Annotated in this window: 52 protein-coding genes and 1 pseudogene (1 of these 53 only partly in view); 29 read left to right on the top strand and 24 right to left on the bottom strand. The window is 67.0% G+C overall.

Annotated features, from left to right (window positions below; all coding sequences use genetic code 11):
- Window positions 1-1,038: the 5' portion of a DUF885 domain-containing protein gene (locus ABS88_RS15345; RefSeq protein WP_286750087.1), read on the bottom strand. Its footprint begins 723 nt before the window's first position; the window shows 1,038 of its 1,761 coding nt (coding positions 1-1,038); its start codon is at window positions 1,036-1,038; its stop codon lies off the left edge, out of view.
- A gap of 127 nt (window positions 1,039-1,165) precedes the next feature.
- Between ABS88_RS15345 and ABS88_RS15340 the strand changes: the two genes are divergently transcribed.
- From ABS88_RS15340 to ABS88_RS15325, 4 genes are all read left to right on the top strand, one after another.
- On the top strand, window positions 1,166-2,482 hold the full coding sequence (locus tag ABS88_RS15340; protein WP_083675089.1) for an MFS transporter: 1,317 nt from the start codon (window positions 1,166-1,168) through the stop codon (window positions 2,480-2,482).
- Window positions 2,483-2,606: 124 nt separating this feature from the next.
- Complete coding sequence (locus ABS88_RS15335) at window positions 2,607-3,281, top strand: RBBP9/YdeN family alpha/beta hydrolase (protein WP_286750086.1); 675 nt, start codon at window positions 2,607-2,609, stop codon at window positions 3,279-3,281.
- Window positions 3,278-4,198 (top strand): cysteine synthase A, encoded by a 921-nt coding sequence (gene cysK / locus ABS88_RS15330; protein WP_212597131.1) that lies wholly within the window; start codon window positions 3,278-3,280, stop codon window positions 4,196-4,198. The genes ABS88_RS15335 and cysK overlap by 4 nt, the downstream gene beginning before the upstream one ends.
- Before the next feature lie 9 nt (window positions 4,199-4,207).
- Window positions 4,208-5,359, top strand: a complete 1,152-nt coding sequence (locus ABS88_RS15325; protein ID WP_286750085.1) for a cell wall hydrolase — start codon at window positions 4,208-4,210, stop codon at window positions 5,357-5,359.
- 127 nt (window positions 5,360-5,486) lie between these two features.
- On the opposite strand, the gene ABS88_RS15320 is transcribed toward ABS88_RS15325, so the two are convergent.
- From ABS88_RS15320 to ABS88_RS15300, 5 genes are all read right to left on the bottom strand, one after another.
- Window positions 5,487-6,623, bottom strand: a complete 1,137-nt coding sequence (locus ABS88_RS15320) for a zinc-binding dehydrogenase (RefSeq protein WP_286750084.1) — start codon at window positions 6,621-6,623, stop codon at window positions 5,487-5,489.
- Between the two features lie 73 nt (window positions 6,624-6,696).
- On the bottom strand, window positions 6,697-7,452 hold the full coding sequence (locus tag ABS88_RS15315) for a 3'(2'),5'-bisphosphate nucleotidase CysQ (protein ID WP_286750083.1): 756 nt from the start codon (window positions 7,450-7,452) through the stop codon (window positions 6,697-6,699).
- The gene (cysN, locus tag ABS88_RS15310) at window positions 7,449-9,350 is read right to left on the bottom strand and encodes a sulfate adenylyltransferase subunit CysN (RefSeq protein ID WP_286750082.1); all 1,902 of its coding nucleotides are present in this window, start codon (window positions 9,348-9,350) and stop codon (window positions 7,449-7,451) included. Before cysN ends, ABS88_RS15315 begins: the two co-directional genes overlap by 4 nt.
- 163 nt (window positions 9,351-9,513) lie before the next feature.
- Window positions 9,514-10,419 (bottom strand): sulfate adenylyltransferase subunit CysD, encoded by a 906-nt coding sequence (gene cysD, locus ABS88_RS15305; RefSeq protein WP_067109884.1) that lies wholly within the window; start codon window positions 10,417-10,419, stop codon window positions 9,514-9,516.
- A 76-nt stretch (window positions 10,420-10,495) separates the two neighbouring features.
- Window positions 10,496-11,392, bottom strand: coding sequence for a LysR family transcriptional regulator (locus ABS88_RS15300; protein WP_286750081.1), 897 nt, complete (start codon window positions 11,390-11,392; stop codon window positions 10,496-10,498).
- 139 nt (window positions 11,393-11,531) lie between these two features.
- On the opposite strand from ABS88_RS15300, the gene ABS88_RS15295 reads away from it, so the two are divergent.
- The 3 genes from ABS88_RS15295 to ABS88_RS15285 are packed head-to-tail and all read left to right on the top strand — an operon-like array spanning window position 11,532 to window position 13,320.
- Entirely contained in the window at window positions 11,532-12,701 is a 1,170-nt protein-coding gene (locus ABS88_RS15295) for an isovaleryl-CoA dehydrogenase (RefSeq protein WP_286750080.1), read from the top strand.
- Window positions 12,698-13,045, top strand: a complete 348-nt coding sequence (locus ABS88_RS15290; RefSeq protein ID WP_286750079.1) for a hypothetical protein — start codon at window positions 12,698-12,700, stop codon at window positions 13,043-13,045. The genes ABS88_RS15295 and ABS88_RS15290 overlap by 4 nt, the downstream gene beginning before the upstream one ends.
- The gene (locus ABS88_RS15285; RefSeq protein ID WP_067183803.1) at window positions 13,042-13,320 is read left to right on the top strand and encodes a hypothetical protein; all 279 of its coding nucleotides are present in this window, start codon (window positions 13,042-13,044) and stop codon (window positions 13,318-13,320) included. Before ABS88_RS15290 ends, ABS88_RS15285 begins: the two co-directional genes overlap by 4 nt.
- A gap of 238 nt (window positions 13,321-13,558) precedes the next feature.
- Here ABS88_RS15285 and ABS88_RS15280 read toward each other — a convergent pair whose 3' ends face one another.
- Complete coding sequence (locus ABS88_RS15280) at window positions 13,559-15,646, bottom strand: M13 family metallopeptidase (protein ID WP_286750078.1); 2,088 nt, start codon at window positions 15,644-15,646, stop codon at window positions 13,559-13,561.
- A 146-nt stretch (window positions 15,647-15,792) separates the two neighbouring features.
- Between ABS88_RS15280 and ABS88_RS15275 the strand changes: the two genes are divergently transcribed.
- The 6 genes and pseudogenes from ABS88_RS15275 (at window position 15,793) to ABS88_RS15250 (ending at window position 21,550) form a co-directional block, all read left to right on the top strand.
- Window positions 15,793-17,391, top strand: coding sequence for a carboxyl transferase domain-containing protein (locus tag ABS88_RS15275; protein ID WP_286750077.1), 1,599 nt, complete (start codon window positions 15,793-15,795; stop codon window positions 17,389-17,391).
- Window positions 17,392-17,485: 94 nt separating this feature from the next.
- Entirely contained in the window at window positions 17,486-17,983 is a 498-nt protein-coding gene (locus tag ABS88_RS15270; protein ID WP_353745094.1) for an endonuclease domain-containing protein, read from the top strand.
- Window positions 17,980-19,789: pseudogene (locus ABS88_RS15265) on the top strand (acetyl/propionyl/methylcrotonyl-CoA carboxylase subunit alpha). Before ABS88_RS15270 ends, ABS88_RS15265 begins: the two are co-directional and overlap by 4 nt.
- Window positions 19,786-20,244 carry a GNAT family N-acetyltransferase gene (locus tag ABS88_RS15260; RefSeq protein ID WP_286750076.1) on the top strand — a complete coding sequence of 153 codons (459 nt, stop codon included), beginning with the start codon at window positions 19,786-19,788 and terminating at the stop codon, window positions 20,242-20,244. Before ABS88_RS15265 ends, ABS88_RS15260 begins: the two are co-directional and overlap by 4 nt.
- 2 nt (window positions 20,245-20,246) lie before the next feature.
- Window positions 20,247-20,699 carry a MaoC family dehydratase gene (locus tag ABS88_RS15255; protein WP_286750075.1) on the top strand — a complete coding sequence of 151 codons (453 nt, stop codon included), beginning with the start codon at window positions 20,247-20,249 and terminating at the stop codon, window positions 20,697-20,699.
- Window positions 20,699-21,550 (top strand): HpcH/HpaI aldolase/citrate lyase family protein, encoded by an 852-nt coding sequence (locus ABS88_RS15250; RefSeq protein ID WP_212597140.1) that lies wholly within the window; start codon window positions 20,699-20,701, stop codon window positions 21,548-21,550. Before ABS88_RS15255 ends, ABS88_RS15250 begins: the two co-directional genes overlap by 1 nt.
- 322 nt (window positions 21,551-21,872) lie before the next feature.
- Here ABS88_RS15250 and ABS88_RS15245 read toward each other — a convergent pair whose 3' ends face one another.
- The 5 genes from ABS88_RS15245 to hisI all read right to left on the bottom strand — a co-directional run bounded on the left by ABS88_RS15245 (window position 21,873) and on the right by hisI (window position 26,676).
- On the bottom strand, window positions 21,873-23,360 hold the full coding sequence (locus ABS88_RS15245; RefSeq protein WP_286750074.1) for a phospholipase D-like domain-containing protein: 1,488 nt from the start codon (window positions 23,358-23,360) through the stop codon (window positions 21,873-21,875).
- Between the two features lie 46 nt (window positions 23,361-23,406).
- The gene (locus ABS88_RS15240; protein WP_212597142.1) at window positions 23,407-25,209 is read right to left on the bottom strand and encodes an acyl-CoA dehydrogenase C-terminal domain-containing protein; all 1,803 of its coding nucleotides are present in this window, start codon (window positions 25,207-25,209) and stop codon (window positions 23,407-23,409) included.
- 53 nt (window positions 25,210-25,262) lie between these two features.
- Entirely contained in the window at window positions 25,263-25,694 is a 432-nt protein-coding gene (locus tag ABS88_RS15235; protein WP_067109923.1) for a MerR family transcriptional regulator, read from the bottom strand.
- A gap of 66 nt (window positions 25,695-25,760) precedes the next feature.
- Complete coding sequence (locus tag ABS88_RS15230; protein WP_212597143.1) at window positions 25,761-26,309, bottom strand: hypothetical protein; 549 nt, start codon at window positions 26,307-26,309, stop codon at window positions 25,761-25,763.
- Entirely contained in the window at window positions 26,296-26,676 is a 381-nt protein-coding gene (gene hisI, locus ABS88_RS15225) for a phosphoribosyl-AMP cyclohydrolase (RefSeq protein ID WP_212597144.1), read from the bottom strand. The genes ABS88_RS15230 and hisI overlap by 14 nt, the downstream gene beginning before the upstream one ends.
- A gap of 144 nt (window positions 26,677-26,820) precedes the next feature.
- Between hisI and purF the strand changes: the two genes are divergently transcribed.
- From purF to ABS88_RS15210, 3 genes are all read left to right on the top strand, one after another.
- Complete coding sequence (purF, locus tag ABS88_RS15220; RefSeq protein ID WP_076075518.1) at window positions 26,821-28,278, top strand: amidophosphoribosyltransferase; 1,458 nt, start codon at window positions 26,821-26,823, stop codon at window positions 28,276-28,278.
- A gap of 4 nt (window positions 28,279-28,282) precedes the next feature.
- A complete protein-coding gene (locus tag ABS88_RS15215; RefSeq protein ID WP_067109934.1) occupies window positions 28,283-29,017 on the top strand; it encodes an SDR family NAD(P)-dependent oxidoreductase in 735 nt (244 codons plus the stop codon).
- A 65-nt stretch (window positions 29,018-29,082) separates the two neighbouring features.
- Window positions 29,083-29,469 (top strand): hypothetical protein, encoded by a 387-nt coding sequence (locus tag ABS88_RS15210; RefSeq protein WP_067183833.1) that lies wholly within the window; start codon window positions 29,083-29,085, stop codon window positions 29,467-29,469.
- Between the two features lie 202 nt (window positions 29,470-29,671).
- On the opposite strand, the gene ABS88_RS15205 is transcribed toward ABS88_RS15210, so the two are convergent.
- The 4 genes from ABS88_RS15205 to ABS88_RS15190 form a co-directional block, all read right to left on the bottom strand.
- The gene (locus ABS88_RS15205) at window positions 29,672-30,829 is read right to left on the bottom strand and encodes a serine hydrolase domain-containing protein (protein WP_486570998.1); all 1,158 of its coding nucleotides are present in this window, start codon (window positions 30,827-30,829) and stop codon (window positions 29,672-29,674) included.
- A 40-nt stretch (window positions 30,830-30,869) separates the two neighbouring features.
- Window positions 30,870-32,150, bottom strand: coding sequence for an SAM-dependent methyltransferase (locus tag ABS88_RS15200; protein WP_286750072.1), 1,281 nt, complete (start codon window positions 32,148-32,150; stop codon window positions 30,870-30,872).
- A gap of 92 nt (window positions 32,151-32,242) precedes the next feature.
- Complete coding sequence (locus ABS88_RS15195) at window positions 32,243-33,280, bottom strand: 2-oxoacid:ferredoxin oxidoreductase subunit beta (protein WP_067109946.1); 1,038 nt, start codon at window positions 33,278-33,280, stop codon at window positions 32,243-32,245.
- Between the two features lie 33 nt (window positions 33,281-33,313).
- Window positions 33,314-35,176 carry a 2-oxoacid:acceptor oxidoreductase subunit alpha gene (locus ABS88_RS15190; protein WP_286750071.1) on the bottom strand — a complete coding sequence of 621 codons (1,863 nt, stop codon included), beginning with the start codon at window positions 35,174-35,176 and terminating at the stop codon, window positions 33,314-33,316.
- A 193-nt stretch (window positions 35,177-35,369) separates the two neighbouring features.
- Between ABS88_RS15190 and ABS88_RS15185 the strand changes: the two genes are divergently transcribed.
- From ABS88_RS15185 to folK, 3 genes are all read left to right on the top strand, one after another.
- Window positions 35,370-36,311, top strand: coding sequence for an alpha/beta hydrolase (locus ABS88_RS15185; protein ID WP_286750070.1), 942 nt, complete (start codon window positions 35,370-35,372; stop codon window positions 36,309-36,311).
- Complete coding sequence (locus ABS88_RS15180; protein WP_286750069.1) at window positions 36,308-36,784, top strand: RNA pyrophosphohydrolase; 477 nt, start codon at window positions 36,308-36,310, stop codon at window positions 36,782-36,784. Before ABS88_RS15185 ends, ABS88_RS15180 begins: the two co-directional genes overlap by 4 nt.
- A 406-nt stretch (window positions 36,785-37,190) precedes the next feature.
- The gene (gene folK, locus ABS88_RS15175) at window positions 37,191-37,751 is read left to right on the top strand and encodes a 2-amino-4-hydroxy-6-hydroxymethyldihydropteridine diphosphokinase (protein WP_286750068.1); all 561 of its coding nucleotides are present in this window, start codon (window positions 37,191-37,193) and stop codon (window positions 37,749-37,751) included.
- 9 nt (window positions 37,752-37,760) lie between these two features.
- On the opposite strand, the gene ABS88_RS15170 is transcribed toward folK, so the two are convergent.
- The 7 genes from ABS88_RS15170 to ABS88_RS15140 form a co-directional block, all read right to left on the bottom strand.
- Window positions 37,761-38,030 carry a DUF6961 family protein gene (locus ABS88_RS15170; RefSeq protein ID WP_286750067.1) on the bottom strand — a complete coding sequence of 90 codons (270 nt, stop codon included), beginning with the start codon at window positions 38,028-38,030 and terminating at the stop codon, window positions 37,761-37,763.
- A 75-nt stretch (window positions 38,031-38,105) separates the two neighbouring features.
- Window positions 38,106-38,876, bottom strand: a complete 771-nt coding sequence (locus ABS88_RS15165; RefSeq protein ID WP_286750066.1) for a DUF72 domain-containing protein — start codon at window positions 38,874-38,876, stop codon at window positions 38,106-38,108.
- Between the two features lie 60 nt (window positions 38,877-38,936).
- Window positions 38,937-39,284: a VanZ family protein gene (locus tag ABS88_RS15160; RefSeq protein ID WP_148650861.1), complete on the bottom strand. Its 348-nt coding sequence runs from the start codon at window positions 39,282-39,284 to the stop codon at window positions 38,937-38,939.
- Window positions 39,285-39,303: 19 nt separating this feature from the next.
- Complete coding sequence (locus ABS88_RS15155) at window positions 39,304-40,026, bottom strand: anti-sigma factor family protein (protein WP_286750065.1); 723 nt, start codon at window positions 40,024-40,026, stop codon at window positions 39,304-39,306.
- The gene (locus ABS88_RS15150; RefSeq protein ID WP_286750064.1) at window positions 40,019-40,549 is read right to left on the bottom strand and encodes a sigma-70 family RNA polymerase sigma factor; all 531 of its coding nucleotides are present in this window, start codon (window positions 40,547-40,549) and stop codon (window positions 40,019-40,021) included. Before ABS88_RS15150 ends, ABS88_RS15155 begins: the two co-directional genes overlap by 8 nt.
- A gap of 40 nt (window positions 40,550-40,589) precedes the next feature.
- The gene (locus tag ABS88_RS15145; protein ID WP_502686153.1) at window positions 40,590-41,735 is read right to left on the bottom strand and encodes a glycosyltransferase family 4 protein; all 1,146 of its coding nucleotides are present in this window, start codon (window positions 41,733-41,735) and stop codon (window positions 40,590-40,592) included.
- Window positions 41,736-41,863: 128 nt separating this feature from the next.
- Entirely contained in the window at window positions 41,864-42,358 is a 495-nt protein-coding gene (locus ABS88_RS15140) for a MarR family winged helix-turn-helix transcriptional regulator (RefSeq protein ID WP_286750062.1), read from the bottom strand.
- Between the two features lie 259 nt (window positions 42,359-42,617).
- Between ABS88_RS15140 and ectA the strand changes: the two genes are divergently transcribed.
- The 9 genes from ectA (at window position 42,618) to ABS88_RS15095 (ending at window position 53,365) form a co-directional block, all read left to right on the top strand.
- The gene (gene ectA / locus ABS88_RS15135; RefSeq protein WP_286750088.1) at window positions 42,618-43,130 is read left to right on the top strand and encodes a diaminobutyrate acetyltransferase; all 513 of its coding nucleotides are present in this window, start codon (window positions 42,618-42,620) and stop codon (window positions 43,128-43,130) included.
- Window positions 43,131-43,132: 2 nt separating this feature from the next.
- Entirely contained in the window at window positions 43,133-44,437 is a 1,305-nt protein-coding gene (gene ectB, locus ABS88_RS15130) for a diaminobutyrate--2-oxoglutarate transaminase (protein WP_286750061.1), read from the top strand.
- Window positions 44,438-44,461: 24 nt separating this feature from the next.
- Window positions 44,462-44,863 carry an ectoine synthase gene (locus tag ABS88_RS15125; RefSeq protein ID WP_286750060.1) on the top strand — a complete coding sequence of 134 codons (402 nt, stop codon included), beginning with the start codon at window positions 44,462-44,464 and terminating at the stop codon, window positions 44,861-44,863.
- 30 nt (window positions 44,864-44,893) lie between these two features.
- The gene (gene thpD / locus ABS88_RS15120; RefSeq protein ID WP_286750059.1) at window positions 44,894-45,814 is read left to right on the top strand and encodes an ectoine hydroxylase; all 921 of its coding nucleotides are present in this window, start codon (window positions 44,894-44,896) and stop codon (window positions 45,812-45,814) included.
- Window positions 45,811-47,271, top strand: a complete 1,461-nt coding sequence (locus ABS88_RS15115; RefSeq protein WP_286750058.1) for an aspartate kinase — start codon at window positions 45,811-45,813, stop codon at window positions 47,269-47,271. The genes thpD and ABS88_RS15115 overlap by 4 nt, the downstream gene beginning before the upstream one ends.
- A gap of 10 nt (window positions 47,272-47,281) precedes the next feature.
- Window positions 47,282-48,520: an MFS transporter gene (locus ABS88_RS15110; RefSeq protein ID WP_286750057.1), complete on the top strand. Its 1,239-nt coding sequence runs from the start codon at window positions 47,282-47,284 to the stop codon at window positions 48,518-48,520.
- Window positions 48,517-49,866 (top strand): MFS transporter, encoded by a 1,350-nt coding sequence (locus tag ABS88_RS15105; protein WP_286750056.1) that lies wholly within the window; start codon window positions 48,517-48,519, stop codon window positions 49,864-49,866. The genes ABS88_RS15110 and ABS88_RS15105 overlap by 4 nt, the downstream gene beginning before the upstream one ends.
- Window positions 49,867-50,017: 151 nt before the next feature.
- The gene (locus ABS88_RS15100; protein WP_486572085.1) at window positions 50,018-52,399 is read left to right on the top strand and encodes a membrane-bound PQQ-dependent dehydrogenase, glucose/quinate/shikimate family; all 2,382 of its coding nucleotides are present in this window, start codon (window positions 50,018-50,020) and stop codon (window positions 52,397-52,399) included.
- 9 nt (window positions 52,400-52,408) lie between these two features.
- Window positions 52,409-53,365: a cation diffusion facilitator family transporter gene (locus tag ABS88_RS15095; protein ID WP_286750054.1), complete on the top strand. Its 957-nt coding sequence runs from the start codon at window positions 52,409-52,411 to the stop codon at window positions 53,363-53,365.
- A gap of 21 nt (window positions 53,366-53,386) precedes the next feature.
- Here ABS88_RS15095 and ABS88_RS15090 read toward each other — a convergent pair whose 3' ends face one another.
- Window positions 53,387-55,399, bottom strand: coding sequence for a M3 family metallopeptidase (locus ABS88_RS15090; RefSeq protein ID WP_286750053.1), 2,013 nt, complete (start codon window positions 55,397-55,399; stop codon window positions 53,387-53,389).
- A gap of 193 nt (window positions 55,400-55,592) precedes the next feature.
- On the opposite strand from ABS88_RS15090, the gene ABS88_RS15085 reads away from it, so the two are divergent.
- Complete coding sequence (locus tag ABS88_RS15085; RefSeq protein WP_286750052.1) at window positions 55,593-56,219, top strand: hypothetical protein; 627 nt, start codon at window positions 55,593-55,595, stop codon at window positions 56,217-56,219.
- Window positions 56,220-56,235: the final 16 nt, after the last annotated feature.

The following is a 56,235-nucleotide window of genomic DNA, read 5'->3' as shown; positions in this document are numbered from 1 at the left end:
GATCGTGACGAGGTCCTTTTCGACGAGGAAGGCGCGCAGGGCGGGCAGCTGCCGCCGCGCCTCCGCGACCGGACCGTCGGCGGGCTTGTCCGCGTTCATCTTCTTCATGCAGTCGGCGATCGTCATGCCCGCGGCATAGGTCGCGCAGGCGGCCTTGAGCGCGTCCTGGTTGCGCTTGAGGTCGGCCTGGCCGATGCGTTCGAGTTCGTCGAGCGGCGTGTCGACCCCTTCGTTGGCGAGCAGCATCTTCGCGAACCGGTCGGGCCCCAGCGCCCAGCCGTCGGCGGTGCCGGGCTTCGAGCCGACATAGGCCGCAAGGTCCTTCATCGCCGCCGCCGCCTTTGCCGCCGCGTCGTCGAACTGCTTCTGGAGTTCGGGGTCCTTGACCTCTGCAAAGGCCTTCTTGGCGTCGCCGGTATAATAGTCGGCAAAGCCGCCGAAGCCCGCCGTGCCGAACTTGACGAAGGTCGCGGGCAGCGGAAGCGTCAGGTTCGCCTTGATCTGCTCCGCGGCGGCCGGGACCTTCTGCGCATAGGCGATGAACGCCTTCATCCGCGTCGCGGCGTCGGCATAGGGGCGCGAGACATAGACGTTGGGGTCGAGCGAGCCGACGTAGAAGGCCGGGTTCCGGTGCGGGAAGTCCGCGTCCTTCAGGAAGAAGAGTTGCCCCTCGGCCACATGGACCAGATAGTCGCGCTCGAATTTCTCGGCATCGGTCATCTGCGCGTCGAACGCCCTGGCGTCGGCGATCGTCTTTTCGAGATAGGCGATCTGCTTCTGGATGCCTTCGGGCGACCAGTCGGGCAGTTGCCCGTCATATTCATGCTTGCCCTGATAAACCGCGAAGTTCGGATTGAGCGGGAAATAGCCGGCGAGGAAATTGTCGCGGAACTCGGTCCAGTCCTTCGCTTGCTGCGTCGAGGCGGCCCCGTCGCCCGATGCGCCGCCCGATGCGCCGCCCGATGCGTTGCAGGCGGTCAGGACGAGGAGCGCGGCCGCCATCGCGGCCCCGCCGAGGTGGGCAAATCTGGGTTTCATGCGGGTATCTCCCTGTTTTCCGATAGGGCCTCTTCTGGCATCCGCCCCCGCGCGTGGCACCCGATAATCGACGAACGACAGCATCGCGCCTCTGGACAGCCGGGATTGCCGGGCTAGGAGCGGGACCATGGCCACCATCCCACCACCGCCCGACGAAGAGCCCGTGCTGCCGGGGGATGCCGCGGCCAAAGCCCCTTCCCCGCTGCGCTATGCCGATTACCGATATTACTGGTTCGCGCGCTTCACCGCGGTGATGGCGACGATGGCGATGGTGGTGGTCATCGGCTATCAGCTCTACGATACCGCGCGCACCGATTACGGCATGTCGATCCGCGAGGCGTCGTTCCAGCTCGGCCTGCTGGGACTGGTGCAGTTCGTGCCGCTGGCGATTCTGACCCCGGTCGCGGGCTGGGCGGCCGACCGGTTCGAGCGGCGCAGCGTCGCGATCTTTTCCAACCTGATCGACATCGGCATCGCCGCGACGCTCGGCTGGTTCACCTGGACCGGAGGGCTGACGCTGCCGCTGCTGTTCGCGCTCGCCGCGCTGCACGGCGTGGCGCGCGTCTTCTCCGGCCCGGCGATGTCGGCGATCGCGCCCAATATCGTCCCCATCGAGGTGCTGCCGCGCGCCATCGCGATGAGCAGTATCGCCTGGCAGTCGGCCGCGGTCGTCGGCCCCGCCGCGGGCGGGCTGATCTATGCCGCGCATCCGGCCTCGGTCTATGTCTTCGCGGCGGTGCTGCTCGCGCTGTCGGCGCTCACCCTCGGCCGGGTGCGCCCCGTGCTGCCGCCGCCCGCCGAGGTGCGCGGCCACCCGCTGCGCGAGATGGTCGACGGGCTGCAATTCACCTGGAAGGAGCGCTTCCTGCTCGGCACGATCACCCTCGACCTGTTCGCGGTGATCCTGTCAGGCGCCACCGCGATGCTGCCCGTCTATGCCCGCGACATCCTGCACGCCGGGTCGGAGGGGCTGGGCTTCCTGCGCGCCGCGCCCGCGATCGGGGCGGCGATCGTCGCGCTGGGGCTCGCGATCCGGCCGATCGAGCGCAACGTCGGCGTCAAGATGCTGTGGGCGGTCGCGGTGTTCGGCGCCGGCACCGTCGCGTTCGGCCTGTCGACCAACTTCGCGCTCTCGATGCTGCTGCTGATCGTCATGGGCGCGGCGGACATGTTCTCGGTCTTCGTGCGCGGCACGCTGATCCAGCTCAACACCCCCGACCATATGCGCGGCCGCGTCAGCGCCGTGTCGGGCCTCGCCATTTCGGCGTCGAACGAGCTTGGCGAGATGCGCGCGGGCGCGATGGCCGCGGTGCTCGGCCCGATCGGCGCGGTCGTCGTCGGCGGCGCGGCGGCGATCGGCGTCACCGCGATCTGGGCCTGGCTGTTCCCCGAACTGCGCCACGCGCGCACCTTCAAGCCGCAGTTCGAACCGGCGGCGCGCTGAGCGCATCACCACTGGTCGCAAAAGGTCCTCGCTCCGTCCAAAAGCTATTGTCTATTTATTTGGTTGAATTATGGTGAGCGCACCCGTCACCGCGGCTTCCTCTTCCCTCGATGGAGAAACCGCCATGCACAATGCCACCATCCGCCACCGGATCCTGACCATCCCCGGCCTCAACAACAGCGGGCCCACCCATTGGCAGAGCCTGTGGGAGCGCAAATTCTCCCGCTGCGAGCGCATCGATCTCGGCCGCTGGGACGCGCCCGACAAGGACGAGTGGGTCGGACGGATCGACCATGCGATCGCCGATGCCACCGACGACGAACCCATCCTGGTCGCCGCGCACAGCCTGGGTTGCCATGCCTTCGCCCACTGGTTCGCCGCCGCCGGCGGACTGGCCCGCGCGCGGCTGGCGGGGGCGCTGCTCGTCGCCCCGCCCGACCTGTCGCGCCTGCGGCACGATCACGGCCTGACCGGCTTCGCCGATGCGCCCGCCTTCACCTCGCGCGTCCCGATGACCGTCGTCGCCAGCGACAACGATCCCTATGCGAAGACCGCCCATGTGTGGCGCCTGTCGCGGCAATGGGACGCGCGCTTCGTCAACGCCGGTCCCTTCGGTCATCTCAATGCCGACTCGGGGCTCGGGGACTGGCCTTATGGACAGTATCTGCTGGCCTCGTTACAACCTGCGCCGACGCCCGCGCTGGCCGACGAAAGGCTTTGGATCCGCTCGGGAGACTGGCCGAACCGGGTCCGTCGCGATCCCCGCTTCGAACATAGGGAAAGTGCACACAGACGATGAAAGCCAATTCGATCCTCGAAACCATCGGCAACACGCCGCACATCCGCGTCGCGAAACTGTTTCCCGACGCGGAGGTGTGGATCAAGTCGGAACGCAGCAATCCCGGCGGGTCGATCAAGGATCGTATCGGGCTGGCGATGATCGAGGCGGCCGAGCGTGACGGCAGCCTGAAGCAAGGCGGCACCATCGTCGAGCCGACGTCGGGCAATACCGGCATCGGCCTGGCGATGGCCGCCGCAGTCAAGGGCTACAAGCTGATCCTCGTCATGCCCGAAAGCATGTCGATCGAGCGGCGGCGCCTGATGCTCGCCTATGGCGCGACCTTCGACCTGACGCCGCGCGAAAAGGGCATGAAGGGCGCGATCGAACGCGCGATCGAACTGGTCGAGACGACCCCCGGCGCCTGGATGCCCCAGCAGTTCGAGAACGACGCCAACGTCGAGGTCCACCTTCGCACGACGGCGCAGGAAATCCTGGACGATTTCGCCGATTCGCCGATCGACGCGCTGATCACCGGCGTAGGCACCGGCGGCCACATCACCGGCTGCGCCCAGCTGCTGAAACAGCATTGGCCGGATCTGAAGGTGTTCGCGGTCGAGCCGACCGCGTCGCCCGTCATTTCGGGCGGCCAGCCGGGTCCGCATCCGATCCAGGGCCTCGGCGCCGGCTTCATCCCGCGCAACCTGCACACCGACCTGCTCGACGGCGTCATCCAGGTCGATGCGGGGGATGCCAAGCAATGGGCGCTCCGCTCCGCGGCGGAGGAAGGCCTGCTCGTCGGCATCTCCTCGGGCGCGACGCTCGCCGCGATCCACCAGAAGCTTCCCGACCTGCCCGCGGGCGCGCGCATTCTCGGTTTCAACTACGACACCGGCGAGCGTTACCTGTCGGTTCCCGATTTCCTGCCCGAAATCTAGGTCACAGCCATGCCGGCCAGCGACGAGCGCGATCCGCCGGCCTTGCGGCGCGACGGCGCGGGATGGCTGTTCGTCCTGCTGGCGGCGATCGCGATCGTCGCCGTCCTCCATGCCAGCGGGCGCGGGCCGGGTGCGGATGCCGCCGTCCGGCCGCACCCCGTCGCGCCGCCGCCCGACGTCGTGCCCGCGGTGCTGCCGACCGAACTCGCCCCCCTCACCGAGGATGATGCACGCACCGAGAACGCCCATATTCCGCTGGTGAAGAAGGGTTTCGTCGCGGCGCGACCCTTCGTCTATCCCGGCAATGGCGACAACCGCGCGCGTGCGCGCGACTGCCTTGCCTCGGCGATGCTCTACGAGGCCGGCGACGATGCCAAGGGCCAGCGCGCGGTCGGACAGGTCGTGATCAACCGCGTCCGCCACCCCGCCTTTCCCAAGTCGATCTGCGGCGTCGTGTTCCAGGGATCGGAGCGGGCGACCGGATGCCAGTTCACCTTCACCTGCGACGGGGCGCTCGACCGCCGCTATTCCGATGCGGCATGGACGCGCGCCCGCGCGCTCGCCGACCGGATGCTGTCGGGATCGACCGACCCCGAGGTCGGGCTCGCCACCCATTATCATACCGACTGGGTCCGCCCTTATTGGAGCGACAGCCTCGAAAAGATCGCGGTCGTCGACACGCATCTCTTCTTCCGCTGGCCGGGCTATTGGGGCACGCCCGGCGCCTTTCGCGGCGCCGTCGCGGGAAGCGACGGCCCGGTCGCCAAGCTCGCCGCGCTGTCCCCGTTCCATGCGGCGGCGCTGACCGCGCCGGTCGAGCTGGCGGGCGCCGATGCCAAGGCCGAGATCGGCGAGACGCGGATCGTTCCGGGTTCCGGCGGCGGCGCGGGGCGCGACGCCCTCTATGTCCAGCTCGACCACCGCGCCGCGCCAGAAAGCTTCGTGGCCACGGCGCTGCGGCTGTGCGGCGACCGGCCCTATTGCAAGTTCATGGGCTGGACCAACCCGGTGCTGAAGCCCGATTCCGACGCGATGAGCGAAATCCAGCGCGCGGCGATGAGCTTTTCCTATCTGCGCGACGACAAGGCGGCGTTCGAAAAGGCGCTGTGGAACTGCACCGAGTACAAGCGCGACGACAAGCGTCAGTGCATGAAGCGGTAAGGCGGCTCCGTTTCATCGTCATTGCGAGCGGAGCGAAGCAATCCAGAGCGGTTACCACAAGCTCCGGATTGCCATGCGGCTTCGCCGCTCGCAATGACGAGCGGGTTCATGCCGACGCTGCCCCGGATCAGCCGTGCGGACGGATCAGATATTTCTCGCCTGTCCGCTTGGCATTATAGGCGGCGACCGCATCGAGAGACAGCGTATCGACCAGCGAGATTTCGTGGCTGTAGTGGCTCTTGAAGGTCGTGGTCAGCTCGTCCGCGACGCGCTGGCGCATGCGGCCGACGACCTCGGCATCGGCCTTCTGCATGAAGGGGGTGAGCAGGAAGCCCGAGAGCGACCAGGCGAAACCGAAGCTGCGGTTGAGCACGGTCGGCCCCATGTCGAGCCCGCCATAGATATAGACCTGCTTGAAGCTGTCGGAGCCATAGCGGCTGTAATTGGTCATCCGCTTCACCGCCGCGGCCTCCATCGCCGACAATATCTGTCCCGCCAGCTTGCCGCCGCCGATCGCGTCGAAGCCGAGCGTCGCGCCCGTCTCGGTGATCGCGGCGATCAGCCGGTCCATGAAATCATCGTCGCTGCTGTTGACGATATGCTTCGCACCCAGCCCTTTCAGGATTTCGACCTGCGTGGCGCTGCGCACGATGTTGACGAGCGGAATGCCGTCCTTCGCGCAGATCTTCACCAGCATCTGGCCCAGGTTCGACGCCGCCGCGGTGTGGACGATCGCGCTGTGCCCCTCCATCCGCATCGTCTCCGTGAAGGCGAGGCTGGTCAGCGGGTTGACGAAGCAGGAGGCGCCGTCCTTCGGATCGGTCCCGTCGGGCAGCGGCATGCACATCTGGACCGGCAGGCAGCGATATTCGGCGTACATCTCGCCGCCGAGCAAGGCCACCGTCCGGCCGAGCAGCGCCTGCGCCTCCGGCGAATCGCCGGCCTTGACGACGAGGCCGCAGCCTTCGTTGCCGATCGGCAGCGCGTCGCCGACGCGGCTCGCCATCGCGCGCATCCCCTGCGGCGGAATGTCGGCGGTGACGACCGGCAGGCCGTCGCGGGTCGCGGCGCGTGCCGTCGTCATGTCGGCCCCGCCGAACAGCAGGCCGAGGTCCGACGGATTGATCGGCGTCGCCAGCACCTTCACCAGCACCTCGTGCGCTTTGGGCTCGGGCATCGGGCGCCGCTCGAAGAACACCTCGAGTTCGCCCTCGGGCTTGACCAGCGTCAGCATGACGAGGTTGGTGGCTGGCAGGTCGGTCATCGCGTATCTCCCGTTTTTCAGTTTCTCGATGCAACCGATCTAGGCGAGCGCGTGCCGGCTGGCAATGGCGACCTCACTCCTGCGCGGGTCGATATGCCGCTGCCAGTCGCAGCACCGCGTCGGCCAGTTCCTTCCGGCAGATCAGCAGGTCGGGCAGATAGGGATCGGGGTTGTTGTAGCGGATCGGCGACCCGTCGACGCGGCTGACGTGCAGCCCGGCGGCGGCGGCGACCGCGGCGGGGGCGCAATTGTCCCATTCATACTGGCCGCCGGTGTGGAGGTAGATATCGGCCTGACCCTGCACTACCGCCATCGCCTTGGCGCCCGCCGATCCCATCGCGACGAGTTCGGCGCCGAGCCGCTCGGCGACGAACACCGCTTCGGCGGCGGGCCGCGTGCGGCTGACGAGCATCCGCGGCGGCGTGTTGGCGGGGATCAGGGTGATGGGAGCGCCCGACGTCAGCGTCACCCCCTGCCCCGGCAAGGCGACCGCGCCGACGCTCGCCACGCCGTCGATCGCGAGCGCGACATGCACCGCCCAGTCGCGGCGCCCCTCGCCATATTCGCGCGTGCCGTCGAGCGGATCGACGATCCAGACGCGGCGGTGCGCGAGGCGCGCGGCGTCGTCCTTCTCTTCTTCGGACAGCAGTGCATCGTCGGGGCGCGCGGCCCGCAGTTCGCGGCACAGCAGCGCATTGGCACGCGCATCGCCCTCCATGCCGAGCGCCTTGCCTTCGAGGCCACCATCGGCGCGCAGTTCGTCGAGCAGGCGCCCCGCCGCCGTCGCGAGCCGTTCGGCAAGCTGCTCGTCGCTTTCGGGCGCGCTCATCCCAGCAGCCGCTCGACGATCAGTTCGGCGGCCTGCTCGGGCGTCATATCGGTGGTATCGATGCGAATTTCGGGGTTCTCCGGAACCTCATAGGGGCTGTCGATGCCGGTGAAATTCTTGAGCTGCCCGGCGCGCGCCTTCTTGTAGAGGCCCTTGACGTCGCGCCTCTCGGCCTCGGCGAGCGGCGTGTCGATGAAGATCTCGATAAACTCGCCCTCGGGCAGCATCGCGCGCACCATCTCGCGCTCCGCCCGGAAGGGCGAGATGAAGGCGGTGATGACGATCAGCCCGGCGTCGGTCATCAGCTTCGCCACCTCGCCGACGCGGCGGATATTCTCGATCCGGTCGGCCTCGGTGAAGCCGAGGTCCTTGTTTAGCCCGTGACGGACATTGTCGCCGTCGAGCAGGAAGCTGTGGCGGTTCATCCGGTGCAGCTTCTTTTCGACCAGATTGGCGATCGTCGACTTGCCCGACCCCGACAGGCCGGTGAACCACAGCAGCGCGGGCCGCTGATTCTTGAGGTCGGCGCGCATCTCGCGATCGATGTCGGTCGCCTGCCGGTGGACGTTCTGCGCGCGGCGCAGGCTGAAATGCAGCATCCCCGCCGCGACCGTCGCATTGGTCAGCTTGTCGATCAGGATGAAGCCGCCGAGCGCGGGATTGTCGGCATAGGCCTCGAACACGATCGGCCTGTCGGTCGACACTTCGACGACGCCGATGCCGTTCAACTCCAGCGTCTTGGCCGCGAGGCGGTCGAGCGTGTTGACGTTGATCTCGTACTTCGGCGCCTGCACGGTCGCCGACACGCTCTGCGTCGCGAGCTTGAGCCAATAGGCGCGGCCGGGAATCATCGCCTCGTCGGCCATCCAGACGAGCGTCGCCTCGAACTGGTCGGCGGCTTCGGGCGGCGCGTCGGCGGCGGCGATCACGTCGCCGCGCGAACAGTCGATCTCGTCGGTGAGCGTCAGCGTGACCGACTGGCCCGCGACGGCTTCGGAAAGGTCGCCGTCGAGGGTGACGATCCGCCCAACCGTCGTGGTCTTGCCGCTCGGCAGGATGCGGATCGCGTCGCCCGGCGCGACCCGGCCGCTCGCGATCTGTCCCGAAAAGCCGCGGAAATCGAGGTTGGGGCGGTTCACCCATTGCACCGGCATGCGAAACGGCTTCGCCTCGTCCGCGGCGCCGCCGACATCGACGCTCTCCAGATGCTCGATCAGCGCCGGTCCCTTGAACCACGGCGTGTTCGGCGACAGCGCGGTGATATTGTCGCCCTTGAACCCCGAGATTGGGATGGCGGTGAAATTCGTGATCCCGATCTCGCTCGCGAAAGCGCGATAGGCGAGCGCGATGCGGTCGAACACCGCCTTGTCGTAGCCGACGAGGTCCATCTTGTTCACCGCGAGCACGATGTGCCGGATGCCGAGCAGATGCGCGAGGAAGCTGTGCCGCCGCGTCTGGGTGAGCACCCCCTTGCGCGCGTCGATCAGGATGACGGCGAGGTCGGCGGTCGACGCGCCGGTGACCATGTTGCGCGTATACTGCTCGTGCCCCGGCGTGTCGGCGACGATGAACTTGCGTTTTTCGGTGGTGAAGAAGCGATAGGCGACGTCGATCGTGATCCCCTGCTCGCGCTCGGCGGCGAGCCCGTCGACGAGCAGCGCGAAGTCGATCTCCTGCCCCTGCGTGCCGACGCGCCGGCTGTCGGCTTCGAGCGCGGCAAGCTGATCCTCGAAGATCATCTTGCTGTCGTAGAGCAGCCGCCCGATCAGCGTCGACTTGCCGTCGTCGACCGAACCGCAAGTGATGAAGCGCAGCAGCGACTTGCGCTCGTGCTGCGCGAGATAGGCGTCGATGTCCTCGGCGATGAGGGCGTCGGTGACGTAGACGGGGTCGGTCATGCCCGACCCTCCCCGGAACGGGGAGGTGGCAGCGCGCAGCGCTGACGGAGGGGTCGAAACCTCTCCAATTGGCGGTGCGCTGAACCGATAGCCCCCGGCCCCTCCACCACCCTGCGGGTGGTCCCCCTCCCCGTTCCGGGGAGGATATTTGCAGGATCAGCCATCAGAAATACCCCTCCTGCTTCTTCTTCTCCATCGACGCGTCGCCGCCGTCCTTGTCGATGATGCGGCCCTGCCGTTCGCTGGTGGTGGTCAGCAGCATTTCCTGGATGACCGCGGACAGCGTCGCCGCCTCGCTCTCGACCGCGCCGGTCAGCGGATAGCAGCCGAGGGTGCGGAAGCGCACCGAGCGTTCCACCGGCACCTCGCCGTCGCGCAGCGGGAAGCGGTCGTCGTCGACCATCAGCAACAGGCCGTCGCGCTCGACCGTCGGGCGCGGCGCGGCGAAATAAAGCGGCACGATCGGGATATTCTCGCGCGCGATATATTGCCAGATGTCGAGCTCGGTCCAGTTCGAGATCGGGAAGACGCGGATGCTTTCGCCTTTCGCCTTGCGGGCGTTGTAGAGGTTCCACAGCTCGGGGCGCTGCTGCTTCGGGTCCCAGCCGTGGCTTGCGGTGCGGAAAGAGAAGATGCGCTCCTTCGCCCGGCTCTTTTCCTCGTCGCGCCGCGCGCCGCCGAACGCGACGTCGAAGCCGTGGAGGTCGAGCGCCTGCTTCAGCCCCTCGGTCTTCCACATATCGGTGTGGAGGGGACCATGGTCGAACGGGTTGATCCCGCGCGCCTTCGCCTCCGGGTTCTGATAGACGATCAGTTCCATCCCGCTCTCGGCCGCCATGCGGTCGCGCAGTTCGTACATCGCGCGGAACTTCCACGTCGTGTCGACATGCATCAGCGGGAAAGGCGGCGGCGAGGGATAAAAGGCCTTGCGCGCCAGATGCAGCATCACCGCGCTATCCTTGCCCACCGAATAGAGCATCACCGGCCTGGCGGCGTCCGCCATCACCTCGCGCAGGATATGGATGCTCTCGGCCTCCAGACGGTCCAGATGGGTCAGCGTATCGATCATCCCCCGCCCTTGCCGTCCCGTATCGCGCCGGGCAAGCTGTATGCCCTTTTCCCGGTGCAAGCCAGACTTGTGCGGCTCAACCATCGACCTTCGCCGCGCGCCAGTCGGTCGCCGCGCGCTCGATCGCGGGCAGCGCATGCGCGAGCCGCGGCGCGACATCGGCCTGCGCGCGCCACGTCGGATGGATCAGCAGGCCAAGCTCGCGGCGCAGGTCATAGCCGCCGACCCGCAGCGGCACGATGCCCTCGATCGCGAGCGATACCGGCGCGGTGGTGATGCCCACCCCCGCCGCGACCATGCGCAGGCAGCGTTCGTCGCTGTCGCTGCGCAGCGCGAAGCGCGGGCGGACGCGGTGGCGCGTGAAGAAGCGGCTGGTCGCGTCGAGCAATTCGCAGGCGCGGCGCGCGATCATCGTCTCGGGCGCCAGTTCCTCGGGCCCGACCTCCCCGCGCCCGGCCAGCACATGGTCGGCGGCGACGAACATCACCAGCGGCTCGTCATAGAGCGGGACGACATGCGGCCCGCGCTCGCCGGGGCGCAGCGGGACGAGCGCGATATGCAGCCGCCCGCCATGGACGCCGGCGCGCAGGTCCGACTCGCCATTCTCGACGATCTCGATCGCGAAGTCGCGCGCGAGCAGCGCCGCGACGGCCTGCAGGAACTCGCCGGGCACCGACCGGATCGTGCCGAGTTTCAGCGCCGGCCGGTCGCTTTCCTCGGCGCGGCCGAAGGTGTCGGCGGCGCGAAAGCCGCGTTCGAGGTCGCGCGCGATCGGCAGGAAGCGGCCGCCCGCCTCGGTCAGGCGGATCTGGCGGCGGTTGCGAATGAACAAAGGCGCGCCGACGAGCCGTTCGAGGTCGGCGATGCCGGTCGACAGCGCGGGCTGGGTAACGCGGATATGCTGCGCGGCGCGCGTGAAGCTGCCCGCATCGACGACGGCGAGGAACTGGCGAATATGCGCGCGCTTTATCATAAGTTTTTCTTATGCTGAAACGCATGAAGTTTCAATTTTCATATGCTGCGGCTTTGCGGCAGACTTCGCGGCGACCACGTTCGTGCGGGCAGTTCGCGCGGGCGGGGCCCCTGTTCCGCTCCCGATCGAAGGAACCCTGATGCGCGCTACCCCCGATTTCGATTTTGCGCTCGGCGAGACCGCCGACATGATCCGCGGCACCACCGCCCGCTTCGCCGACGAGGTGATCGCGCCGCTGGCCGACCGCGCCGACCGCGAGGACTGGTTCCCGCGCGCTGAACTGTGGCCCGCGATGGGCGATCTCGGCCTGCACGGCATCACGGTTGAAGAGGAATGGGGCGGGCTGGGCCTCGGCTATCTGGAGCATGTGATCGCGGTCGAGGAAGTGTCGCGGGCGTCGGGCGCCATCGGCCTGTCCTATGGCGCGCACTCGAACCTGTGCGTCAACCAGATCCGCCGCTGGGGCAATGAAGCGCAGAAGCGCAAATATCTGCCGAAGCTGATCTCGGGCGAGCATGTCGGCAGCCTCGCCATGTCGGAGGCCGGCGCGGGCAGCGACGTCGTGTCGATGAAGCTGAAGGCCGAGAAGAAAGGCGACCGCTTCATCCTCAACGGCACGAAATACTGGATCACCAACGCGGCCCATGCCGACACGCTGGTCGTTTACGCGAAGACCAGCCCCGAGGCGGGATCGCGCGGCATCACGGCCTTCCTGATCGAAAAGGACATGCCGGGTTTCGCCATCGGGCAGAAGATCGACAAGGTCGGCATGCGCGGCTCCCCCACCGCCGAACTCGTCTTCACCGATTGCGAGGTCAGCGAGGAACAGGTCATGGGGCCGGAGAATGGCGGCGTCGGCGTGCTGATGTCGGGGCTCGACTACGAACGCGTCGTGCTGGCGGGGCTCCAGCTCGGCATCATGCAGGCGTGCCTCGACACCGTCATTCCCTATGTCCGCGAGCGCCGGCAGTTCGGCAAGCCGATCGGTTCGTTCCAGCTGATGCAGGCGAAGGTCGCCGACATGTATGTCGCGCTCCAGTCGGCGCGTTCCTATGTCTACAACGTCGCCAAGGCCTGCGATGCCGAGCAGACGACGCGCTTCGATGCGGCGGGTGCGATCCTGCTCGCGAGCGAGAGCGCGGTGAAGGTCGCGGGCGAGGCGATCCAGGCGCTCGGCGGCGCGGGCTACACCAGGGACTGGCCGGTCGAGCGCTATTGGCGCGACGCCAAGCTGCTCGACATCGGCGCGGGCACCAACGAGATACGGCGCATGCTGATCGGCCGCGAACTGATCGGCGTCGGGGCGTGAGCCTGCTCTGGCTGTCGGCGGCGCTGATGGCGGCGACGGCCTTCGTCCACGGCGTCCTCGGCGAGCGGCGGCTGATCGGGCCGCTGATGATGCTCGATCAGGGCGTGATGGGCGTCGATCTGGCGCGCCGCGTTTTTCGCCTCGCCTGGCATGCGCTGTCGCTGCTGATGCTGGTATCGGCGGCGGCGGTGATCTGGCCGGGAACGCCGCGCGGGCTGATCCTGCTGATCGGCACGGCGTGGACCGCGACCGGGCTGTTCGACGCCGTCTATACGCGCGGGCGGCACATCGGCTGGCCTTTCCTCACCGCATCGGGCGCGCTCGCGCTGCTGGGGGCGGCATGAGCGAGACGATGCTCGACGCGCTGCAATATTATGGCGCCGCCGCGGCGACGATCGCGGCGCTGCTCGTCTCGCTCAATCTCGGCGAGCGGTGGAACGGCTGGGCGTTCGTCATCTTCGTGACCAGTAGCCTCGCGCTGATCGCGTGGGGGTTCCTGCAATCCGACAGCGAGGGCATCGGATGGCAGAATGTCGCGCTGCTCTGCATCAACTGCGTCGGCGTCTATCGCCACCTGATCCGCAGGAAGCCGGTTGGCAAACAGGCCTCAAATGATTGACGTCATTGCGAGGAGCGGAGCGACGCAATCCAAGGCGATTACCGCACGCTCTACACCGAGCCTTAAATCTACACCGCTTGCCCTGAGCTTGTCGAAGGGCCGCTCTTTTCTTTGGCGCCGCAAAAGAAGGGCGGTGCTTCGACAAGCTCAGCACGAACGGACGATGGAGTGTCTCAGATTTAACGCACCCCGCTCTGGATTGCCGCGTCGCTTCGCTCCTCGCAATGACGGGGCTGAATCACCCCCACACGCGCACGCGCTTGTCGGGCGCGAGGTAGAGGGCATCGCCTTCCTTGACGTCGAACGCCTTGTACCACGCGTCGAGGTTGCGGACGGTCAGCGCGCGATACATGCCCGGCGCGTGGCCGTCGGTGGCGACGCGCTGGCGCAGCGCCTCGTCGCGCATCTTGGTCGCCCAGGTCTGCGCATAGGCGATGAAAAAGCGCTGGTCACCGGTGAAGCCGTCGATCACCGGCGCGTCCTTGCCGTTCAGCGACGCATGATAGGCGTCATAGGCGGCCTGGAGCCCCGCGACGTCGGCGATATTCTCCCCCAGCGTCAGCTTGCCGTTCACCGCAAGGTCGGGAAACGGCTTGTAGGTGTCGAACTGCGCCGCGAGCGCCGCGCCCGCTTCCTCGAACTTCCTAAGGTCGGCGGCCGTCCACCAATTGCGCAGCGCGCCGGTCGAATCGAACGCCGCGCCGTTGTTGTCGAAACTGTGGCTGATCTCGTGCCCGATCACGGCACCGATCGCCCCGTAATTATAGGCGGGATCGGCAGCCGCGTTGAAGAAGGGCGGCTGGAGGATCGCGGCGGGGAAGTTCAGCGCATTCTGCACCGGCAGGTTGACCGCGTTGACCGTCTGCGGCGTCATCCACCATTCGGCCTTGTCCATCGGCTTGCCGATCTTGGCGAGCTGGTGGACATATTCGGCCTTTTCGCCCGCGATTTCGTTCGCATAGGCGTTGTCGGCGCTTATCGTGTAGCTGCCGTAATCGCGCCACGTCTCCGGGTAGCCGACGCCGACGACGATCGTCTCGACCTTCTTGATCGCTTCCTTCTTGGTTTCGGGGGCCATCCAGTCGATCGCGCCGACGCGCTTCGCGAACGCCGCCTTGATCCCCTTCACCATGTCGCCGACCTCGGCCTTCGCCGACGCCGGGAAATATTTCTCGGCATAGACGCGGCCGACCGCGTCGCCGAGATATGTGTTCAGCGCGTCGAGCGCGCGCTTGTCGCGGCTGCGCTGCTGCGGTGTGCCAAAAAGCGCCGTCCCGTAGAAAGCGAAATGCGCCGTGTCGATCGCGCTCGTCAGCACCTCGGCGTGGCTGTTGATCTGGTGGAACGCCAGCCAGTCCTTCCACGCATCGAGCGGCTCCGACGCCACGAGCGCCGACAGGCCGGTGATCGCCTTCGCATGATAGGCGCCGAACTTCGCCGCCTTGTCGAGACCCGCCGCCGCGAAATAAGCGTCCCAGTCGATGCCCGGCGCCTTCTTCGCGAAGTCGGCCCGCGTCCACACGTCGGCGGATTTGGTGAAATCCTCGCTGGCCTCGCGCGTCGCATGGGCGCGCGCGATCTTGATCTCCAGGTCATAGACGCGCTTCGCCTTCGCCGCGGCGTCCGGCTGCCCCGCCGCGGTCAGCAGCTTGGCGATATAGGCCTGATATTGCGTACGCAGCGCCGCCATCTTCGGATCGGCCGACAGATAATATTCGCGCTCGGGCAGCCCGAGCCCGCCCTGCAATATATAGGGAATGACGTCGCCGGGGGTCGCGAGACCCTGCGTCACGAAGATGCCGAACAGGTTTTCGGTGTTGAAGTCGGTCGCGTTGAGCGGATCGACGTCGGCGCGCGTCTGTTCGCCCAGCACCTTCGCCAGCGCCGCCTTGTCGCCGATCGCCGCGAAGCGCGCGAGGTCGGCCTCGACCGGCTTCATCCCCGCAGCGTCGATCGCGTCGGTGCTGACATAGGCCTTGTAGAAAGCGGCGATGCGGCCGGCGTCGCTGTCCGCATCCCCGCCCCGCTTGACGATCGCGTCGACCAGTTCGCGCGTGCGCTTCTCGGTTTCGAGGAAAGCCGTATAGAAGGCGCCGGTCGACGAGCGGTCGGCGGGAATCTCGGTGGTCTTCTGCCAGTTGCCGTTCGCATAGGCATAGAAATCGTCGCCGGGCTTGACGCTCGTGTCCATCGCCGCCTTGCTGATGCCCAGCTCGGTGCCGACGGTATAGCTCGCCTCCTGCTTGTCGCCGCCCTTCGAGCAGGCGACGGGCCCCGCGACGATCGCGGCGGTGGACAGGAGAAGGACGAAGACGGTTTTTCTCATGGAAGCGGCCTTGCTTGTTGGGGGTCGGTCGAGAGGCATAAGCCTGCGGCCATCCGGTTTCAATGCCAACCAAATTCGGCCTGCGGTCCTTCCCAACCGACGAACGGCGGGATAGGCCGACACGCCTGCAAAGGAGAGAGACGAAGGTGAGCGCACCGGTTCTGGGAACGATGGTCGATGCGGACGGCGACGCATTCCGCGCCAATGCCGCGCACAACCGCGCCTTGCGCGACGCGCTTCGGGCGCGCGTCGCCGCGGCGGCACGGGGCGGGAGCGAGAAGGCGCGCGAGCGCCACACGAGCCGCGGCAAGCTGCTGCCGCGCGAACGCGTCGAGCGGCTGCTCGATCCGGGATCGCCCTTTCTCGAGATCGGCCAGCTCGCCGCATGCGACATGTATGGCGGCGATATCGCGGGCGCCGGGATGATCACTGGGATCGGCCGCGTCGCGGGACGGCAGGCGATGATCGTCTGCAACGACGCGACGGTGAAGGGCGGCACATACTACCCGATGACGGTGAAGAAGCATCTGCGCGCGCAGGAGATCGCCGAAGCGAACCGCCTGCCGTGCATCTACCTCGTCGACAGCGGCGGCGCGAACCTGCCGCATCAGGCCGAGGTGTTTCCCGACCGCGACCATTTCGGCCGCATCTTCTTCAACCAGGCGACGATGTCGGCGAAGCGCATCCCGCAGGTCGCCTGCGTGATGGGAAGCTGCACCGCGGGCGGCGCCTATGTCCCCGCGATGAGCGACGAGACGGTGATCGTCCGGGACCAGGGCACGATCTTCCTCGCCGGCCCGCCGCTGGTAAAGGCCGCGACGGGCGAGGAGATCAGCGCCGAGGAACTGGGCGGCGGCGACCTGCACGCGCGCAAATCGGGCGTCGTCGACCATCTCGCCGAAAATGACGAACATGCGCTGACGATCGTGCGCGATATCGTCTCGACCTTCGGCGTCGAGCAAGGCTTCGAAGTGGCGATGAAGGACCCGCGCCCGCCAAAATACGACGCCGAGGACCTGTACGGCATCATCCCGCAGGACGTGCGCGCGCCCTATGACGTGCACGAGGTGATCGCGCGCATCGTCGACGGCAGCGAGTTCCACGAATTCAAGGCCACCTATGGCACGACGCTCGTCTGCGGCTTCGCGCATATCTGGGGCATTCCGGTCGCGATCCTCGCCAACAACGGCGTGCTGTTCAGCGAGAGCGCGGTGAAGGGCGCGCATTTCATCGAACTGGCGCAGCAGCGCCGCATCCCCCTGCTCTTCCTCCAGAACATCAGCGGCTTCATGGTCGGCGGCAAATATGAGGCCGAGGGGATCGCCAAGCATGGCGCGAAGCTGGTGACGGCGGTCGCGACCGCGACGGTGCCCAAGATCACCGTGCTGATCGGCGGCAGCTTCGGCGCGGGCAATTACGGCATGTGCGGGCGCGCCTATTCGCCCCGCTTCCTGTTCACCTGGCCCAATGCGCGGATCAGCGTGATGGGCGGCGAGCAGGCGGCGAGCGTGCTGGCGACCGTCCACCGCGACGCCGACACATGGACGCCGGAAGAAGCCGAAGCCTTCAAGGCGCCGATCCGCCAGACCTACGAGGACGAGGGGAATCCCTATTATGCGACCGCGCGATTGTGGGACGACGGCATCATCGACCCCGCCCAGACGCGCGACGTGCTGGGACTGGCTTTTGCGGCGACGCTGAACGCCCCGGTCGAGGACCGCGGGTTCGGCGTGTTCAGGATGTGATGATGGCGGCGCCACATGATCCTCCCCGGAACGGGGAGGTGGCATCGCGCAGCGGTGACGGAGGGGTCGGAGCCTCGCCGTCTGGCGCGCGGGCATGACCGGTAGCGCCCGGCCCCTCCACCATCCTTCGGATGGTCCCCCTCCCCGTTCCGGGGAGGATTCGGGGCGGGTGCGGCATCGGACGCTGGGTGCGCCCGACGGGACGGTGAAGCGCGCTCGCGAGCTTCGGCACGAGATGACGCTCCCGGAACTCCTGCTGTGGCGAGAGTTGCGCGGCAAGAAGGCCGGGCTGAAGTTCCGGCGCCAGTTTCCGGTGCTGGATTATGTCGCCGACTTTGCTTGCGTGGAGGTTCGCTTGCTGATCGGAATCGACGGGATCGCGCATGATATGGGGGATCGGCCTGAACGCGATCAGCGGCGGGATCGGATTTTGGGCGAAAAAGGATGGAGAATCGTGCGGATCATGGCGGGTGATATTTTGAAGGATGCAAAGGAAGTGGCGCAATCCATCGCGGTCCTGGCCGAGAGCCAGCGGCCCCTCCACCATCCTGCGGATGGTCCCCCTCCCCTTACCGGGGAGGAACGGCCGTGATCCAATCTCTCCTCATCGCCAATCGCGGCGAGATCGCCTGCCGTATCATCCGCACCGCGCGCGAGATGGGCATACGGACCGTTGCGGTCTATTCGGATGCCGATGCCAGGGCGCTGCATGTGCGCGAGGCTGACGAAGCCGTGCATATCGGGCCGTCGCCGGCGCGCGAATCCTATCTGGTCGGCGCGAAGATCATCGCCGCCGCCAAGGCGACCGGGGCCGAGGCGATCCATCCGGGATACGGGTTCCTGTCCGAGAATGCCGAATTCGCGCAGGCGGTGATGGATGCCGGGCTCGTGTGGGTCGGGCCGAAGCCGTCGTCGATCACCGCGATGGGCCTCAAGGACGCCGCCAAGGCACTGATGGCCGAAGCCGGGGTGCCGGTGACGCCGGGCTATATGGGCGCGAACCAGGACCCCGCTTTCCTCGCCGAACAGGCGGCCGAGATCGGCTATCCCGTCCTCATCAAGGCGGTCGCGGGCGGTGGCGGCAAGGGAATGCGCAAGGTGGACAGCGCGGCGGACTTCGCCGACGCGCTTGCCTCGTGCCAGCGCGAAGCGGCGGCGTCGTTCGGCAACGCCCATGTGCTGATCCGAGGTGCAGGTGTTTGGCGACGCGCACGGCAATATCGTCCACCTGTTCGAGCGCGACTGCTCGCTCCAGCGCCGCCACCAGAAGGTGATCGAGGAAGCCCCTGCCCCCGGCATGGACGACGCAACCCGGCAGCAGCTTTGCGCCGCCGCCGTGCGCGCGGCCAAGGCTGTCGATTATGTCGGCGCGGGGACGATCGAGTTTATCGCCGATGCGTCGGAAGGCCTGCGCGCCGACCGCATCTGGTTCATGGAAATGAACACGCGCTTGCAGGTCGAGCATCCGGTGACCGAGGAAATCACCGGCGTCGACCTCGTCGAATGGCAGCTTCGCGTCGCGAGCGGCGAGCCACTGCCGCTGACGCAAGACGATCTCACGATCGAGGGCTGGGCGATGGAGGCGCGCCTCTACGCCGAGGACCCGGCAAAGGGCTTCCTTCCTTCGACCGGCCCGCTCGAACTGTTTCAACTGCCCGACCATATCGGCCGGGTCGATACCGGCGTCTATGAAGGCGCGGAGGTTTCGCCCTTCTACGACCCGATGATCGCCAAGCTGATCGCGCACGGCGAGGGCCGCGAAGCGGCGCGCGAGACGCTGTCGGAGATGCTGGAGGACAGCGCGGTCTGGCCGGTCAGGACCAACGCGGCCTTCCTGATCCGCGCGCTCGATCATCCCGATTTCGTCGCGGGGGCGGTCGACACCGGGCTGATCGGCCGCGACGGCGAAGCGATGGCGGCCGCGCCGGAGCCCTCCGCCGCGGCGTTGACCAATGCCGCGATGGCGATGGTGCCGCGTTCGTTGCAGGCAGGCTTCCGCCTCAACGCCCCCGACGTGCGTAGTGCGCCCTTCCTGCTCGACGGAAAGCGGGTCGACGTGGCGCTCCACGGACCCGGCACCGACGAACCCGCGCCCGCGATGCTCGTCGCCGAAGCGGGCGCCGTATGGCAACTCACCCCGTGGCGCGTCGAGGGGGGCGCGGGCGGCGCGGCAAGCGATGGCGCGATCCTGTCGCCGATGCCCGGCAAGATCATCGCGGTCGCCGTCGCCGCCGGCGAGCCGGTGACGAAGGGACAGAAGCTGCTGACGCTGGAGGCCATGAAGATGGAACACAGCCTGATCGCGCCTTTCGATGGCGTGGTCGCCGAACTCAACGCCACGCCGGGCGCGCAGGTGCAGGTCGAGGCGCTGCTCGCGCGGATCGAGGCGGCCGGATGAGCGATCTGGTGCTGCGCGATGCGACGACGGCGGATCTGCCGGCGATCCTGGCGATGCTTGCAGAGGAAACTATCCCGGCGAACCGCGAAGCCGACCCGACGGACCCGCGCTATCTGGCCGCGTTCGAGGCGATCGAGGCCGACCCGAACCAGCGGCTGATCACGGCCGAACTGGACGACCGCGTCGTCGGAACGATGCAACTGAGCTTCCTGCCGGGGCTTTCCTTCATCGGAAGCTGGCGCGGACTGATCGAGGCGGTGCGCATCGTCGCCGACCTGCGCGGGCAAAGGCTGGGCGAGCAGATGATATTGTGGGCGGTGGACCAGTGCCGCATGCGCGATTGCAAGCTCGTCCAGCTCACTTCGTCTGCTACACGCACCGCCGCGCACCGCTTCTACGCCCGCCTTGGCTTCGTGCAGAGCCACGTCGGCATGAAATTGCACTTGAGGGACTGACAATGGCAGGACGCTTTTTCGACGAATGGAGCATCGGCGACACGCTGTCGCACGATATCCGCCGCACGGTGACCGAAACCGACAATCTGCTGTTCACGACGATGACGCACAATCCGCAGCCGCTGCATCTCGACATCGAGGCGGCGAAGGCGTCGGAATTCGGGCAAATCCTTGTCAACGGCACCTTCACCTTCAGCCTGATGGTCGGCCTGTCGGTCGGCGACACGACGCTCGGCACGCTGGTCGCCAACCTCGGCTACGATAAGCTGGTGATGCCGAATCCGGTGTTCCTCGGCGACACGCTGCGCGCGACGAGCGAGGTGATCGGCCTGCGGGAGTCCCAATCGCGGCCGAATGCGGGTATCGTCACCTTCCTCCACCGCTGCCTCAACCAGCGCGACGAGATCGTCTGCCAGTGCGAACGGTCGGCGCTGATCAAAAGGAAAGGCCCCTGATGCGTCTTCGTTCGCTCCTCTTCGTTCCCGGTGACAGGCCCGAACGCTTCGCCAAGGCGGCGGCGTCGGGGGCCGACGCGATCATCCTCGACCTCGAGGATTCGGTGTCGCCCGCGAACAAGGAGGCCGCGCGCGCCGCGGTGGCCGATTATCTGGCGGGAGAGCGCGAGGTCATCACGCTCGTCCGCGTCAATCCGCTCGACGGGCACATGACCGCCGCCGACGTCGCCGCGATCGCGGCGGCGCGGCCCGATGCGATCATGCTGCCCAAGGCGGAAGGCGCACCGGCGATCGCGCAGCTCGACACGATCCTGCGCAGCGAAAGTCCGGCCGGCACCTCGCTGCCGCCGATCCTGCCGATCGCGACCGAAACGCCTGCCGCCATCTTCACGCTCGGCAGCTATCGCGAGGTCGGCGCACGGCTGATCGGCCTGACCTGGGGCGCCGAGGACCTGCCCGCCGCGATCGGCGCGGCGACCAGCCGCGAAGCCGACGGCGACTATACCGACCCCTATCGCGTCGCGCGCGTGCTGACCCTGTTCGCGGCGCACGGCGCCGGGGTCGCGGCGATCGATACGGTGTTTCCCGCGATCGACGACGGGGACGGGCTGGCGGCCTATGCGGCGCGGGCGCGCCGCGACGGTTTCACCGGCATGATGGCGATCCACCCGGCGCAGGTGGCGCCGATCAACGCCGCCTTCACCCCTTCCGCCGACGAAGTCGCGCGCGCGCAGGCGATCGTCGATGCCTTCGCGGCCAATCCCGGCGCGGGCGTGCTGCAACTGGACGGCAAGATGGTCGACGCGCCGCACCTGAAACAGGCGCGGCATATCCTGTCGCTGGCCGACTGACCCACGGCTTTCCTTCATCGCGAAGCGAGGGGGCAGGAACCGCGGCTATCCTAAGCTTCGTCCTGCTGAACTTGTTTCGGCATCCATGGCCCGCGTTCTCGCCCGGCGCCCCTTTTGGACAGGTGCCGTTCCCCGGCGAAAGCCGGGGCCTAGATGGCATGGCGCTGCCCCGCGTGGGCCCCGGCTTTCGCCGGGGAACAAGCCCTTACGCGGAGGGAGCACCTCTATCTGAAGGATATGTACGCCAAACAAGTTCAGGGTGACGGAAAGCCGGAAGCGTGCCGACCGAGGGGAGTTTGCTTCGTCTCGCAATGACGATCGTCTATTTGAACGGCCGGTGGCGCTTCATCCACGCCTTGCCGCGGTGCCAGCTTTTGCGGAGGCCGCGCTCGGTCAGGCTTTCGAACATGGCGTCGGGGCTCGTCGGGTCGAGCAATTCGTTCTCGGCGATATATTCGTCGAGCGGGCCGGGCGCGATCAGGTCGAGCCATTCGAGCGAGCGGCCGTCGCCGCGCAGCGCCTCGACGGTCTCGATCAACGATCCGGTGCGGTCGAAGGCGCGCGCGACGTCGTCGCGTTCGACGCCCAGATGCTCGGCGATCAGCGATTCGCGCAGGCGCCGGATCGTCGGCCCGACGTCGCGATTGGCGGGTAGCGCGGCGTCGATCGTCACGTCGCATTCGCTGTCGAGCCCCATCGAGCGATTGTTGAGGTTGGCCGATCCGACACGGATCAGCCGGTCGTCGACGATCGCGGTCTTGGCATGGACATAGATGGGATCGCCGCCCACGGTATGCGGAACATAGATGCGCAGCCGGTCGCCGTGCTTCGCCTTGGCGATCTCGCGCACCAGCTTCGCGCGCGCGGCGTCCATCGCCATCTGTTCGAGCCAGCCGTCGGCCTGTTTCGGCATCACCAGCACGAATTCGGGCGGGTCGTCCTCGTTCAACCGTTCGGCGATTGCGGCGGCGATCTTGCCGCAGGTGAAATATTGATTCTCGAAATAGATGAAGCGCTTCGCACCCGCGATGAGGTCGAGATAGAGCTGCTCGATCTCGCGTATCTCGGGATAGCCGTCATATTCGGCGCGGGTGCGCGAGATGGCGACATCGACGTCGCGGAAATCGGGCTCCAGCCCCTCGGGCCACGGCTCGCCCGCGCCGCTCAGGTCGCGTAGCGGCTTGTTCGTCGCGCGCTGCCAGCGTTCGTTGCCGAGTTCGGCCAGCGCCTCGCCGACGGGGCCGGCGAGGATCATCGTCGAATCGTGCCAGGGCATATAGGGCTTGCCGTCGGGTGTCGTGCGGTGCGGGTCGGCGTCGGCATGCGCGCGCGTGTCCCAGCGCCGTGCGCCGACATCGATGCCGCCGCACACCGCGAGATGATCGTCGAACACCGCGACTTTCTGATGATGGCTGCATCCCACGGGGTGCGCGCTGTCGAGCCGGAAGCTGATTGATCGCGTGACCTTCCAGCGCAGCACCATCGTGACGATGCTCGGCATCGCGAGCTGCTTGAGGCCGCCGAAATTCCAGCGCAATATGTCGATGTCGCGGTCGGGGCAGTTTTTCGCCAGCCGCAGCATGTAATGGCCGAGCGCCTCACCGCTGCCGTCGGCATCGGGGGTCAGCGCGATCCGCGGGTCGAAATCCCAGCCGATCAGCAGGATGCGCTCCTTCGCATCGGCCATCAGCCGCGCGAGCAAGGCGTAATAATCGGCGGCGTCGACGATCATCCGCGCCCTGCGCGCCCGCGCGACGCGCCAGCAATTGCGCCCCTCGGCGACGATCGGGGTCAGGTCAGCCGCGCTCATCGCCATCGCCACGCACGACGGCGGCAATGGTTGCGCGCGCGCATCGTCAGGCCCCGACGAACTGCTCCGGCGTCAACGCCATCATCGCTTCGCTGCCTGCCTCGATCTTGCGGCGCAGCGCGCCTGCGTCGGGGATGAAACGTTCGCCGAAATGGCGCGCCGTGACCAGCTTGGCTTCGAGGAAGGCGGCATCGCCGCGGCCTTCGTCCAGCGCCTTCTGCGCCGCCTCGGCGATGCGCAGCCACATCAGCCCCAGCGCGACGATCCCCATGATGTGCATATAGTGATGCGCGCCCGCGCCGACATTGTTCGGGTTGGCCATGCCGTTCTGCATGAACCACATCGTCGCGGCCTTGAGTTCGCCATTCGCCTTCTCTAGGCGCCCGGCGAGATCGGCAAAGGCGGGCTTATCTTTCGCGGCGGCACATTCGGCGTCGACGATGGCGAAGAAAGCCTGGATGGCGCGCCCGCCGTTCTGCGCGAGCTTGCGGCCGACGAGGTCCATCGCCTGCACCCCGTTGGCGCCTTCGTAGATCATCGTGATGCGGGCATCGCGGACATATTGGGACATGCCCTGTTCCTCGATGTAGCCGTGCCCGCCGAACACCTGCTGCGCGTTGACCGCGACGTCGAATCCCTTGTCGGTGCCATAGCCCTTGATCACCGGGGTCAGCAGACTGATCAGGTCGTCGGCCTGCTGGCGCTCCTCCTCGCTCTCGGCGGCGTGCGACAGATCAACCTGCAGGGCGCCCCACAGGCAGAGCGCGCGCAGGCCCTCGACCACCGCCTTGCCGTCCATCAGCATGCGGCGCACGTCGGGATGGACGAACAGCGGATCGGCCTTTTCCTGCGGGTCCTGCGGGCCGGTGAGCGCGCGGCCCTGGCGCCGGTCCTGCGCATATTGCACGGCGTTCTGGAACGCGATGTCGGCCTGTCCCAGTCCCTGGATGCCGACGCCGAGGCGCGCCGCGTTCATCATCACGAACATCGCGGCGAGCCCCTTGTTCTCTTCGCCGACCATCCAGCCCTTCGCGCCGTCGTAGTTCATCACGCAGGTCGCGTTGGCGTGGATGCCCATCTTGTGTTCGATCGAACCGCACGACAGCGTGTTGCGCTCGCCCAGCGAACCGTCCTCATCGACGAGGAACTTGGGCACGATGAACAGCGAGATGCCCTTGACGCTGTCGGGCGCGTCGGGGGTCTTGGCGAGGACGAGGTGGACGATATTGTCGGTCAGGTCGTGCTCGCCCGACGAGATGAAGATCTTGGTCCCGGTGATGCCGTAGCTGCCGTCGCCATTCGGCACCGCGCGGGTGCGGATCAGGCCGAGGTCGGTACCGCAATGCGGCTCGGTCAAGTTCATGGTCCCGCCCCACTCGCCCGAGATCATCTTCGGGACATAGACGGCCTTCTGCTCATCCGATCCCTTGACGAGGATCGCCGCAACCGCCGCCTGCGTCAGCCCCGGATACATGGCGAAGGCCTGGTTCGCCGCCATGCGATATTCCTCGACCGGAAAGCCGACGACGTGGGGAAGCCCCTGCCCGCCGAACGCCTCCGGCTGAGTCAGCAGCGTCCAGCCCGCCTCGCAATAGGCCTTGTACGCGTCCTTGAACCCTTCGGGCGTCGTCACGCTGCCGTCCTCGTGGTGGGTACAACCCTGCTGATCGCCCGAATAGTTGATCGGGAAAAGCACTTCCTCGCAGAATCGTCCGGCCTCGGTCAGCACCGCTTCGACCATGTCGGGGGTCGCGTTGGCGAAACCGGGAAGCCCGGCATAGCGTTCGATGCCGAGCACCTCATTCAACAGGAACAGCGAATCCTTCACGGGGGCGCGATAGACGGGCATGGGTCATCTTTCCGAAAGTCAGGTTGGCAACAATGTCCGTCCCGGGGAGGGTTTCAGTCGGCCTTTTCGCCTTGATCGACCTTTTTCACCGTATCGATGAAGCGCGTCAACTCCTCGACCGCGCTGTCGATATCGTCGCGCTGACGACGCAACAGCGAGATGCGCTCCTGGCATTTCTCGATCGTCACCTGCCGCTGCAGCCTCCGGCCGTCGCCGACGTCGTAGAGGTCGATCATCTCGCGGATGTCGGCGAGGCTGAAGCCGGTGCGCTTGGCGCGCAAAATCCACGCCAGCCGCGCGCGGTCGCGCTTCGAATAGATGCGCGACAGCCCCTTGCGCGACGGACTGATGAGTCCTTCGTCCTCGTAAAAGCGCAGCGCGCGCGCGGTCACGCCGAATTCGGTGGAAAGATCGGTAATGCTATATTGCTCACGCCCCAGATGATCGGGCGTGTCGATATGGGCGTGGCCGTATTCTTCGGTCATGCGGCCAAGACTAGTTTCCGTTGACGTGAACGTCAAGGGCAGCAGGTCGGGTGGAAAGCCCGCGAGTCAGCGATCGCACGGCCGGAACCTGTTGCCGTCTTTTCCGGCGATCTGCAAGCGTCTCGCATCCTCTTCCGACCAACTCGCGCGCGGCAGGCGGAGGCCGGCGAGCGAAGCGCGCTCGGGGCAGAGGTTGGCGCATTGCGGCGGCAGGCGCCCCGGAAGGGCAAGCTCGTCGTCCTCTTCGCGCACCGCCACGTCGCACCCCGGCGTCCCGGCGAACGACAGGCGCCACCGCCCCTCGCCTTCCGCTGCGCGCACGAGCGTTCCCTTTGTCGTGCAGGAAAGGCCCGGACCGAAGGCGGCGGTCAGCGCGAACCGCCACCGCCCCGGTCCGTCGGGCACCACGCACATCGCGTCGCGGCCCAGATCGTGGGCGCGCTCGAACACGCCGGTGGGCTCGCTCGCCTCGGCCCGGACGATACCGCGTTCGCGCGCCGCGCGTTCGAGCGGGTTTCGCGTGTCGATCGCGGCCTCCCCGTCCCCCGGCGGCGGCGAGCCGCATCCGGCAAGCAACGCCAGCGCGCCGAACAGCAGGCCGTCAGCCCTGCGCATCGTCGTCCAGAAAGGTCAGGCCGCCGTCGGCCTCGACCCGGCGATAGAAGCACGACCGGCGCCCGGTGTGGCACGCGGGTCCCGCCGGACGCACGCGAAGCAGCAGCGCATCCTGATCGCAATCGACACGCATCTCGACGACGGTCAGCCCGTTGCCCGAGGTTTCGCCCTTGCGCCAGAGCGCCTGCCGCGACCGCGACCAGAAATGCGCCTGTCCGGTCGCGCGCGTCCGCGCGATCGCTTCCTCGTTCATATGCGCGACCATCAGCAAGGTCGAACGATCGGCATCGACGACGATCGCGGTCAGGAGGCCTGCGGCGTCGAAGCGCGGCAGGAAACGGTCGGTTGTATCGCGGGACGGGTCCATGAAACGGCGCTTTAGAGCAGGATCGGCGGGGCTGTCACCCCACCGCGGCCCGTCCGGGCGACCGGAAGGCGAAATGAGGGGGCGACATTTGCCATTGCCGCTCCTATATGCGCGGCAGTCCCAGCCCCCTGCCCCCGGATTGACATGCTGACGACCCACCCTTTCGACGACGACAAGCTCCGCGAGGAGTGCGGCGTCTTTGGCATCCATGGCGCTGACAGCGCCGCCGCGGTCGCCGCGCTCGGCCTGCACGCGCTGCAGCATCGCGGACAGGAAGCCGCCGGCATCACCGCCTTCGACGGCCGCGATTTCCATACCCACCGTGCGATGGGCCATGTCGCGGGCAATTTCGACCGCGACGACATCATCCGCCAGCTTTCGGGCGCCGCGGCGATCGGCCATGTCCGCTATTCGACGACGGGCGAGACGGCGCTGCGCAACGTCCAGCCGCTGTTCGCGGAGCTGGCCACCGGCGGCTTCGCGATCGCGCACAACGGCAATATCTCCAACGCCATGGCGCTGCGCAAACAGCTCGTGCGGCGCGGTGCCATCTTCCAGTCGACCAGCGACACGGAGGTGATCATCCACCTCGTCGCCACGTCGAGCTATCGCACCCTGCTCGACCGCTTCATCGACGCGCTGAAGCAGGTCGAGGGCGCCTATTCGCTGATCGTGCTGACCGCGGAAGGCATGATCGGGTGCCGCGATCCACTCGGCATTCGGCCGCTCGTCATCGGCCGGCTGAACGACGCCTATATCTTCGCGTCGGAAACGGTGGCGCTCGACGTGGTCGGCGCCGAATTCGTCCGCACGGTCGAACCGGGCGAACTGGTGATCGTACGCGACGGCGAACTCATCTCGCACCACCCCTTCGCCAGCCATCCGGCGCGGCCCTGCATCTTCGAATATGTCTATTTCTCGCGTCCCGACTCGATCGTCGACGGCACCAGCGTCTATTCGGTGCGCAAGGCGATCGGCGCGGAACTGGCGCGCGAGAATCCGGTCGATGCCGACCTCGTCATCCCCGTCCCCGATTCGGGCACGCCCGCCGCGATCGGCTATGCGCAGGAATCGGGCATTCCCTTCGAGCTCGGCATCATCCGATCGCACTATGTCGGGCGCACCTTCATCCAGCCGAGCGACAAGGTCCGTCACCTCGGCGTCAAGCTGAAGCACAATGCCAACCGGGCGCTGATCAACGGCAAGCGGGTCGTGCTGATCGACGATTCGATCGTGCGCGGCACCACCAGCCTCAAGATCGTGCAGATGATGCGCGATGCCGGCGCCGCCGAGGTTCATATGCGCATCGCGAGCCCGCCGACCTCGCACAGCTGCTTCTATGGCGTCGACACGCCCGAGCGCGCGAAGCTGCTCGCCGCGCAGATGACGGTCGGACAGATGGCGAATTTCATCAATGCCGACAGCCTCGCCTTTCTGACCATCGACGGCCTGTATCGCGCGCTCGGCGAAGCGCGGCGCACCGATGCCTGCCCGCAATATTGCGACGCCTGCTTCACCGGCGACTATCCGACCACGCTGACCGACTTCGACGAGAACAGCCTGGAAGATCAATTTTCACTGCTTGCCGAGCGGGTTGTCTGACGAAATGACCAAAACATCCGAAGAACTGGCGGGGCAGGTCGCGCTCGTCACCGGCGCGAGCCGCGGCATCGGCGAGGCGATCGCCTATTCGCTCGCGCAGCGCGGCGCGCATGTCGTGATCACCGCGCGCACCGCGGGCGGGCTCGAGGAACTGGAGGATCGCATCCATGCCGCGGGCGGCAGCGCGACGATCGCGCCGCTCGACCTGACCGACGGCGACAGCATCGCGCGGCTGGCGAGCGCGATGGCCGAGCGCTGGCAGCAGATCGACATGCTGGTGATGAACGCCGCGATGCTCGGCACATTGACCCCCGTCGCCGCGATCGACGGCAAGGAATTCAACCGGCTGCTGACGCTGAACCTGATCGCACAGCAGGCACTGATCGCCAATTTCGACCCGTTGCTGCGGCGGTCGGCGAACGGCCGCCTGCTCGCGCTGTCGACCGGCGTCGCGCGGAATCCGCGCGCCTATTGGGGCGCCTATGCGGCGTCCAAGGCGGCGTTCGAGACGCTGGTGACCTGCTATGGCGCCGAAATGCGCAACATCTCGACCGTGCGCACGGCGATCCTCGACCCCGGCGGCACGCGCACCCAGATGCGCGCCCGCGCCTATCCCGGCGAGGACCCGCAGAGCATCAAGGACCCGGCGGCGGTCGGCGAATATGTCGCGCAGTTGATGGTCGAGGGCTTCGACAGCACCGCCTATCATGCGCTTCCCAAGGTGATGGAAGAGGCTTAACGCGATCTTTGCTTTCCTGTGGCAACAGGCTTGCTCGACAGGACCAATTCGCAAAGGCATCGGGAATGAGCAGCAACATCCTGCGTTCGGCGATCGCGGCCGTGGCCGGCATCGTCATCGCCTTCGGCCTGATCTGGCTCGCCCAATATGCGGGCAGCGAATTGTCGCCCGATGTCTATGATCCGCAGACCGGCGAAGTGCTGATCCCGGTCGGTTCGACCGTCGCGCTGCTCGTCGGCTGGTTCGTCGGCACCTTCGCCGGCGGCTGGGTCGCGATGCGCGTGTCGGGCGGCACGGGCGCGGGATGGATCGTCGCGGGCGCGGTGATCGGCGCCGGCGTCTATCGCGCGGTCACGCTCGCCGACGCCTGGTGGATCATACTGCTCGGCATCCTGATCCCGCTCGCCGCCGCATGGGCAGCGCAGCGCGCCACCGCCGTCGCGGCGCCCTGATCCGCGGCCCGGTGAGCGCCGGGAATACAGCATGACGCCTTGGAAGGAATCGTCATTGCGAGCAGAGCGAAGCAATCCAGGGCGGTTTACGCCACTCTGGATTGCTTCGCTCCGCTCGCAATGACGGAGAAGTATCCGCGCCTTCGCGGGGATGCTGATGAAGGTCCCGGTTTTCGCTGGCAACGTGATTTTCGCGGGATGGCTATTGGCCTTCCCGGTCCACCGCCGCCTGCACCTGCTTGTAGAAAGCCTCGCGCGCCGCGCCGACGCCCTCGGGGTCGGTCGCGGTCGGCCAGTTGCCGTTCGACGCGATCACCAGCCGCCGCTTCGGGTCGATGAAGATGCCCTGGCCGAAGATGCCCTGCGCGGCGAAGCTGCCGTCGTCGTTGGTCCACCATTGATAGCCATAGCCGCGCCCCGGCATGTCGATATCGGCCTGCTTCGTCGTCGCCGCGGCAAGCCAGTCGTCGGGCAGCACCGTCTGCCCGCCCGCGACGCCGCCGCCGAGGATGAACTCGCCGAAGCGCGCATAGTCGCGCAGGCTCGCCGACAGGCAGCAGCCGCTGATCTCGTGCCCCGTCGGGCCGAGCATCCACACGGCGTTCTGCTCCATCCCGAACGGCCGCCAGACCTTTTCGGACAGATAGGCGGACAGCGTCTTGCCGGTCGCGCTCGATACGAGCACCCCGATCAGATTGGTCTCGCCGGTCTTGTAGACCCACTTCGACCCCGCGGGCGCTTCGCGCGGCAAGGTCTTCATATAGCTGACCGTTATATCCTCACCCGGGACCGGCTGTTGCAGGTTGAACTGCGCGACGTCGGATTTGGGATCGGTATAATCCTCGTTCCATTGGACGCCCGACGTCATCGTCAGCAACTGGCGGACACTGACGTCGTCATAGGCCGAACCTTTCAGCCCCGGGATATAGGCGGTGACCTTGTCGTCGAGGCTCTTGATGAAGCCGTCCTTCACCGCGGCGCCAACCAGCGTCGAGGTGAAGCTCTTGGCCACCGAAAAGCTTGTCCAGCGCCCATCGGGGACATAGCCGAGCGCATATTTCTCGAGGCGTATCTTCCCATCCTGAACGATGATCAGCCCGGCGTTGCGCTGCCCCGCCATATAGGCATCGACGTCGATGCCGAGGTCGACCGGCGCGCCCTGCGGCAGCGGGTGGACCGGGCCACCCGCCTCGACCGTGTGGACGACCACCTTCGGGACCGTCTCCATCGTGCGAAAAGCGAGGTCACGCTGGTCCTGGCTCCAAAACAGCACGTTCAGATCCTCCGGCAATTGGGTTGTCGTCTGGGCCGATGCGGGGGCACTCCCCACGGCCGCCGCGGCGCAAAGCAGCGCCGCCATTGCAAATCGTCGCAAATCTGTCTCCCCTTCTTCCTGTTTTTCAGCCCGCCTTTTCGAGCGTGACCTGCGCGACGTCGATGCCGCCGCCACGGAAACCGCCCTCGCAATATTGCAGATAATAGCGCCACAGGCCGACGAAGCGGTCGTCGAAACCGGCGGGCAGGCGCCCGTCGCCGACCGCCGCGTCGAAGCGCGCGCGCCATTCGCGCAGCGTTTCGGCATAGTCGCCGCCGAACCGCCGGACGTCGCGCCACGCGAGCTCGCGCGCTTCGGCGAGTGCCTGGAAGCGGCTTTCCGAGATCAGGCAGCCGCCGGGAAAGATGTGGGCCTGGATGAAATCGCTGCTCGCGGCATAGCGCGCGAACAGCGCGTCGTTGATCGCGATATACTGGATCACCGCCTTCCCCCCGGGCCGCAGCAGCCGCGCGATCGTGTCAAGATAGGCGGGCCAATAGGCCTGCCCCACCGCCTCGACCATCTCGACGCTCGCGATCGCATCGAACGCGCCGGTCATGTCGCGATAGTCGCACAGGGCGATGCGCGAGCGGTCCGACAGGTCGACCGCGGCGAGCCGCGCGGCGGCGACCTCCGCCTGCGCCGGCGACAGCGTGATGCCGGTGTAGAGGACGTCGTGCCGCTCGACCGCGCGCTCGGCCAGCGCGCCCCAGCCGCAGCCGATCTCGAGCAGGCGGCTGCCCGACCGCAGGTCGAGCCGGTCGAGGATCGCATCGACCTTCGCCGCCTGCGCCTCCTCCAGCGTCTGCGCGGCATCGGCAAACAGCGCGCTCGAATAGTTCAGGCCAGCGTCGAGCCACAGGCGGTAGAAATCATTGCCGAGATCGTAATGCGCGAGGATGTTGCGCCGCGCGCCGCTGCGGCTGTTGCGGTTGAGGAAATGCGCGGCTCGGTTGATCCAGCGCCATGGTCCGCGCGCGCGCGCCGCCCGGCCCAGCGATTCCGCGTTGCGCATGAACAGGTCGAACAGCGGCACCGGGTCGACCGACGACCATTCACCGCGATCCCATGCGCGATACCAGCCCACCGAGCCCGAGAGCGCGAGACGCACCAGCGCGGACCAGCTCTGCACATGGACGACCGCGACCGGTCCCTTGCCGCGGCCGCCCAGCATGCGGACGCTGCCGTCGGGCAGATGCCCCTCGATCGCGCCATGGTCGAGCCCCGCGTCGATGCGGTCGAGCTGGCGGTGGAAGAAGGCGGCCGGCGCGTGCCGGATCAGTCGCGGCACGAGCCCGCCGGAGCGGAACGAACGCTCCGCCCCCAGCAGCCTCTCGCCGCGCGCCTTCCTGACATGCGTGTTCATAGACCTTGTGTGCCGCAAAGCGGCGCGCAAGACAATCGCCTGTCGCGCGGCGCCATGACGTCAGGGCCCGGCTCCGCGCGCACGGCGGAACCCTAAAGGTCGGGTCCGCCTTCCTTCACCGTCCAGGTCTGCCCCTTCTTGAGCAGCCCCTGGAGGTCGGCCGTCTTGCCTGCGGCGGCGGCCTCATTTTGGCGCCAGACATCGGCCTCGAAGGTCGGGCGCGGGTCGTCGTAGAGGACGCCGAGCGCCATCGGGAACTCGCCGAAGCGCATCTCGACCAGCATGTGCGCGACGCTGCGGTTGGTGACGTCGTGGACGATTACGCCCGCCGCCTGCCAGTCGCCGTCGACCACGTCGACGACCTTGAGCGTCAGCGCCGCATGGTCGAGCGCAATCCCCTTGGCGCCCTTGGCGAACAGCATCGGCTCGCCATGCTTCAGCCAGAGCTGGCGGTCCTCCGCCCCCTTGGGCGCGGCGAAATCCTCGAACACGTCCTTGTTATAGACGATACAGTTCTGGAAAATCTCGATAAAGGCGGCGCCCTTGTGGGCGTGCGCGGCCTTCAGCACGTTCGGCAGCTCCTTCGACACGTCGAAGCCGCGCGCGACGAAGCGCGCCCCCGCGCCGAGCGCGAAGGCACAGGGCTGCGCCGGGCGGTCGATCGAACCGAAGGGGGTCGAGGGACTGTTCGTCCCGACGCGGCTCGTCGGCGAATATTGTCCCTTGGTCAGGCCATAGATCTCGTTGTTGAACAACATGATCTGGCAGTCGAGATTGCGGCGGATGACGTGCATCGTGTGGTTGCCGCCGATCGACAGCCCGTCGCCGTCGCCGGTGATGATCCACACGTCGAGGTCCGGATTGGCGAGCTTCAGCCCCGTCGCGAACGCCGGCGCGCGGCCGTGGATCGTGTGGAAACCATAGCTTTCGACATAATAGGGAAAGCGCGACGAACAGCCGATGCCGCTGATGAACACCGTATTTTCCGGCACCGCGCCGATGTCGGGCAGCGTGCGCTGCACCGCCTTCAGGATCGCATAGTCGCCGCAGCCGGGGCACCAGCGGACCTCCTGATCGGTCTCCCAGTCCTTGAGCGTCGTGGTGCGGGCGATGGTGGTCATCTCGTTCATGCTGTTTCCTCTCGGGGCAACGACGCTTTCGCGTCAGCCCAGCGCCTCCTCGATGGCGGCTTCGATCTCGGCGATGCGGAAGGGCTGGCCCGAAACCTTGTTCACCGGTTTCGCGTCGACCAGATACTGGTCGCGGAGCACCGTCTTGAGCTGGCCCGTGTTCATCTCCGGCACGATGACCCGGTCGTAGCTCTTGAGCAGCGCGCCCAGATTGGCGGGCAGCGGCCAGATGTGGCGGATATGGATGTGGCTGACGTCCGCTCCTTCGGCGCGCTTGCGGCGCACCGCCTGGTGGATCGGGCCATAGGTCGATCCCCAGCCGACGACCGCGAGCCGGCCGCCCTCGGCGCCGAGTTCGACGATCTGGTCGGGAACCTTGATCCCGTCGATCTTCATCTTGCGCAGGTCGGTCATCGCCTGATGGTTGGCGGGCTGATAGTTGAGGTGGCCGGTGTCGACCTCCTTCTCGATCCCGCCGATGCGGTGGAGCAAACCGGGCGTTCCCGGCTTCACCCACGGGCGCGCCAGCTTTTCGTCGCGTCCATAGGGCTTGAAGCCGCCCTCCGGCACTTCGGTCAGGAACTCGACCGGGAACGCCTCATAAGCGGTCAGGTCGGGGACCTTCCACGGTTCGGCGGCATTGGCGATGTAGCCGTCGGTCAGCAGCATCACGGGCGTCATATATTGCGTCGCGATGCGGCAAGCCTCGATCGCGCATTCGAAGGCGTCGCCCGGCGAGCGCGCGGCGATTACCGGCATCGGCGCATCGCCGTTGCGGCCATAGACCGCCTGATAGAGGTCCGACTGCTCGGTCTTGGTCGGCAGGCCGGTCGAGGGGCCGCCGCGCTGCGAGTTGACGATGACCAGCGGCAGCTCGGTCATGATCGCGAGCCCCATCGCCTCGCCCTTGAGCGCGATGCCCGGCCCCGACGAACTGGTCACGCCGAGCGAACCGCCATAGCTGGCGCCGATCGCCGAGCAGATGGCGGCGATTTCGTCCTCGGCCTGAAAGGTCGTGACGTCATATTCCTTGAGCCGCGACAGATGGTGGAGGATCGCCGACGCAGGCGTGATCGGATAGCCGCCGAAGAACATCGGCAGCTTCGCAAGCTGCGCGCCCGCAACGAGGCCGAGCGCGATCGCCTCGGCCCCCGTCAGCGTGCGATAAAGGCCCGGTGCTACGGGCGCCGGCGCGACGTGATGCTGCTTGAGCGGCCCCGACAGCTCGGCCGTCTCGCCGAAGGCGTGGCCCGCATTGAGCGCCGCGATATTGGCGTCGGCGAGATTGGGGTCCTTGGCGAACTTCGCCTTCAGCCATTCGATCAGCGGCTGGCGGTCGCGGTCGAACATCCAGAGCGCCAGCCCCAGCGTCCACATGTTCTTGCAGCGCAGCGCTTCCTTGTTGCCGAGCCCGAAGGGCTTGACCGCGTCCATCGTCGCCTGGCTGATGTTGAGCTTGAGGAGCTGCCACTTGGCGAGGCTGCCGTCCTCGAGCGGGTTCGCGTCATATTTCGCCTTGGCGAGGTTGCGGTCGTTGAACTCGCCCTCGTCGGCTATGATCAGCCCGCCGGGCTTGAGCTGGGGGACATTGGTCTTGAGCGCCGCGGGGTTCATCGCGACGAGCACGTCGGGCGCGTCGCCCGCGGTCGTGATCTCGCTCGACCCGAAATTGATCTGGAAAGCCGAAACGCCGAACAGCGTGCCCTGCGGCGCGCGAATCTCGGCGGGAAAGTCGGGGAAGGTCGCCAGATCGTTTCCGGCCAGCGCGGTCGAAAGCGTGAACTGGCCCCCGGTAAGCTGCATGCCGTCGCCCGAGTCGCCCGCGAAACGCACCACCACCGCATCGGAAAGGGAGGACTCGGGTGCTGCCGCCTCGTCCGCTACCGCTGTCGCCATTCTATCTTCTGCCTTCAAAACCTGCGAACCGTGATTCGGCCTAGGCTCGTCCGCGCCAAGCCGCAATTGAGAAAAAATTGTCGGCGGCCAAGCAGCCGCGCACCCGCCATTCCAAAACCAGTTGTCAAATGCCATTGAATTATCCGCGGCGATGCCGAATAGCTTGCGCAGACAACAGCAAGGGATCGACAGGATGACCGACGGCACCACCCCCTATGTCCGCCCCGATGTGGCGGGTTTTCTCGCCTTCCTGAACGCGCAGGAGGGCCCGAAGATGGAGGAACTGCCGCCGGAGGGCGCGCGCGGGATGATGCGCGCGATGGGGCAGCTTGCCGACGTCCCGCGCGGCGCCATCGCCAAGGTCGAGGATCGCACCATCCCGGGGCCGGCAGGCGCGATTCCGATCCGCATCTACGACGAACGCCCCGACCGCGAAGCGGGGCCGGTGATGGTCTTCTATCACGGCGGCGGCTTCGTGATCGGCGATCTCGAAACCCACGATCCCTATTGCGCGGAGGCGGCGCGCATCCTCGACATGCCGGTGATCGCGGTCGATTACCGCCTAGCTCCGGAACACCCCTTCCCCGCCGCGCCCGAGGATTGCGAAGCCGCGACACGCTGGGTCGCCGACAATTTTCCCTGCACCGGCCTGGTCCTGTCGGGCGACAGCGCGGGCGGCAACCTGACCATCGTCACGGCGCTGTCGCTGCGCGACCGGCCGGCGTCGAAACCGGTGATCGCCATCCATCCCATCTATCCGGCCGTGTCGACCCACAACGACTGGCAGAGCTACCGCGATTTCAAGGAAGGCCATTTGCTGACCGAAGCCGGCATGACCTGGTTCGGCGACCAGTATCAGTGGGTCGAGGACGATTACCGCGCCGCGCCGCTGAACTTCCCTGCCGAAGGCCTGCCGCCGACGCTGCTCGTCACCGCGGGCCTCGACCCGCTGCGCGACCAGGGCCGTGCCTATGCCGCCAAGCTGATCGAGGCGGGCGTGCCCACGACCTATCGCGAGGCGGCGGGCACCATCCACGGCTATATCTGCCTTTCGCAGGGCGTTCCGAGCGCCAGGGACGATATTCGCGGCAACCTGACCGTCCTCAAGGCGATCGTGGCCGAACAGACGGCATGAGCGACGCCGGCGCCCTGCCCTATCGCCCCTGCGCGGGGGTGATGCTCGCCAATCGGACCGGCCGCATCTTCGTCGGCCAGCGACTCGATTCGAGCGCCGACGCCTGGCAGATGCCGCAGGGCGGCATCGACCCCGGCGAGGATGCCGAAGCCGCGGCGCTGCGCGAGCTGGAGGAGGAAACGGGCGTCCACGCGGGGCTGGTCGACATCATCGCGCGCAGCCGGACCGAGCATCTCTACGACCTTCCCGACGATCTGATCGGCACGGTGTGGGGCGGCCGCTATCGCGGGCAGCGCCAGAACTGGTTCCTGATGCGCTTCATGGGCGAGGATGCCGACGTCCATATCGTCACCCCCCATCAGGAATTCCGCGCGTGGCGCTGGGCAGAACTCGACGAGCTCGAAAGGCTGATCGTCCCGTTCAAGCGCGCGCTCTATCGCGCGGTGGTCGAGGAGTTCCGCCCGCTCGTTTAGAATCTGTGGGGATACGGTTTCGGCGCGGTTTCTCTTTTCCTCATCCTGAGCTTGCTTGGCCTATATGCGCCCATCAGGCAGATAAGGTCTGTTCCCCGGCGAAAGCCGGGGCCCAGATGGCACAGCGCTGCCGCGCGTGGACCCCGGCTTTCGCCGGGGAACGGTTGTTCCTTGCCGGAAAAGAATCTTCACCAACCTGCTCAGGATCCGTATCCGCCCTCCGCTAAACGGCGCCCATCTCAATCCGTTCGTGTCGAGCGAAGTCGAGACACCCATCGGCCTTGCGCTACACCGATTAGGTGTTTCGACTTCGCTCGACACGAACGGGACGGTGACTCGGATAGGGTGCGCCAAGGATTGCACGCCGGGCTTACAATCGCCGGCCGCTTGCGATAGGCGCCGCCGCATGCGCGACGCGCCATCCCATGTTCCCGAGCCGCTGGCGCTCTATGCCATCGGGCTCGGGTCGAACCGTCGCCATGCGCGCCATGGCGATCCGCGGCGAGTGCTGCTGGCCGCGCTCGCCGCGATGGAGAGCGTCGGGATCGAGCCGGTCGACGCGAGTCCGATCATCGCCAGCGCACCGCTCGGCCCGTCGCGGCGGCGCTACGCCAATGCCGTCGCGCTCGTCGCGTCGCCGCTCAGCCCGCCCGAAATGCTCGATCGACTGAAGGCGATCGAGGCGGCCTTCGGGCGCCGCAAGGGCCAGCGCTGGAGCGCGCGGACGCTCGACCTCGATATCCTGCTCTGGTCGGGCGGGGCGTGGAGCGACGCGGCGCTGACCATCCCCCATCCGGAGATGGCCCGGCGCCTTTTCGTGCTGCGCCCCCTGACGACGATCGCGCCGCGCTGGCGCCATCCGCTGGCGCAGCGAAGCATCCGCCAATTGCTGCGAAGACTCGAACGCCCGAGGCCCATCGACCGCAAGGCCGCGGCGCACGAGGCCGGTGGACGGTCGGAGGTCTAGGTCGCAGACCTAGGTTCCGGAAGGCGAGCCGTTCGAGACGGATGCGACGACAGCCGGGTCCAGCGACACATCCCTGGGGGTTCCATATCCCTGATAGCGGATCGCGTGCAGATCGGTCAGGCACTCGGCAACCTGGGCCCAGAAATCGGCTTCGGCCACTTCGCCGGATGCCTTGAACTGCGCGATCTTGCCGGCGATGATCCGCGGCGCCTCGTCGCCATAGCGGCTTTCGAACGCGAGCGCCTGTCCCCACAGGTCGTGATCGGCTTTGGCTCCCATGTCGCGACTCCATTTTCCATGCCTGTGGGCTGCAAGGACGATATGAGCCGCCCGCAACGGCTTCCATAACAAAGGTTAGGGACCGACGCGCGGCGCGAACCCGTCGGCCTCGCGCTGCGCGCCATCGTTCGAAAGCAGATCGTCGAGCGCGAGCGCATCGCCCAGAGCAGCAAAGGACGCCGTATTGTCGAAGATGCACCACGCCGGCGCCGCCGATTCCGCCTGCGCGATCTGCGCGCCATAGGATTTCAGCCGCTCGGCCCCATAGGGCGAATGATAGACGACGGGCGACCCGTGCAGCCGCCAATAGGAAAAGCCGCGCCATCCGCCGGGCATTGCCGCCGCAGGAACCCGGGCTGGATCGGCGGCAACCCGCGCGATCCGCAGGCTGGCGAGCAGGTCGTCGGCCTCGGCCGCGAACCAGCTTGCATGCCGTGGTTCGCACACCACGCGAGCCGCCGACGCGGCGGTAAGCTGGTGAAAGAAGGTTTCGGCAATAGCGGAATCGAAGACGAGCTTCGGCGGCAACTGAACGAGCAGCACGCCCAGCTTATCGCCAAGACCGGCCATCTCGTCGAGCAGCTTCGCGATCGGGTCGCCGCAATCGGCCAGCGCCCTTTCATGGGTGATCGTGCGGGGCACCTTGACCGAAAAGCGGAAATCGTGCGGCACGATGGCGCCCCATCGCGACCATGTCTCGGGACGGTGGGATCGGTAGAAGGATGAATTGACCTCCACGCACGAAAGCCGCGCGGCATAGCGTTCGAGCGCGAAGCCTTCGTGCGGAAAGCCATCGGCATAACGCGCCGCGATGCTCCAGCCCGCCGTTCCGATCCTGACCGACATGTGTTTCCCAACGCCCTTGCGGCGCGGGCGTTCCGGTGTCGGCCGCCCTCGTAGACGGCTTTATCCCGCCCGTTCCCTTCGGGCGAATTTCCGAACCGCGACGCAAAGCGCAATCGTCAGCGCGATGGCGGCGAGGTCGGCATACCAGTCGCCGATGTCGCCGTCGCGGTGCAGCGTCGGCACCGACTGCACGAACTCGATCAACGCGCCAAGCGCCGCCAGCGCCGCGAGGATCCAGAACCAGCGGACGGCGGGATAGGCCAGGAAGAACAGCAGGGTCAGCACCACGAAAGCCAGCATATGCTGCGATTTGTCGCTTTCGATCAGCATGGGGGGTTGCGGAGACCATGCGAACCAGAGCGTGACGAGCAGCGCCAGCCAGAAGAAGAGCCTGAACAATCGATCCATACGGCCGCCCTATACCGCATCAGGACCATGTGCGTGCAAGCACTTCCGCCCTCGCGTCCATCTCGCCGGGTTCGCTTTCGCCGACCAGCGCGTAGGACATGTCACCGCGCCGCCAGTAGGCTACCGACTGCGCGCCCTCGCGGATCGCGTCGGGCTGTTCGGGCGCGCCATTCTTCCGGCGCTGTAGGAAGATGGAAAGCCGGTCGCCCTCCTGCGTCTGCACCGCCATCAGCAGCGCCGGGCCCCGCTCCGTCGGAAAGAGCTGCACGTCGGTGACCGTCCAGTCCTCCGGCACCGCAGGCACGGCGATGTTGGTCGCGCGGCGGATTTCCTGCGCGTTGAAGCGCGGCGCCTCGACCTGCGAATCCATCGCCGCGCGCAAAAGAGCGACGCGGTGCGAAGTCAACGCATCGTCGACATAGGCAGGCGGCGTGCGGATGACGATCGTCAGCACCAGCGCCGCCATTCCCGCGGCCGCCAGCCCGCCCAGCGGCGCCCAGAGCCGGCGCCGCACGGGTGCTGCGGAGGAAAGCGAACGCGCCGCCTCGATCAGATGCGCCGGCACCGGCTGCCGGCCGCGCGCGAGGAGTTGCAACGCGCTGCGTCGCCCCATGTCGCCCAGAACCGCCGCTGCCTTTTCGGGATGGCGGCGCAGATAGTCCTCGACCGCGAAACGGCCTTCGACATCGAGCTCGCCGTCGATATAGGCATCGATCTCCATATCGCTCGGTCCGTCAGTCACCCCGCCCTCCCACGATGCGCAGCGCGGTCGTCGGGACCGGCTGCTCGTCCAGTTCGCGAAGCGCCGTGCGCGCCCGGGCGAGCCGCGACATCACCGTCCCGACCGGAACATCCAGCAGGTCGGCGCATTCCTGATAGCTCAGTCCCTCGACCGCGGTCAGGTGCAGCACCGCGCGCTGATGCTCGGGCAGCGCCGCGAAGCAGCGCGCGATATCAGTTAGCCGGGCGTGATGTTCCTGCGCCGCGTCCGAATGGGCGACCAGCGTCTCGGCGAAGCGGTCGTCGCGCCGTCGCTCGGCCGCCCGCCGCCGGAGCCCGGAAACGAAGACGTTGTGAACGATCGCGAGCAGCCAGCGCTGGCGGCTCCGGCCCCGCTTGTAACCAGCATCGCGCTCGATCGCGCGAACGACGGCGTCCTGCACCACGTCGTCGGCGTCGTGGTGATCGCGCGCCAGCGCGCGAGCATAGCGTCGCATCGCAGCCAGCTCGCCGGCGATATCGTCGTCTTCATGGCGATCGGTCATCGCGGGCTCATATGCACCAAAAGCACCGGTTTCGCCATCGTCAGGCGACTTTCGCCAAGGTCGGAACGGATTCGCGGCGCGCGACGCGCTCATAGACGCGCGCGACCTCCGCCAGTATCTCGTCCCAGCGGAAGCGGTCGGCCGCGTCGCTCGCCGCGCGGCCCAGCAGGCGAAGGCGGGCCGGCTCGCCGATGAGCCGCGCCGCCGCGGCCGCATAGGCCCCGGCGTCGCGCGCCGGCACTAGCAGGCCGGTCCGTTCGTGATCGATCAGCGCCGACGCGCTCGCGACATCGGCCGACACCACGCCGAGGCCGGACGCCATCGCCTCCAGATTGACGTTTCCGAAGGCTTCGGTGACGCTGGGGTTGATGAGAAGATCGGCGCTCGCCACCGCCTGGCCCAGTTCGCTTCCTTCGAGCAAGCCCATGAAGGTCGCGTTGGGCAAACGGCGCGCGATCCAGTCGCGCGCCGGACCGTCGCCGACGATCATCGGGCGCACCGCCAACCCCTGCGACCGCAGGCGGGCGATCGTCTCGGCGAACAGGCCGAGCCCCTTTTCGAGCACCAGCCGGCCGAAGAACAGCGGCACGATCTCGTCCGGCTTGTAGCCCAGCCGGGCACGCAGCGCCTCGCTCCGCAGCGCCGGATGAAACATCGCGCGGTCGACCCCGCGCGACCATATCGAGACCTTCCGATCGCCGAAGCGGCTGGCCATCTCGTCGCGGATCGGCGGCGTCGGCGCGAGGATGTGATCGCTGTCGCCGTAGAAGCGCGCCAGATAATCGACGACGGGCCGCCGCAGGAAGCCGAGGCGATAATAGTCGAGATAGGTTTCGAACCGGGTGTGCAGGCTCGCCACCACCGGGATACCGGCGGCCCGCGCATATTTCTGGGCCTGCCGACCGAGAATGTCGGGCGCGGACAGGTGGACGATGTCGGGCGCAAAAGCCTCCATGTCCGAGCGCGCCGCGCGCGTGAAGCCGAGCGCGAGCCGATATTCGGGGCGCCCGGGAATGCAGGCCGAGCGGACCGACACGACGTCGCCGACCGAAGCGAAAGCCTTTTGCGGGGCCGTCGGCGAATAGATGCGCACCTGCGCGCCCGCCTGGTGCAGAAGATGGTCCACCAGACGGTTCAGCGCGCGGTTGGCGCCATCGCGAACGCAATCATAATTTCCGGAGAACAAGGCGATCCGCAAGGGGGCGGTCCGCGTGGACCGGGGCTGGACAAGCAAGGGAGAGGAACGTGTAAAATGCCGGACATGCCAGGCATACGCCTGTAGCGGCCCGGTTATTCCATCGGCTCGCGCCCGATCTACGGAGCGCCGGTTCCCTCCCGGTCGATCAGCCCGGTGTCGAGCAACGGCGCGGCGTCGATATCCGCGGCGCCCAGAAGCGCCGCCAGCCGTTCGGTGCTCGCGAGGATCATCGCCTGTTCCCACGACGGCAGCGCGGCGAAGCGGTGCGCGAAGATTTCCTGCAGCGCATCCGGCGCATCGGCGAGCCGCTGCCGGCCCTCCGTGGTCGCATCCAGGAATATCTGCCGCTTGTCCCGCTCGCTGCGCCGCCGCGTCACGAGGCCGAGGGCGACGAGCCGGTCGGTGATGGCCGTGATCGTGGCGTGGCTGAACTGGAGCCGCTGGGCGATCGTTCCCGGCGTGACCTCTTCCCGCGCCTCGACCTCGCGCAGGACGAGCAGTTGCGACGGGGTCAGGCCGGTCGCCGCTGCCAGCTTGCGGCTCCCACGATCGGTCGCGCGCAGGATACGCCGCAAGGCCTTCAGGGTCGCATTCGCAATCTCGGTCTGCATGCGCCCCTGTTAGCGGCACGGAGGGGCGGCACCAATCCCATTCTTCCCGATGAATGCGGGTAAATATATTTCGCTTTATGAACCATTTTTCCCCGCAGGGGTTGATCGCTTCTCAATAATGCGTATGTTTTTGCACATCCCCACTCGCAATTTTTCATGCGACTCCGAAATATATTTCAGGAGATGAACGATACTGGATCAACGCCAGAATAATGAATCCTTGCCCTTGAGGCCTGTGTCGGACGCGGCGCCGGCATCGATGCCGGGTCTGCAACTGCGCAGACCGGTTGCCGAAGACGGACCGGCGATCACCGCCCTGATCGCGCGCTGCCCGCCACTCGATCGCAATTCCGCCTATTGCAACCTCATCCAGTGCGCACATTTCGCCGATCAGTGCATCGTGGCGGAAAAGGACGGCCGGATCGTCGGCTGGGTGTCCGGCCACCGCCCGCCGTCCGACCCGCACGCCTTTTTCGTGTGGCAGGTGGCGGTCGCGGTCGAGGGGCGCGGGAAAGGACTCGCCAGTCGGATGATCGGGGCATTGTTCGCCCGTCCCGCGCAGCAGGATGCAACGCATCTGACGACGACCGTCACCGACGACAATGATGCCTCGTGGGCGCTCTTTCGCGGCCTCGCGCGCGCCTGGGACGCGCCGTTCGAGCGTAGCGTCCTGTTCGACAACAAGACCCATTTCGCCGGTGCGCACGCCACCGAATATCAGGCCCGCATCGGCCCGATCGATCGCAGCAAGTTTCAGCAAGCACAGGGATAACCATGACCATGACACCTCAACCGTCCGGCGCGATTCCGGACAGGAGCATCTATGAGCGCCGTGAATCGGGGGTCCGCAGCTATGCCCGGTCGATGCCGCGCCAGTTCGGCAAGGCGGCGGGCGTGTGGATGCACGACAATCGCGGCGGCCGCTATCTCGATTTCCTGTCGGGCTGCTCGACGCTCAACTATGGACACAACCATCCGATCCTGAAGCAGGCGCTGCTCGACTATATCGGCGGCGACGGCATCGCTCACGGCCTCGACCTTCATACCGACGCGAAGGCGGCCTTCCTCGAAACCTATGAGGCGCTGATCCTGAAGCCGCGCGGGCTCGACTATCGCGCGATGTTCACGGGCCCGACCGGCACCAACGCGGTCGAAGCGGCGATCAAGCTCGCGCGCAAGGTCACGGCGCGCGAGATGGTCATCGCCTTCACCAACGGCTTTCACGGCATGACGCTGGGCGCGCTCGCCTGCACCGGCAATGCCGCGAAGCGCGGCGGCGCGGGCGTGCCGCTGTCCCATGTCAGCCACGAACCCTATGACGGCTATCACGGGCCCGAAGTCGATACCGCCGACCTGCTCGCGCAGCGGCTCGCCGACCCGTCGAGCGGCCTCGACGCCCCCGCCGCGATCCTCGTCGAAACGGTGCAGGGCGAAGGCGGCCTCAACACCGCATCGCCTGAATGGCTGCGCCGCATCGCCGCGCTGGCGAAAGCGCATGGCGCGCTGCTGATCGTCGACGATATCCAGGCCGGCTGCGGGCGAACCGGCTCCTTCTTCAGCTTTGAAGGGATGGGTTTCACGCCCGACATCGTCACCCAGGCCAAGTCGCTGTCGGGCATGGGGCTGCCCTTTGCGCTGACGCTGTTCCGGCCCGAATTCGACCAATGGTCGCCGGGCGAGCATAACGGCACCTTTCGCGGCAACAACCACGCCTTCGTCACCGCCACCGCCGCACTGCGCCATTTCTGGAGCGACGGGGCCTTCACGGCGGATATCGCGCGACGCGGCGACCTGCTCGCGGCGCGGCTCGATGCGATGGCCGCCGAGCATGGCTTCGAGACCCGCGGTCGCGGCATGATGCGCGGCATCAATGTCGGATCGGGCGAGCTTGCCGACGCGGTGACCGCCGCCTGTTTCGATGCAGGTCTGATCATCGAGACCAGCGGCGCGCACGGCGAGGTCATCAAGATCCTCGCCCCGCTTATCATCGACGACGCGCTGCTCGCGGGCGGCCTCGACATTCTCGAAACGAGCCTGCGCGAGGCGATGGCCGACGATTTCGCCGTCGCCGCCGAATAGGCCTCATCAACAGGAGACACATCCATGCTCATCCGCAATCTCGGCGATATCCGCAAATCGGATCGCAACGTCCGCTCGAACGGCTGGGTCAGCGCCCGCCTGCTGCTCAAGGACGACGATATGGGCTTTTCCTTCCACGTCACGACGATGTTCGCCGGCGAGGAATTGAAGATGCACTATCAAAACCACCTCGAAGCCGTGCTCGTCCTCAAGGGCACCGGGACGATCGAGGATCTCGCGACCGGCGAAATCCACAGGCTGCAGCCCGGCGTCATGTATGCGCTCAACGACCATGACCGGCACGTCGTGCGGCCCGAGACCGACATATTGACCGCGTGCGTCTTCAACCCGCCGGTCACCGGCAAGGAAGTGCATGACGAGAACGGTGCCTATCCGGCCGAGGCCGATCTCGTCTCCGCCGACTGAATCCATCCATCATCAGCAGGGGGACATTCCGTGAAAGACCTCTACCCATCGCGGCACGCGGCAAGCGCCGAACTGCTACCGCGTCTCGACCCCGTCGTCCATGGCGACTGGAACCCGGATGCACCGATCAGCGAGGCGCAGGCTACGCAATTCGACCGCGACGGCTATCTCGTCCTCAAAGGCGTCTTCTCGGACGCCGAGGTCGCGCATCTGCAGGGGGCGGCGAGCAAGCTGCTCGCCGATCCCGCCGCGCTCGACGCGGAGACGATCGTCGCCGAGCCGCAGAGCCGTGAAATCCGCTCGATCTTCGAGATTCACCGCCAGAGCGACGCGATGGCGCGGCTCGCGTCCGACGCGCGGCTCGCCGACGTAGCGCGCTTCCTGCTCGGCGACGAGGTTTACATCCACCAGTCGCGCCTCAACTACAAACCGGGTTTCAAGGGCAAGGAATTCTATTGGCACAGCGATTTCGAGACATGGCATGTCGAGGACGGCATGCCGCGGATGCGCGCGCTGTCGATGTCGGTGCTGCTTGCCGAGAACACGCCGCACAACGGACCGCTGATGGTCATTCCGGGGTCGCACCGATCCTATCTGACCTGCGTCGGCGAGACGCCCGAAGACCATTATCTGAGTTCGCTCAGGAAACAGGAATATGGCGTTCCCGACGAGGATCACCTCGCCGAACTGGCGCACGATCATGGCATCGTCGCGCCGACCGGCAAGCCCGGCACCGTCATCCTGTTCGACTGCAACCTGATGCACGGATCGAACGGCAACATCACGCCCTTCCCCCGCGCCAACGCCTTCCTCGTCTATAATGCGGTTAGCAACCGGCTGGAACAGCCGTTCGGTGTCGACAAACCGCGGCCTTGGTTCCTGGCCCATCGCGGCGAGCCCGAGCCGCTGACGGTCGCGTCGGGCCCGCTCGTCGAAGCGGTGCCGGCATGAGGGGGCATCATAGCGTCGAGAAGGTCGGCGGCACCTCGATGGCCGCGACCGCGACCCTGTTCGACAATGTGCTGATCGCGGGGTGTTCGGGCGGCGACCTCTATAGCCGCATCTTCGTCGTCTCCGCCTATGCCGGGATGACCGACCTGCTGCTCGAGAACAAGAAGAGCGGCGAACCCGGCGTCTATGGCCATTTCGTCGACGACGACGATGCCGGGGCGTGGCGCGCGGCGATGGAGCGGGTGCGGGCGGCGATGCGCGCGCGCAATGCGGAGATGTTCGCGCGGCCTGAAAGCCGTGCCGAAGCCGACCGCTTTGTCGATGCGCGGGTCGATGCCGTCGCCGCCTGCCTCGACGATCTCGCGCGGCTGCGCAGCCATGGGCGATTCAGCCTGAAGGACCAGTTCGTGACGGTGCGCGAACTGCTCGCCGGGATCGGCGAGGCACACAGCGCGCACAGCACCGCGCTGTTGCTCCGCGACCGGGACGTCAACGCGCGCTTCGTCGACCTGACGCTGTGGGACGAGGACGACGTGCGCAGCCTCGACGCGCGGATCGAAGAGGCGTTCGCCGCGATCGACCTTCGCACCACCCTGCCGATCGTCACCGGCTATGCCGGCTGCGAGGGCGGCATGGTGCGGCGCTATGCGCGCGGCTACACTGAAATGACCTTTTCGCGCATCGCGGTGCTGACCGGCGCGCGCGAGGCGATCATCCACAAGGAGTTTCACCTGTCGAGCGCCGACCCGAAGCTGGTCGGCGAGCGGCGGGCGCGCAAGATCGGGCGCACCAATTACGACGTCGCCGACCAGCTCGCCAATCTGGGCATGGAGGCGATCCATCCGGGTGCGGGCCGCGGACTGCGCCAGTCGGGCATTCCGCTGCGCGTCCGCAACAGTTTCGACCGCGAGGATGCGGGGACGCTCGTCACCGGCGACTATGTCTCCGACGTCCCGCGGGTCGAGATCGTCACCGGGCTGCGCCAGATGCAGGCGCTGCAATTCTTCGAGCAGGACATGGTCGGGGTGAAGGGGTATGATGCCGCGATCCTTGCCGCGCTGACCCGCCACAAGCTGTGGATCGTCAGCAAATCGTCGAACGCCAACACCATCACCCATTATCTGTCGGCGAATGCCGCCGCGGTGAACCGGGCGGCCGCCGAATTGCAGGACCAATATCCCGACGCATCGATCACCGCGCAGCCGGTCGCGATGGTGTCGGTGATCGGCAGCGACATTTCGCGCCCCGGCCTCGTTACCGAGGCGCTGCGCGCGCTCGACGCGGCGGGGGTGCCGATGATCGCGATGCAGCACCAGATCCGCAACGTCGACGTGCAGTTCCTCGTCGCGCCGCGCGATTTCGATACCGCGGTGCGCGCGCTGCACAAGGTGTTGGTCGAGGATGGGGCGCTGGTCGAGGACGAGGCGGCGCCGGCGGAAGATCGGCGCGCCGCTTGACGCGCCGCCCATGCTCGACTCGATCCGCCCGGTCCGCAGCCTGCTGATCGCCATCTTCATGATGATGGCGGGCAGCGGCTTCCTGTCGACGCTGATCGGCCTGCGGCTCGAACGCGAGGGTAGCGGAACGATGGTCATCGGCCTCGTCGCGACCGCCTATTTCGGCGGGCTGGTGATCGGTGCGCTGCGCGCCGGGGGCGTGGTGCGGGGGGTGGGGCATATCCGGTCCTTTGCGGCGTTCGTCGCGCTGCTTTCGGCCAGCACCCTTGCCTATGCGCTGGTCCAGCATCCCCTGCTGTGGGGCGCGTTGCGGCTGGTCGACGGCGTCTGCGTCGCGGGGGTCTTCGTCTGCCTCGAAAGCTGGCTCAACGACCGCGCCGAGCCCGATACGCGCGGCACGGTGCTCGCGTCCTACATGGTCGCCCTCTATTCGGGGCAGGCGATCGGCCAGTTGCTGCTCCGTTCGGGCAGCACGGCGCCGCAGGTGCCGTTCGAACTCGCCTCGATCCTGATCTCGCTCGCGATCATCCCGATCTGCCTGACGCGCAGCACCGCCCCGGCGCTGACGGAAGCCGCCTCGCTGCCGCTCCGCCGCCTGTTCGCCGCCTCGCCGCTCGGCGTCGTCGGCGCCGGGATCACCGGACTGCTGCTCGGCGCCTTCTACGGCCTCGCCGCCATCTATGCGCGGCGGCTCGGGCTCAGCCTCGCAGCGACCGCGACCTTCATGATGGTCGTGATCCTCGGCGGGGTGGCGTTGCAATGGCCGCTCGGGCACCTGTCCGACCGCTACGACCGCCGCCGCGTGATCGTCGGCGGCTTCGCGCTGACGCTGGCGGTCAGCGTCGCGCTGGCGATGCAGCCGTCGGGCACGCTGCTGCTCGCGCTCGGCTTCGCCTTCGGCGGGCTCGGTTTCGCGCTCTATCCGCTCAGCGTCGCGCATGCGAACGACCGGCTGCTGCCGTCGGAGCGCGTGACCGCGAGCGGGCAGCTCGTGCTCCTCTACTCGGTCGGCGCCGCGCTCGGCCCGATCGGCGGCGCGGCGGCGATGACGCTTGCCGGAGCAGGCGGCCTCTTTCTCTTCATCGCGTTCGCGGCCGGCGCGATGCTCGTCTTTGGCCTCTGGCGCCTCGTGGTGACCGACGCGGTGCCGGGCGAGGCGCAGCAGGATTTCCAGATATTGCCGCGCACGACCCCGACCGCCGCGCTGCTCGATCCCGCCGCCGACCCGCAACAACAGGTGATGACATGACCACGCAAACCCTCGCGCAACCCTCCTGCGCGCCGTCCAGCGCCGACCCCTCGACGCTGCGCCGCGCGATCGCCGCTTCGGCGCTGGGCAATGCGACCGAGTGGTTCGACTACGGCATCTATGCCTATGGCGTCACCTATATCTCGGCGGCGCTGTTCCCGGGCGATACCGACGAGGCGATATTGTTCGCGCTCGCGACCTTCGCCATCTCCTTTCTCGTGCGGCCGCTGGGCGGCCTGTTCTGGGGGCCGCTCGGCGACCGGATCGGGCGCAAGTCGGTGCTCGCGCTCACTATCCTGCTGATGGCGGGCGCAACGCTGTGCGTCGGGCTGATCCCATCCTATGACCGCATCGGCTTCTGGGCGCCGACGCTGCTGATCGTCCTGCGCATGATCCAGGGCTTTTCGACCGGCGGCGAATATGGCGGCGCGGCGACCTTCATGGCCGAATATGCACCCGACGACCGCCGCGGCTTCTTCGGCAGCTTCCTCGAATTCGGCACGCTCGCGGGCTTCTCGCTCGGCGCTTCGCTGATGCTGATCTTCTCGCTGACGCTCGGCGACGCGGCGATGCACGACTGGGGCTGGCGCATCCCCTTCCTGATCGCCGCGCCCCTGGGGCTGATCGGCACCTATCTGCGCTCGCGGATGGAAGACACGCCGATCTTCCTGGAGGAATGCGTCGTTGCCGAAGCCCGGCAAGCCCCCGGGCTCGGCACGCTGATGCGCGATCACTGGCGCCCGCTGCTCGTCGTCGGTGGGCTCGTCGTCGCGCTGAACGTCGTCAACTATACGCTGCTCAGCTATATGCCCACCTATCTCCAGCGGCGCATCGGCCTGTCGCCCGACGAGGCGCTGATCGTGCCGATCGTCGGCATGTTCTTCATGATGCTGTTCCTGCCCTTCGCCGGCGCGCTGTCGGATCGCGTCGGGCGGCGGCCGATGTGGCGCGCCTCGCTGATCGGCCTGCTGGTCGGCGTGGTGCCGCTCTACATGCTGATGGGCACCGGCCTCGCGGGTGCCACCATCGCCTTCATCCTGCTCGGCCTGCTCTACGTCCCGCAGCTCGCGACCATCTCGGCCACCTTCCCCGCGCTGTTCCCGACCCCGGTGCGCTTCGCGGGCTTCGCGATCGCCTATAATGTCTCGACCTCGATCTTCGGCGGCACCGCGCCGGCGATCGGCAGCGCGCTGATCGGCTGGACGGGCGACCAGCTCATGCCCGCCTATTACATGATCCTGTCGTGCCTGATCGGCCTCGTGGCGCTGCGCTTCATGCCCGAGACGGCGGGCAGCTCGCTGCGCGGCGATCCGTTCGCGCGACCGGTATCGGTGATCGACCGCTAGCTCCATCGCGGATCGGCCGAGCCTGCCGCGATGCTCCATTCCCGAGGCAAATCTCGAGCCAGCGATGCATCGTTCGTCGGCGCAGTGCGTTGCACCGCAGGGCGCATCCGCCCCGACAGTGAAGGATATGGCGATGAATCGGCTACGCCAGATGTTCCCCGCTCCGCTCCTGACCCTGATCGCCGGGCTGATCGTCGCGGTCATCGCGCTGGTCCTGCTGATCGGCGGCGTCTGGCTCGCCGCGCTCGGCGGATCGGCCTATTATCTGGTGACCGGCGTCGCGATGCTCGCCGCGGGCCTGCTGCTGATGCGCGGGCGGTTGCTCGGCGGCTGGATCTATGTCGCCGTCGTCTTCTTCACCCTGCTCTGGGCCTTCTGGGAGGTCGGGGGCAATGGGTGGGCGCTGGTGCCGCGGGTCGTCGCGCCGGTCGTGCTGCTGGTCCTCGTCCTGTTCGCGATGGCCGCGCTGTCGGTCCGCCCGCACCGCTGGCGGCTCGCGCTGGCAAGCAGCGCCGTAGCCGTTCTGCTCTGCGCGGCGGGCGGCGCGATGCTCGGCTGGCTCAACACCGCGCGGCCGCTGCAGCCGCTTCCCAGCCCGCGCTGGGCGATGGCCGATCCCGCGCCGATGCAGGCCGGTACCGACTGGCCCGCCTATGGCGGTACCTACAGCGCGCGGCGCTATTCGCCGCTGGCCCAGATCACCCCGGCCAATGTCGGCAAGCTGAAGCGCGCGTGGACGATCCATACCGGCGACCTGCCCTCGTCGAAGCGCGTGCGCGGCACCTATGGCGCGGAGAATACGCCGCTGAAGGTCGGCGACAGCCTGTATGTCTGCACGCCGAAGAACATCGTCCTGTCGCTCGACCCCGCGACCGGCAAGCAGCGCTGGCGGTTCGACCCCAAGGTATCCGACGATGCGATCCCCTATACCGCCGCCTGCCGCGGCGTGAGCTATTATGCCGTGCCCGGCGCCGCCGCCGAACAGGCGTGTGCGCGGCGGATCATCTTCGGCACGCTCGACGCGCGGCTGTTCGCGCTCGACGCCGCTACGGGGCGGCCGTGTCAGGATTTCGGCGCCAACGGCCAGGTCGATACCAAGATCGGCATGGGCGACACGCCGCCGGGCTATGTCTCGATCAACTCGCCGCCGACCATCGTGCGCGGCGTGGTGGTGACCGGGCACCAGGTGCTCGACGGGCAGGACCGCTGGGCGCCATCGGGCGTGATCCGCGGCTTCGACGCGGTGACCGGCAAGCTCCAATGGGCGTGGGACATGATGCACCCCGACTGGGACGGCTATCCTCCGCCGGGACAGACATGGGCGCGCGGCACGCCGAACATGTGGACGATCGCATCGGGCGACGAGCAGCTCGGCCTCGTCTACCTGCCGATGGGCAATGCCGCCGCCGATTATTATTCGAGCCTGCGCCGCCCGGCCGAGAACGACTATGCGACCTCGCTCGTCGCGCTCGACGTGACGACGGGCAAGCCGCGCTGGCGCTTTCAGGCGGTGAAAAAGGACGTCTGGGACTATGATTTCGGGGCGCAGGCGACGCTGATCGACTATCGGAGCGCGGGCGGGACGGTCCCCGCGCTGGTTCTGCCGTCGAAGCAGGGCGACGTCTATGTACTCGACCGGCGCACCGGCCAGCCGTTGACCCCGGTCGGCACGATCAAGGCGCCCGGCGGCGGGGTCGAGCCCGCCGAGCGGTCGCCGACGCAGATCGTGTCGCTGTGGCATACGCTGCGCAAGCCGGACCTGACCGAGCGCGACATGTGGGGCATGTCGCCGATCGACCAGATGATCTGCCGCATCCAGTTCCGCAAGGCGAGCTACAAGGGTTTCTTCACCCCGCCGACGAGCAACGGCCGCTCGATCGAATATCCGGGGTATAACGGCGGCACCGACTGGGGCGGCGTCGCGGTCGATCCGGTGCGCGGCGTGATCGTCGCCAACTATAACGACATGCCCAACTATGTCCGCCTCGTCCCCCGCGCCGAGGCCGACCGGAAGGGCTGGGCACCGCGCGACCAGGCCCGCGGCGAGATCGGCGGCCCCGAAGGCGCGGGCGACCCGCAGGCCGGTACGCCCTATGCGATCGACGTCAATGCGGGCTGGCGCCTGCCCTTCACCGGCATGCTGTGCAAGCAGCCGCCCTATGGCGGCATCCGCGCGATCGATATCGCGACCGGCAAGACGATCTGGGACCGCCCGCTGGGCACCGCGCGCACCAACGGGCCGTTCGGCATCCCGTCGATGCTGCCGGTAACGATCGGGACGCCGAACAACGGCGGAGCGGTGGTCACCGCGAGCGGGCTGATCTTCATCGCCGCCGCGACCGACAATCTGATCCGTGCGATCGATCTCGCCACCGGCAAGACCGTCTGGTCCGACGTGCTGCCCGCGGGCGGGCAGGCGACTCCGATGACCTATGAGGCGAACGGTCGGCAATATGTCGTGATCTACGCCGGCGGCCACCATTTCATGGAGACGCCGATCGGCGACGAGGTCGTCGCCTACGCCTTGCCGTAATCCACCGCCATGGCCGACGGTCCGCGCATCGGGCACATCAAGGCGAACATCGTCCTTTACGGGGCATTGTTCGCCAACCTCGGCATCGCCGCCGCGAAGTTCTTCGCGGCGGCGATCAGCGGTTCGTCGTCGATGCTGTCCGAAGGAGTGCACTCGCTCGTCGACAGCGGGAACCAGCTTCTGCTCCTTTACGGCCAGGCGCGGGCGAAGCAGGCGCCCGACGATCAACATCCCTTCGGCTATGGCCGCGAACTCTATTTCTGGGCGTTCGTCGTCGCGATCCTGATCTTCGCGGTCGGTGCGGGCATTTCGATCTATGAGGGCTGGACGCATATCGCCGCGCCCGAACCGCTGCGCGATCCGACGATCAACTATATCGTCCTCGGGATCGCCTTCCTGCTCGAAGGGGCATCGTGGACGATTGCGGTGCGCCAGTTCGACGCCGGCCGCAATGGGCTGGGCTGGTGGCAGGCGATCCGGCGGTCGAAGGACCCCGCCGGCTTCATCGTGCTGTTCGAGGATAGCGCGGCGCTGGCCGGGCTGGTCATCGCGGTGGCCGGCGTCTGGCTGAGTCATGCGACGGGCGACGCGCGGATCGACGGGGTAGCCTCGATCCTGATCGGCCTGATCCTGGCGGCGGTCGCCGCGCTGCTCGCGCGCGAATCGAAGGAGCTTCTGATCGGTGAAGCGGCCGATCCGGCGCGGATCGCGATGATCTGGCGGATCGTCGAGCGGCGGCGCGAGATCAGCGCCGTCAACCATGTCCGCACCATCCACACGGCGCCCGATTCGATCTTCGTGGCGGTCAGCGCCGATTTCGAGGATGCGCTGACGATGGGAGACGGCGAGCGCCTGATCGAGGAGATCGAGGCCGAACTGAAGGCCGCGTCACCCGATATCAGCTCGATCTACATCCGCCCCGAAAAGCGCCGGGACGCGGTCCTTCAGCCGCGCCCCAAAGCCTGAACCCGGCGGTCGGCGTGTCCGCTATCTGGCCAGTTGCAGTTCCGCCCGATAGGCGTCCACCGTCCAATCGCGGCCAAGGAAATTCCTGGCGAGTTGATTCATCGAAGCCGACCCGCCGGGGGCGAGGATGAGATCGCGGTAGCGCTTCGCCGTGGCCGGATCGCGCAGGCCATGTTTGCGGAACTCGCTCAGCAGGTCGCTCGAAAGCGCCTTGGACCATTGATAGGTGTAATAGGAGGCGCCGTAGCCGGTGAGATGGCCGAAAGCGGCATAGCCATGCGTGCCTTCGGGATCGGGAGCGAGAGCGTAGCGATTATAGGCCGCGTCATAGACCGCGGCCAGATCGCGATCCTTGGGAACGCCCGAATAGAAAGCGAGCGAGGCGCCGGCATAGCCGAGCTGCATCATCGTCCCGAACGCTTCCCCAAAACGGCGGCTGACGTTCATCTTCTCCACCAGAGCGGCCGGGATCGGTTCGCCCGCCGCGTTGGTCGCGAACCGCTTCAACGTGTCGTAATCCCACACCCATTCCTCGAGCAGCTGCGATGGCGCCTCGATGACGTCATTCTCCAGCTCCATCGGATTTTGCGCCGCATAATCCTGCCCGCCGGCGAAGATCCAGTGCAGCAGATGCCCGAATTCGTGGAGGAAAGTGACGACGTCGCTATGCTCCATCAGCCCGTTCGGCACGTTAAGCTCCAGCACCGCGGCGGGCAGCACGCGATTTTTGATGCCGAATCGCAGCGGAGCCATCTGGGCATGGGTGAACTTGCCGTCGCGCGGATGCATGTCGAGGTAGAAGCGGCCGATCACCGCCCCGTCCTGCACCATTTCGAACGCGCCGACATCGGGATGCCAGACCTCGGTTGCCCACGGCCGGATTTCGACGCCGAACAAATCCCGCGTCAGGTCGAAAATGCCGGCCTGCACCTTGTCGAACGCGAAATATTGACGGACCTGCTCCGGATCGACCGCATAATCCTCCTTGCGGATGAGCCGCAGGGCGTAACTGCTGCTCCAGGAGCCGAGCGAGGCAAGTGACGGATCGTCCTTGTGCAGCCGGGCCAGCATCCGCCCCGCCTCGGCCTCGCCGATCGGCCGGGCCACGCGGTCGATCTCGTCGAGAAAGGATCGCACTCGTCCGGGATTTTCCGCCATGCGATTGGCGAAGTCGTAGCCCGCGAAATCGCGATAGCCCAGCAGGCCGGCGAATTGGGCCCGATCGTCGATGAGCCGCCGCAGCACCGCGTCGTTGGCCGGATAGGCGCGGTCCGCGAAGGCCGTCATCACGCGCTTCCGCACGTCCACGCGGTCGGCATAGCGCAACAGCGGCATGACGTCGGGATAGCTCATGCCGATCTGCACCAACCCGTCCGCGCCGGCCGGACGCGCCGCTAGCCAGTCCTGCGGCATACCCGCAAGCTCTTCGGGGGTCGCCGTGACGGTGCGGGTGTCGGCAGAGATATTCCCCTCGAACTCGATCGATGCGGCGGTGATGCCATTCTGAAGCTCGCCGATGCGCGCCCGCGTCGCCGCGTCCTTGTCGACGCCCAGGCGGCGATAGGAATCGAGCTGGCGGTCCACCATATAGCGCAGGGCGGGCGAAATATCCGCCTTTCCGACCGTCAGCAGGCGTTCATAGATCGGCCGGGACATGCCCAGATCGACCAGCACCGCGCTGGCGCGCTGAAAACAGTCCTCGGCCGCCTTGCGGATCGCCGCATCGGGGTTCGTGTCCTTGATAACGCCCGGTTCGGTATAGGCGGTGGTGAAAGCAAGATTATAGAGGTCGTCATAGGCGGCAAGCAAATCCAGCGGCTCGGTCGACAGCGGCATCGCCTCGACACGCGCGCGCAGGCTCGCCAGCGCATCGAGACGGGTGTCGCATTGCGCGGCAACCTCGGCGGCGCTCTTCGGCGCCACGCTGATGGCTCCGATGATGCGGTCGGACATGGGTTGATAGTCCGCGCCGAGCGCCGGCATCGCCGTTCCACTGAGCAGGAGTGGAAACGCAAACGAACGCAGCATCGACATGATGGTCTTCCCCCTTGAAATGGCTTCGATGCGGGTCCGCTCCATCGACCGTCGCCGTCCGCTCGTATCTCCCTTCTGGCTCGCTAGCGCACTCCGGCCGGGCTGGCGCTGGAAATTTTTGCGTATATTTTCCAATCCATAGTTCCTACACGCTTTTTCGCTCAATAGACGTCGATTATCGCAAAGTAAGAGCGTGAACGCAGCCAGCTCCACCAAAACCCATGACCCCCATTTCAAGGTCGATTATTGGTCCGCGGAATCGATCCTTCGCCATCCGGATTTCCCGCACGCGCGCAGAGCCTATTTCGACAAGGTTCTGGCACTCTACGGCGACGATCCGTTCCTCAACAAATTGCTGATGGAGGCGGTGCGGATCGTGGTCTTTGCCGTAGCCATCTGCATGGAGGCCGGATATCGTCCGAACGATCGGGACACATGGCCGACGATCGGCAACCTCAAAAAGGCGCTGGCGCTGTTCGGCCTCGCCAGCCCGCGGCGGATCGAACAGATCGTGGGGAGGCTGGTGCAGACCGATTTCCTCGAAAGCCGTGTCTCGCCACTGGACCGGCGCGCGCGCCTGCTGATCCCGACCGCCAGGATGCTGGCGCACGATCAGGACTGGCTGATCGCGCATTACGCGCCGCTGGCTGTGCTGTTCGGCGAAAGTGATTATGCCCTTCCGCTGAAGGGGGACAAGGCGTTCCAGCGGGCGCAGCGGCAGGTTGCGACCGGCATATTTGTCAAACGGCGTTCAAAAGGGACCCCCGATCGGCGTCGAAGAGGGACCCCCTTTTCGGATAATATGATGCTGGTTTGTTGAAGATGGCCTTGCGCTG

The sequence above is a fragment of the Sphingopyxis sp. SCN 67-31 genome (assembly GCF_001725095.1).
Note: the sequence above shows the minus strand (reverse complement) of the source record. Positions and strands in the feature narration are given on the sequence as shown.

Bases quoted from the DNA above. Each gene is read 5' to 3' on its own strand.
- ABS88_RS15250 (WP_212597140.1), top strand. From the start codon at position 20,699: ATGCGTCTTCGTTCGCTCCTCTTCGTTCCCGGTGACAGGCCCGAACGC.
- ABS88_RS15115 (WP_286750058.1), top strand. From the start codon at position 45,811: ATGAGGGGGCATCATAGCGTCGAGAAGGTCGGCGGCACCTCGATGGCC.
- ABS88_RS15230 (WP_212597143.1), bottom strand. From the start codon at position 26,309: ATGCGCAGGGCTGACGGCCTGCTGTTCGGCGCGCTGGCGTTGCTTGCC.
- ABS88_RS15125 (WP_286750060.1), top strand. From the start codon at position 44,462: ATGCTCATCCGCAATCTCGGCGATATCCGCAAATCGGATCGCAACGTC.
- ABS88_RS15200 (WP_286750072.1), bottom strand. From the start codon at position 32,150: ATGAACACGCATGTCAGGAAGGCGCGCGGCGAGAGGCTGCTGGGGGCG.
- folK (WP_286750068.1), top strand. From the start codon at position 37,191: ATGCGCGACGCGCCATCCCATGTTCCCGAGCCGCTGGCGCTCTATGCC.
- ABS88_RS15160 (WP_148650861.1), bottom strand. From the start codon at position 39,284: ATGGATCGATTGTTCAGGCTCTTCTTCTGGCTGGCGCTGCTCGTCACG.
- hisI (WP_212597144.1), bottom strand. From the start codon at position 26,676: ATGGACCCGTCCCGCGATACAACCGACCGTTTCCTGCCGCGCTTCGAC.
- ABS88_RS15205 (WP_486570998.1), bottom strand. From the start codon at position 30,829: ATGGCGGCGCTGCTTTGCGCCGCGGCGGCCGTGGGGAGTGCCCCCGCA.
- ABS88_RS15300 (WP_286750081.1), bottom strand. From the start codon at position 11,392: ATGATAAAGCGCGCGCATATTCGCCAGTTCCTCGCCGTCGTCGATGCG.
- ABS88_RS15210 (WP_067183833.1), top strand. From the start codon at position 29,083: ATGAGCAGCAACATCCTGCGTTCGGCGATCGCGGCCGTGGCCGGCATC.
- ectA (WP_286750088.1), top strand. From the start codon at position 42,618: ATGCCGGGTCTGCAACTGCGCAGACCGGTTGCCGAAGACGGACCGGCG.
- ABS88_RS15245 (WP_286750074.1), bottom strand. From the start codon at position 23,360: ATGAGCGCGGCTGACCTGACCCCGATCGTCGCCGAGGGGCGCAATTGC.
- ABS88_RS15195 (WP_067109946.1), bottom strand. From the start codon at position 33,280: ATGAACGAGATGACCACCATCGCCCGCACCACGACGCTCAAGGACTGG.
- ABS88_RS15190 (WP_286750071.1), bottom strand. From the start codon at position 35,176: ATGGCGACAGCGGTAGCGGACGAGGCGGCAGCACCCGAGTCCTCCCTT.
- ABS88_RS15315 (WP_286750083.1), bottom strand. From the start codon at position 7,452: ATGAGCGCGCCCGAAAGCGACGAGCAGCTTGCCGAACGGCTCGCGACG.
- ABS88_RS15090 (WP_286750053.1), bottom strand. From the start codon at position 55,399: ATGTCGATGCTGCGTTCGTTTGCGTTTCCACTCCTGCTCAGTGGAACG.
- purF (WP_076075518.1), top strand. From the start codon at position 26,821: ATGCTGACGACCCACCCTTTCGACGACGACAAGCTCCGCGAGGAGTGC.
- ABS88_RS15110 (WP_286750057.1), top strand. From the start codon at position 47,282: ATGCTCGACTCGATCCGCCCGGTCCGCAGCCTGCTGATCGCCATCTTC.
- ABS88_RS15280 (WP_286750078.1), bottom strand. From the start codon at position 15,646: ATGAGAAAAACCGTCTTCGTCCTTCTCCTGTCCACCGCCGCGATCGTC.
- ABS88_RS15165 (WP_286750066.1), bottom strand. From the start codon at position 38,876: ATGTCGGTCAGGATCGGAACGGCGGGCTGGAGCATCGCGGCGCGTTAT.
- ABS88_RS15140 (WP_286750062.1), bottom strand. From the start codon at position 42,358: ATGCAGACCGAGATTGCGAATGCGACCCTGAAGGCCTTGCGGCGTATC.
- ABS88_RS15105 (WP_286750056.1), top strand. From the start codon at position 48,517: ATGACCACGCAAACCCTCGCGCAACCCTCCTGCGCGCCGTCCAGCGCC.
- ABS88_RS15100 (WP_486572085.1), top strand. From the start codon at position 50,018: ATGTTCCCCGCTCCGCTCCTGACCCTGATCGCCGGGCTGATCGTCGCG.
- cysD (WP_067109884.1), bottom strand. From the start codon at position 10,419: ATGATCGATACGCTGACCCATCTGGACCGTCTGGAGGCCGAGAGCATC.
- ABS88_RS15325 (WP_286750085.1), top strand. From the start codon at position 4,208: ATGCCGGCCAGCGACGAGCGCGATCCGCCGGCCTTGCGGCGCGACGGC.
- ABS88_RS15260 (WP_286750076.1), top strand. From the start codon at position 19,786: ATGAGCGATCTGGTGCTGCGCGATGCGACGACGGCGGATCTGCCGGCG.
- cysN (WP_286750082.1), bottom strand. From the start codon at position 9,350: ATGACCGACCCCGTCTACGTCACCGACGCCCTCATCGCCGAGGACATC.
- ABS88_RS15215 (WP_067109934.1), top strand. From the start codon at position 28,283: ATGACCAAAACATCCGAAGAACTGGCGGGGCAGGTCGCGCTCGTCACC.
- ectB (WP_286750061.1), top strand. From the start codon at position 43,133: ATGACCATGACACCTCAACCGTCCGGCGCGATTCCGGACAGGAGCATC.
- ABS88_RS15170 (WP_286750067.1), bottom strand. From the start codon at position 38,030: ATGGGAGCCAAAGCCGATCACGACCTGTGGGGACAGGCGCTCGCGTTC.
- ABS88_RS15240 (WP_212597142.1), bottom strand. From the start codon at position 25,209: ATGCCCGTCTATCGCGCCCCCGTGAAGGATTCGCTGTTCCTGTTGAAT.
- ABS88_RS15180 (WP_286750069.1), top strand. From the start codon at position 36,308: ATGAGCGACGCCGGCGCCCTGCCCTATCGCCCCTGCGCGGGGGTGATG.
- ABS88_RS15150 (WP_286750064.1), bottom strand. From the start codon at position 40,549: ATGACCGATCGCCATGAAGACGACGATATCGCCGGCGAGCTGGCTGCG.
- ABS88_RS15270 (WP_353745094.1), top strand. From the start codon at position 17,486: ATGACCGGTAGCGCCCGGCCCCTCCACCATCCTTCGGATGGTCCCCCT.
- ABS88_RS15095 (WP_286750054.1), top strand. From the start codon at position 52,409: ATGGCCGACGGTCCGCGCATCGGGCACATCAAGGCGAACATCGTCCTT.
- ABS88_RS15235 (WP_067109923.1), bottom strand. From the start codon at position 25,694: ATGACCGAAGAATACGGCCACGCCCATATCGACACGCCCGATCATCTG.
- ABS88_RS15255 (WP_286750075.1), top strand. From the start codon at position 20,247: ATGGCAGGACGCTTTTTCGACGAATGGAGCATCGGCGACACGCTGTCG.
- ABS88_RS15295 (WP_286750080.1), top strand. From the start codon at position 11,532: ATGCGCGCTACCCCCGATTTCGATTTTGCGCTCGGCGAGACCGCCGAC.
- ABS88_RS15320 (WP_286750084.1), bottom strand. From the start codon at position 6,623: ATGACCGACCTGCCAGCCACCAACCTCGTCATGCTGACGCTGGTCAAG.
- ABS88_RS15335 (WP_286750086.1), top strand. From the start codon at position 2,607: ATGCACAATGCCACCATCCGCCACCGGATCCTGACCATCCCCGGCCTC.
- ABS88_RS15340 (WP_083675089.1), top strand. From the start codon at position 1,166: ATGGCCACCATCCCACCACCGCCCGACGAAGAGCCCGTGCTGCCGGGG.
- ABS88_RS15285 (WP_067183803.1), top strand. From the start codon at position 13,042: ATGAGCGAGACGATGCTCGACGCGCTGCAATATTATGGCGCCGCCGCG.
- ABS88_RS15185 (WP_286750070.1), top strand. From the start codon at position 35,370: ATGACCGACGGCACCACCCCCTATGTCCGCCCCGATGTGGCGGGTTTT.
- cysK (WP_212597131.1), top strand. From the start codon at position 3,278: ATGAAAGCCAATTCGATCCTCGAAACCATCGGCAACACGCCGCACATC.